Source organism: Arthrobacter sp. B055-34, from assembly GCF_059090425.1.
The window spans coordinates 222,769-277,881 of the sequence record NZ_JBNHFQ010000002.1; the positions used below are offsets into that span (position 1 = coordinate 222,769).

Annotated in this window: 57 protein-coding genes and 1 tRNA gene (2 of these 58 cut by a window edge); 28 read left to right on the top strand and 30 right to left on the bottom strand. The window is 66.2% G+C overall.

Annotation, left to right across the window (positions count from 1 at the left end; genetic code table 11):
- The 3 genes from AC5RWO_RS04200 to hisC form a co-directional block, all read right to left on the bottom strand.
- A protein-coding gene (locus tag AC5RWO_RS04200; RefSeq protein WP_101632544.1) for an alpha-ketoacid dehydrogenase subunit beta crosses the window boundary here: on the bottom strand, positions 1-177 show its 5' portion. Its footprint begins 798 nt before the window's first position; only the first 177 of its 975 coding nucleotides appear in the window; it begins with the start codon at positions 175-177; the stop codon falls past the left edge of the window.
- On the bottom strand, positions 177-1,349 hold the full coding sequence (gene pdhA, locus AC5RWO_RS04205) for a pyruvate dehydrogenase (acetyl-transferring) E1 component subunit alpha (RefSeq protein ID WP_498729628.1): 1,173 nt from the start codon (positions 1,347-1,349) through the stop codon (positions 177-179). Before pdhA ends, AC5RWO_RS04200 begins: the two co-directional genes overlap by 1 nt.
- Before the next feature lie 149 nt (positions 1,350-1,498).
- Entirely contained in the window at positions 1,499-2,650 is a 1,152-nt protein-coding gene (hisC, locus tag AC5RWO_RS04210) for a histidinol-phosphate transaminase (RefSeq protein ID WP_498729629.1), read from the bottom strand.
- A gap of 85 nt (positions 2,651-2,735) precedes the next feature.
- Between hisC and AC5RWO_RS04215 the strand changes: the two genes are divergently transcribed.
- The 4 genes from AC5RWO_RS04215 to AC5RWO_RS04230 all read left to right on the top strand — a co-directional run bounded on the left by AC5RWO_RS04215 (position 2,736) and on the right by AC5RWO_RS04230 (position 8,511).
- Positions 2,736-3,140: a phage holin family protein gene (locus AC5RWO_RS04215; RefSeq protein ID WP_498729630.1), complete on the top strand. Its 405-nt coding sequence runs from the start codon at positions 2,736-2,738 to the stop codon at positions 3,138-3,140.
- A gap of 135 nt (positions 3,141-3,275) precedes the next feature.
- On the top strand, positions 3,276-4,685 hold the full coding sequence (locus AC5RWO_RS04220; protein WP_498729632.1) for an MFS transporter: 1,410 nt from the start codon (positions 3,276-3,278) through the stop codon (positions 4,683-4,685).
- Complete coding sequence (locus AC5RWO_RS04225; RefSeq protein WP_498729634.1) at positions 4,685-6,871, top strand: molybdopterin oxidoreductase family protein; 2,187 nt, start codon at positions 4,685-4,687, stop codon at positions 6,869-6,871. The genes AC5RWO_RS04220 and AC5RWO_RS04225 overlap by 1 nt, the downstream gene beginning before the upstream one ends.
- A 20-nt stretch (positions 6,872-6,891) precedes the next feature.
- On the top strand, positions 6,892-8,511 hold the full coding sequence (locus AC5RWO_RS04230) for an FAD-dependent oxidoreductase (RefSeq protein ID WP_498730084.1): 1,620 nt from the start codon (positions 6,892-6,894) through the stop codon (positions 8,509-8,511).
- On the opposite strand, the gene AC5RWO_RS04235 is transcribed toward AC5RWO_RS04230, so the two are convergent.
- Complete coding sequence (locus AC5RWO_RS04235; protein ID WP_498729635.1) at positions 8,482-9,945, bottom strand: hypothetical protein; 1,464 nt, start codon at positions 9,943-9,945, stop codon at positions 8,482-8,484. The two genes, AC5RWO_RS04230 and AC5RWO_RS04235, sit on opposite strands and share 30 nt — an antisense overlap.
- On the bottom strand, positions 9,942-10,247 hold the full coding sequence (locus AC5RWO_RS04240) for a hypothetical protein (protein WP_498729637.1): 306 nt from the start codon (positions 10,245-10,247) through the stop codon (positions 9,942-9,944). Before AC5RWO_RS04240 ends, AC5RWO_RS04235 begins: the two co-directional genes overlap by 4 nt.
- A 205-nt stretch (positions 10,248-10,452) precedes the next feature.
- On the opposite strand from AC5RWO_RS04240, the gene purB reads away from it, so the two are divergent.
- The 4 genes from purB to AC5RWO_RS04260 all read left to right on the top strand — a co-directional run bounded on the left by purB (position 10,453) and on the right by AC5RWO_RS04260 (position 13,983).
- Positions 10,453-11,865, top strand: a complete 1,413-nt coding sequence (gene purB, locus AC5RWO_RS04245) for an adenylosuccinate lyase (RefSeq protein WP_498729638.1) — start codon at positions 10,453-10,455, stop codon at positions 11,863-11,865.
- 186 nt (positions 11,866-12,051) lie between these two features.
- A complete protein-coding gene (locus AC5RWO_RS04250) occupies positions 12,052-13,227 on the top strand; it encodes a metallophosphoesterase family protein (protein ID WP_498729640.1) in 1,176 nt (391 codons plus the stop codon).
- A gap of 127 nt (positions 13,228-13,354) precedes the next feature.
- Positions 13,355-13,428, top strand: a tRNA-Met gene (locus AC5RWO_RS04255).
- A gap of 117 nt (positions 13,429-13,545) precedes the next feature.
- The gene (locus AC5RWO_RS04260) at positions 13,546-13,983 is read left to right on the top strand and encodes an acyl-CoA thioesterase (RefSeq protein WP_498729642.1); all 438 of its coding nucleotides are present in this window, start codon (positions 13,546-13,548) and stop codon (positions 13,981-13,983) included.
- A 66-nt stretch (positions 13,984-14,049) separates the two neighbouring features.
- Here AC5RWO_RS04260 and AC5RWO_RS04265 read toward each other — a convergent pair whose 3' ends face one another.
- A complete protein-coding gene (locus AC5RWO_RS04265; RefSeq protein WP_498729643.1) occupies positions 14,050-14,439 on the bottom strand; it encodes a DUF2695 domain-containing protein in 390 nt (129 codons plus the stop codon).
- A gap of 258 nt (positions 14,440-14,697) precedes the next feature.
- Here AC5RWO_RS04265 and AC5RWO_RS04270 point away from each other — a divergent pair, with 258 nt between their 5' ends.
- Complete coding sequence (locus tag AC5RWO_RS04270) at positions 14,698-15,117, top strand: hypothetical protein (protein ID WP_498729644.1); 420 nt, start codon at positions 14,698-14,700, stop codon at positions 15,115-15,117.
- A gap of 15 nt (positions 15,118-15,132) precedes the next feature.
- Here the strand turns inward: AC5RWO_RS04270 and AC5RWO_RS04275 are convergent, their stop codons facing one another.
- Both AC5RWO_RS04275 and AC5RWO_RS04280 read right to left on the bottom strand, forming a co-directional pair.
- Positions 15,133-16,296 carry a pyridoxal phosphate-dependent aminotransferase gene (locus AC5RWO_RS04275; protein WP_498730086.1) on the bottom strand — a complete coding sequence of 388 codons (1,164 nt, stop codon included), beginning with the start codon at positions 16,294-16,296 and terminating at the stop codon, positions 15,133-15,135.
- Between the two features lie 65 nt (positions 16,297-16,361).
- Positions 16,362-16,787: a universal stress protein gene (locus AC5RWO_RS04280; RefSeq protein WP_498729648.1), complete on the bottom strand. Its 426-nt coding sequence runs from the start codon at positions 16,785-16,787 to the stop codon at positions 16,362-16,364.
- A 156-nt stretch (positions 16,788-16,943) separates the two neighbouring features.
- Between AC5RWO_RS04280 and AC5RWO_RS04285 the strand changes: the two genes are divergently transcribed.
- Positions 16,944-18,122, top strand: coding sequence for an L-talarate/galactarate dehydratase (locus tag AC5RWO_RS04285; protein WP_498729649.1), 1,179 nt, complete (start codon positions 16,944-16,946; stop codon positions 18,120-18,122).
- A 40-nt stretch (positions 18,123-18,162) separates the two neighbouring features.
- Positions 18,163-18,885 (top strand): FadR/GntR family transcriptional regulator, encoded by a 723-nt coding sequence (locus AC5RWO_RS04290; protein WP_498729650.1) that lies wholly within the window; start codon positions 18,163-18,165, stop codon positions 18,883-18,885.
- 132 nt (positions 18,886-19,017) lie between these two features.
- On the opposite strand, the gene AC5RWO_RS04295 is transcribed toward AC5RWO_RS04290, so the two are convergent.
- From AC5RWO_RS04295 to AC5RWO_RS04310, 4 genes are read right to left on the bottom strand one after another with little or no spacing between them, the layout of a single operon-like run.
- The gene (locus tag AC5RWO_RS04295) at positions 19,018-19,419 is read right to left on the bottom strand and encodes a universal stress protein (RefSeq protein ID WP_498729652.1); all 402 of its coding nucleotides are present in this window, start codon (positions 19,417-19,419) and stop codon (positions 19,018-19,020) included.
- Positions 19,416-20,957, bottom strand: coding sequence for a tripartite tricarboxylate transporter permease (locus AC5RWO_RS04300; RefSeq protein ID WP_498729653.1), 1,542 nt, complete (start codon positions 20,955-20,957; stop codon positions 19,416-19,418). Before AC5RWO_RS04300 ends, AC5RWO_RS04295 begins: the two co-directional genes overlap by 4 nt.
- 9 nt (positions 20,958-20,966) lie before the next feature.
- Positions 20,967-21,536 (bottom strand): tripartite tricarboxylate transporter TctB family protein, encoded by a 570-nt coding sequence (locus tag AC5RWO_RS04305; RefSeq protein WP_498729655.1) that lies wholly within the window; start codon positions 21,534-21,536, stop codon positions 20,967-20,969.
- Positions 21,533-22,549: a Bug family tripartite tricarboxylate transporter substrate binding protein gene (locus tag AC5RWO_RS04310; RefSeq protein WP_498729657.1), complete on the bottom strand. Its 1,017-nt coding sequence runs from the start codon at positions 22,547-22,549 to the stop codon at positions 21,533-21,535. The genes AC5RWO_RS04305 and AC5RWO_RS04310 overlap by 4 nt, the downstream gene beginning before the upstream one ends.
- A gap of 153 nt (positions 22,550-22,702) precedes the next feature.
- On the opposite strand from AC5RWO_RS04310, the gene AC5RWO_RS04315 reads away from it, so the two are divergent.
- From AC5RWO_RS04315 to AC5RWO_RS04335, 5 genes are all read left to right on the top strand, one after another.
- Positions 22,703-23,581, top strand: coding sequence for a LysR family transcriptional regulator (locus AC5RWO_RS04315; RefSeq protein ID WP_498729659.1), 879 nt, complete (start codon positions 22,703-22,705; stop codon positions 23,579-23,581).
- Between the two features lie 167 nt (positions 23,582-23,748).
- On the top strand, positions 23,749-24,663 hold the full coding sequence (kdgD, locus tag AC5RWO_RS04320; RefSeq protein ID WP_498729661.1) for a 5-dehydro-4-deoxyglucarate dehydratase: 915 nt from the start codon (positions 23,749-23,751) through the stop codon (positions 24,661-24,663).
- A gap of 10 nt (positions 24,664-24,673) precedes the next feature.
- Entirely contained in the window at positions 24,674-26,260 is a 1,587-nt protein-coding gene (locus tag AC5RWO_RS04325; protein WP_498729663.1) for an aldehyde dehydrogenase (NADP(+)), read from the top strand.
- Between the two features lie 3 nt (positions 26,261-26,263).
- Positions 26,264-27,595 carry an enolase C-terminal domain-like protein gene (locus AC5RWO_RS04330; protein ID WP_498729665.1) on the top strand — a complete coding sequence of 444 codons (1,332 nt, stop codon included), beginning with the start codon at positions 26,264-26,266 and terminating at the stop codon, positions 27,593-27,595.
- 93 nt (positions 27,596-27,688) lie between these two features.
- Positions 27,689-28,609, top strand: coding sequence for an AEC family transporter (locus tag AC5RWO_RS04335; protein ID WP_498730088.1), 921 nt, complete (start codon positions 27,689-27,691; stop codon positions 28,607-28,609).
- A gap of 13 nt (positions 28,610-28,622) precedes the next feature.
- Here AC5RWO_RS04335 and AC5RWO_RS04340 read toward each other — a convergent pair whose 3' ends face one another.
- The 3 genes from AC5RWO_RS04340 to AC5RWO_RS04350 all read right to left on the bottom strand — a co-directional run bounded on the left by AC5RWO_RS04340 (position 28,623) and on the right by AC5RWO_RS04350 (position 30,454).
- A complete protein-coding gene (locus AC5RWO_RS04340; RefSeq protein WP_498729667.1) occupies positions 28,623-29,459 on the bottom strand; it encodes a DNA/RNA non-specific endonuclease in 837 nt (278 codons plus the stop codon).
- A gap of 90 nt (positions 29,460-29,549) precedes the next feature.
- Positions 29,550-29,753, bottom strand: coding sequence for a hypothetical protein (locus AC5RWO_RS04345; RefSeq protein WP_498729668.1), 204 nt, complete (start codon positions 29,751-29,753; stop codon positions 29,550-29,552).
- A 137-nt stretch (positions 29,754-29,890) separates the two neighbouring features.
- Entirely contained in the window at positions 29,891-30,454 is a 564-nt protein-coding gene (locus AC5RWO_RS04350) for a hypothetical protein (RefSeq protein WP_498729670.1), read from the bottom strand.
- 606 nt (positions 30,455-31,060) lie between these two features.
- On the opposite strand from AC5RWO_RS04350, the gene AC5RWO_RS04355 reads away from it, so the two are divergent.
- The 4 genes from AC5RWO_RS04355 to AC5RWO_RS04370 all read left to right on the top strand — a co-directional run bounded on the left by AC5RWO_RS04355 (position 31,061) and on the right by AC5RWO_RS04370 (position 36,386).
- Complete coding sequence (locus tag AC5RWO_RS04355; protein ID WP_498729671.1) at positions 31,061-32,563, top strand: xanthine dehydrogenase small subunit; 1,503 nt, start codon at positions 31,061-31,063, stop codon at positions 32,561-32,563.
- Positions 32,560-34,965: a xanthine dehydrogenase molybdopterin binding subunit gene (xdhB, locus tag AC5RWO_RS04360; protein ID WP_498729672.1), complete on the top strand. Its 2,406-nt coding sequence runs from the start codon at positions 32,560-32,562 to the stop codon at positions 34,963-34,965. Before AC5RWO_RS04355 ends, xdhB begins: the two co-directional genes overlap by 4 nt.
- 1 nt (position 34,966) lies before the next feature.
- Complete coding sequence (xdhC, locus tag AC5RWO_RS04365; protein ID WP_498729673.1) at positions 34,967-35,773, top strand: xanthine dehydrogenase accessory protein XdhC; 807 nt, start codon at positions 34,967-34,969, stop codon at positions 35,771-35,773.
- Positions 35,774-35,939: 166 nt separating this feature from the next.
- Complete coding sequence (locus tag AC5RWO_RS04370) at positions 35,940-36,386, top strand: VOC family protein (protein ID WP_498729674.1); 447 nt, start codon at positions 35,940-35,942, stop codon at positions 36,384-36,386.
- Between the two features lie 175 nt (positions 36,387-36,561).
- Here AC5RWO_RS04370 and AC5RWO_RS04375 read toward each other — a convergent pair whose 3' ends face one another.
- Positions 36,562-36,984: an arsenate-mycothiol transferase ArsC gene (locus AC5RWO_RS04375; RefSeq protein WP_498729675.1), complete on the bottom strand. Its 423-nt coding sequence runs from the start codon at positions 36,982-36,984 to the stop codon at positions 36,562-36,564.
- Positions 36,985-37,185: 201 nt separating this feature from the next.
- On the opposite strand from AC5RWO_RS04375, the gene AC5RWO_RS04380 reads away from it, so the two are divergent.
- Together AC5RWO_RS04380 and trxB are read left to right on the top strand one after the other, a co-directional pair.
- On the top strand, positions 37,186-37,620 hold the full coding sequence (locus AC5RWO_RS04380) for an arsenate reductase ArsC (RefSeq protein ID WP_498729676.1): 435 nt from the start codon (positions 37,186-37,188) through the stop codon (positions 37,618-37,620).
- A 32-nt stretch (positions 37,621-37,652) separates the two neighbouring features.
- The gene (gene trxB / locus AC5RWO_RS04385) at positions 37,653-38,627 is read left to right on the top strand and encodes a thioredoxin-disulfide reductase (protein WP_498729678.1); all 975 of its coding nucleotides are present in this window, start codon (positions 37,653-37,655) and stop codon (positions 38,625-38,627) included.
- A 48-nt stretch (positions 38,628-38,675) separates the two neighbouring features.
- Here trxB and AC5RWO_RS04390 read toward each other — a convergent pair whose 3' ends face one another.
- On the bottom strand, positions 38,676-39,215 hold the full coding sequence (locus AC5RWO_RS04390; RefSeq protein WP_498729679.1) for a TetR/AcrR family transcriptional regulator: 540 nt from the start codon (positions 39,213-39,215) through the stop codon (positions 38,676-38,678).
- Between the two features lie 88 nt (positions 39,216-39,303).
- Between AC5RWO_RS04390 and AC5RWO_RS04395 the strand changes: the two genes are divergently transcribed.
- From AC5RWO_RS04395 to AC5RWO_RS04410, 4 genes are all read left to right on the top strand, one after another.
- Positions 39,304-40,806 carry an MFS transporter gene (locus AC5RWO_RS04395; RefSeq protein WP_498729680.1) on the top strand — a complete coding sequence of 501 codons (1,503 nt, stop codon included), beginning with the start codon at positions 39,304-39,306 and terminating at the stop codon, positions 40,804-40,806.
- A gap of 251 nt (positions 40,807-41,057) precedes the next feature.
- On the top strand, positions 41,058-41,423 hold the full coding sequence (locus tag AC5RWO_RS04400; RefSeq protein ID WP_498729681.1) for a metal-sensitive transcriptional regulator: 366 nt from the start codon (positions 41,058-41,060) through the stop codon (positions 41,421-41,423).
- Positions 41,424-41,454: 31 nt separating this feature from the next.
- Complete coding sequence (locus tag AC5RWO_RS04405) at positions 41,455-41,682, top strand: heavy-metal-associated domain-containing protein (protein ID WP_498729683.1); 228 nt, start codon at positions 41,455-41,457, stop codon at positions 41,680-41,682.
- A 134-nt stretch (positions 41,683-41,816) separates the two neighbouring features.
- Positions 41,817-44,237, top strand: coding sequence for a heavy metal translocating P-type ATPase (locus tag AC5RWO_RS04410; protein WP_498730090.1), 2,421 nt, complete (start codon positions 41,817-41,819; stop codon positions 44,235-44,237).
- A 35-nt stretch (positions 44,238-44,272) separates the two neighbouring features.
- Here AC5RWO_RS04410 and AC5RWO_RS04415 read toward each other — a convergent pair whose 3' ends face one another.
- The 3 genes from AC5RWO_RS04415 to AC5RWO_RS04425 all read right to left on the bottom strand — a co-directional run bounded on the left by AC5RWO_RS04415 (position 44,273) and on the right by AC5RWO_RS04425 (position 46,102).
- Positions 44,273-44,713, bottom strand: a complete 441-nt coding sequence (locus tag AC5RWO_RS04415; RefSeq protein ID WP_498729684.1) for a glutaredoxin domain-containing protein — start codon at positions 44,711-44,713, stop codon at positions 44,273-44,275.
- 3 nt (positions 44,714-44,716) lie between these two features.
- Positions 44,717-44,992 carry a DUF2277 domain-containing protein gene (locus tag AC5RWO_RS04420; RefSeq protein ID WP_498729686.1) on the bottom strand — a complete coding sequence of 92 codons (276 nt, stop codon included), beginning with the start codon at positions 44,990-44,992 and terminating at the stop codon, positions 44,717-44,719.
- Positions 44,993-45,130: 138 nt separating this feature from the next.
- Positions 45,131-46,102, bottom strand: coding sequence for an EamA family transporter (locus tag AC5RWO_RS04425; RefSeq protein ID WP_498729687.1), 972 nt, complete (start codon positions 46,100-46,102; stop codon positions 45,131-45,133).
- A 123-nt stretch (positions 46,103-46,225) separates the two neighbouring features.
- Between AC5RWO_RS04425 and AC5RWO_RS04430 the strand changes: the two genes are divergently transcribed.
- Both AC5RWO_RS04430 and AC5RWO_RS04435 read left to right on the top strand, forming a co-directional pair.
- A complete protein-coding gene (locus AC5RWO_RS04430) occupies positions 46,226-46,768 on the top strand; it encodes a CGNR zinc finger domain-containing protein (protein ID WP_498729689.1) in 543 nt (180 codons plus the stop codon).
- An 87-nt stretch (positions 46,769-46,855) separates the two neighbouring features.
- Positions 46,856-47,230, top strand: coding sequence for a YtxH domain-containing protein (locus AC5RWO_RS04435; protein WP_498729691.1), 375 nt, complete (start codon positions 46,856-46,858; stop codon positions 47,228-47,230).
- 70 nt (positions 47,231-47,300) lie between these two features.
- Here the strand turns inward: AC5RWO_RS04435 and AC5RWO_RS04440 are convergent, their stop codons facing one another.
- The 10 genes from AC5RWO_RS04440 to AC5RWO_RS04485 form a co-directional block, all read right to left on the bottom strand.
- Positions 47,301-48,137: a DUF1206 domain-containing protein gene (locus AC5RWO_RS04440; RefSeq protein ID WP_498729693.1), complete on the bottom strand. Its 837-nt coding sequence runs from the start codon at positions 48,135-48,137 to the stop codon at positions 47,301-47,303.
- Positions 48,138-48,168: 31 nt separating this feature from the next.
- Positions 48,169-49,077, bottom strand: a complete 909-nt coding sequence (locus tag AC5RWO_RS04445; RefSeq protein ID WP_498729695.1) for a DUF4261 domain-containing protein — start codon at positions 49,075-49,077, stop codon at positions 48,169-48,171.
- Positions 49,078-49,146: 69 nt separating this feature from the next.
- Positions 49,147-49,548, bottom strand: a complete 402-nt coding sequence (locus tag AC5RWO_RS04450; protein WP_498729696.1) for a hypothetical protein — start codon at positions 49,546-49,548, stop codon at positions 49,147-49,149.
- 103 nt (positions 49,549-49,651) lie between these two features.
- On the bottom strand, positions 49,652-50,212 hold the full coding sequence (locus tag AC5RWO_RS04455) for a hypothetical protein (RefSeq protein ID WP_498729698.1): 561 nt from the start codon (positions 50,210-50,212) through the stop codon (positions 49,652-49,654).
- 9 nt (positions 50,213-50,221) lie between these two features.
- The gene (locus AC5RWO_RS04460) at positions 50,222-51,571 is read right to left on the bottom strand and encodes an MATE family efflux transporter (RefSeq protein WP_498729699.1); all 1,350 of its coding nucleotides are present in this window, start codon (positions 51,569-51,571) and stop codon (positions 50,222-50,224) included.
- 91 nt (positions 51,572-51,662) lie between these two features.
- Complete coding sequence (locus tag AC5RWO_RS04465) at positions 51,663-52,469, bottom strand: ABC transporter permease (protein WP_498729701.1); 807 nt, start codon at positions 52,467-52,469, stop codon at positions 51,663-51,665.
- Positions 52,466-53,467: an ABC transporter ATP-binding protein gene (locus AC5RWO_RS04470; protein WP_498729702.1), complete on the bottom strand. Its 1,002-nt coding sequence runs from the start codon at positions 53,465-53,467 to the stop codon at positions 52,466-52,468. The genes AC5RWO_RS04465 and AC5RWO_RS04470 overlap by 4 nt, the downstream gene beginning before the upstream one ends.
- A 60-nt stretch (positions 53,468-53,527) precedes the next feature.
- Positions 53,528-53,824 carry a transcriptional regulator gene (locus AC5RWO_RS04475; RefSeq protein WP_074700571.1) on the bottom strand — a complete coding sequence of 99 codons (297 nt, stop codon included), beginning with the start codon at positions 53,822-53,824 and terminating at the stop codon, positions 53,528-53,530.
- 2 nt (positions 53,825-53,826) lie between these two features.
- Complete coding sequence (locus tag AC5RWO_RS04480) at positions 53,827-54,501, bottom strand: hypothetical protein (RefSeq protein WP_498729703.1); 675 nt, start codon at positions 54,499-54,501, stop codon at positions 53,827-53,829.
- Between the two features lie 99 nt (positions 54,502-54,600).
- Positions 54,601-55,113: the 3' portion of a putative protein N(5)-glutamine methyltransferase gene (locus AC5RWO_RS04485; RefSeq protein ID WP_498729705.1), read on the bottom strand. The gene runs 288 nt beyond the window's last position; only the last 513 of its 801 coding nucleotides appear in the window; its start codon lies beyond the right edge, outside the window; it ends in the stop codon at positions 54,601-54,603.

Genomic DNA, 55,113 nt, shown 5'->3' on the forward strand with positions numbered 1-55,113 from the left:
AGCCAGCGGGGTGTCGACCACGCGGGTCTTGCCGAACTCGGCCTGCAGGCCTTCGGTCACCCGGTAGACGCCGCCCAAAGCGCCGATATCCTCGCCCATGAGCATGGTCTTCGGGTTGTTCTTCATCGTTTCGCGAAGGCCGGCGGTAATGGCCTTGGCGATGGTCATGTTGGCCACTAGTTGCTCTCCCCTGCCTCGTCGGCGTCCGCGAAGCCCGCCTCGTACTCCCGGTGCCAGGCGAGTTCTTCGGCGACCAGCGGGTGCGGGTCGGCGTAGACGTTATTGAAGCTCTGCACCATTTCCGGACCGGTCATGGCCAGGACCTCGGCTCGGACCTTGGCAGCCAGCTCATCGCCCTGGACCGCGACCTCCTCGAAGTATGAGTCATCCGCGGTGTTGCTGGAGCGCAGATACCGTTCCAGGCGTTTAAGCGGATCCTTGTCCCTCCAGGCGTCCTCCTCGGCGGAGAGCCGGTACTTGGTGGGATCGTCCGCAGTGGTGTGCGCGCTCATTCGGTAGGTGAACGCCTCGATAAGCACCGGGCCACGGCCGGAACGCGCATGCTCCAACGCCCAGCGCATGACGGCGTGGACGGCAACCACGTCATTGCCGTCCACCCGGATTCCCGGGAAGCCGTAGCCGCTGGCACGGTTCGACAGCGGGATCCGCGACTGCACTTCGGTAGGCACAGAGATGGCCCAGTGATTGTTCTGGCAGAAGAAGACCACCGGAGACTGGTTCGAGGCCGCGAAGACCATCGACTCATGGACGTCGCCCTCGGAGCTGGCGCCGTCGCCGAAGTAGGCGACACTGACACCGTCCTCGCCGTCCCGCTGCAGGCCCATGGCGTAGCCGACGGCGTGCAGGGTCTGGGCGGCGAGGACCAGCGTGTAGAGGTGGAAGTTCTTTTCCCGGGGATCCCAGCCGCCGCTGGAAACACCGCGGAAGAGCTTCAGCAAGGCGGACAGTTCGAGCCCGCGGGTCAGCGCCACACCGTGCTCGCGGTACGTCGGGAAGACGTAATCGTTTGCCTGCAGTGCGGTGCCGGAACCGATCTGGGCGGCCTCCTGCCCCAGCAACGGCGGCCACATAACCAGTTGTCCCTGGCGCTGCAGCGCCACGGCTTCCTGGTCAAAGCGCCTGACCAGGAACATGTCCCGGTACAACCCGCGAAGGGCCTCGCCGTCCAGATGCGCGGCGTAGGGCCCGTACTGGACGTCCTCCCGCAGCGTTCCGTCCCAGGCAAGTAGCTGCACCATTTCCGGAGCGTCTGCGGGGTCGCTGGAGGTCATGGACTGCTCAAGTTCCTCAATGTCGAATTCAGAGGTGGGCAAGTGCTCAGCGCCCATACGAACTCCTCGCCGGCATGCCGCCCGTCGACGGTTACCTTAGCTGCTGATATATGCCTTGAACGGAATGCATTACCCGCGAGGCATATATTGGTCGGTTTTCTGTTCCAGCCTAACGATACCGGGCCTCAGCCCCGCTGTTGTTACGGTCAGGAAACGCCGGGGCCTTTTGTATAGTTCGCACACAGAGCGAGGAAACGGGTGTTGGCCTCCACCTCGCCGATGCTGACCCGGACCCCTTCGTTGGGGAAGGCCCGTACGGAGAGTGCCTGCTCACCCGCGTAGGCGGCAAAGTCCTGGGAGTTCTCACCCAGCGGGAGCCAGACAAAGTTGCCCTGGGACTCCGGGATCTTCCAGCCAAGCTCGCTCAGGCCGGCCACCACACGGTCACGTTCGTCCACGAGGCTTTGTACCCTTTCAACAACCTTGTCGTAGTGCTTCAGCGAGGCAATTGCCGCGTCCTCGGCCAGGCTGGACACGGCGAAGGGCGTCGCGGCGACCCGCAGGTGCTGGGTGAGTTCCGGATTCGAGACGGAGTATCCAACGCGAAGATTTGCCAGGCCATGGGCCTTGGAGAAGGTCCGCAGGACGATCACGTTCGGGTACTTCTTGTACACCTTGATACCGTCCACCACTTCCGGATCCCGGACAAACTCGGTGTAGGCCTCGTCGATGACCACCACCACGTCCTGCGGGACCTTGGCCAGGAAGTCCTCCACCTGGGCGGTGGTGAGGGCCGGACCGGTCGGATTATTCGGGGTGCACAGCAGGACGACTTTGGTCCGCTCGCTGATTGCGGCCACCATGGCCTCAAGGTCGTGCGAGCCGTCCGCCTGATTGGGAATCTGTACGCTGGCTGCGCCGGAGAGGCCAATCATGATCGGGTAGGCCTCGAAGGAGCGCCAGGCGTAGACGACCTCGTCCGCCGTGCCGTCCTCGCTCTGGCCGGAGAAGGTCTGCAGGATCTGGACCAGCGCGCCCAGGCTGCCGGCACCAGTGACGATGTCCTCAGCCGGCACATCCAGGAATCGGCTCAGTTCGGTGCGCAAGGCTGTCGACAGCGGATCCGGGTAGCGCTGGATGTTGTGCTGGGACTGGATAGCCTCCAGCACCTCCGGGATCGGCGGGAGCGGATTCTCGTTGGAGGAGAGCTTGTACGGCTGCAGCCCTTCAATAACGGCCGGCGGTTTGCCCGCTGCATACTTGGGCAACCGGTCCATGACCGGGCGGGGACGGATCTGACGGTCCTGGGCTGCCGTCTGAACCGCAGCTACGTTGGTGGGGTTCTGGGTAGAAGTCATGGGTTAAAGAATACGGTGATGCAACGAGGCGTTTGTCACGCCGGATCAGGTGCCCCCGGGATCAGCGGTATGACAGCATGAAGCCATGGGAAAGTTCATTGTGCGTGTTCTGATCAACGGCCTGGCGCTGTGGGTAGCAAGCTGGGTCCTGCCGGGCATTACCGTGGAAAGCACAGCGGCAGCGGAAGTTGCGCAGGGAAACTCAACGGCCGGCGTCGTACTTGCATTCCTCTTTATCGGGCTCATTTTCGGGCTGGTGAACGCCATTGTGCGGCCGATCGTCAGCTTCCTGTCGCTGCCGGTCACGATCCTGACGCTGGGCCTGTTCACCATCATCATCAACGCACTCATGCTGATGCTCACGGCCTGGCTCTCTTCCTACACACCGGTGAACTTTGTGGTGGACTCCTTTTTCTGGACCGCGGTGCTCGGCTCGCTGATTATCAGTCTCGTGTCCCTGATCGCCGGATCGATCACGCGGACCCGGTAGCGCGTTGCCTCACCGGCGGCCGGCAGCGCGGTGAGGCACTTTTGATCCGCCCGTAACCTCCGGCCACTGCTACCGAAACACGCCGTTCCTACAGTCTTACCAACAGGGTGAAACCGCTCCCTTTTGGAGGACTGAATGAGTGTTGACCAGATCAGGACCACCGGCGCCGCACGCGCCGGCGTCGGGGCAGATTCACGGCTGCGGATTCGTCCGGGCCGGTGGGTGGACGGCTGGAATCCGGAAGACAAGGACTTCTGGGAAACCGAAGGCCGGCCGATCGCGCGGACCAATCTGAACTGGTCCATCTTCTGCGAGTTTCTGGGCTTTGTCGTCTGGCAACTGTGGTCGATCATGGCCGTCCAACTCCCTGCGGCGGGGTTCGACTTCACTAACTCGCAGATCTTCTGGCTGATCTCGATTCCGAGCCTGGTCGGAGCTACCCTGCGGATCCCGTACACCTTCATGGTGCCGAAGTTCGGTGGCCGGAACTGGACCGTGATTTCCGCCCTGCTGCTCCTGGTCCCGTCCATCGGGCTGGCCGCGTGCGTGGCCAATCCCGGGACGCCCTTCGGCGTGATGCTGCTGATGGCGGGTCTGGCAGGCCTTGGCGGCGGCAACTTCGCCAGTTCGATGGCCAACATCACCTACTTCTACCCCGCGTCTGAAAAGGGCTACGCGCTGGGGCTGAACGCCGCCGGCGGAAACCTTGGCGCCGCCGTCGCGCAATTGGTGGTGCCCTTGGTGATCACGCTGGGCGCGGCCGCTTCGCTCAACCTCCCGCTGGGCGGACTGATCTGGGTGCCGCTGATTCTGCTGGCGGCCTGGGGTGCGCGGAAGTACATGCACAATCTCTCGCACGCGAAGGGCGATGCCGCCGGTTCCGTGGCAGCCTTGCGCGAGCCGCACCTGTGGATCATGGCGCTGCTCTACATCGGCACCTTCGGCTCCTTCATCGGTTTCTCCGGTGTCTTCCCGAAGCTCATCCACGACGTCTTCCCCGGGTTCTCTTCCTTTGCTGTGGGATCGGCGGCTCTCTCGCTGGCGTTCCTGGGTCCGCTGGTGGGATCGCTGGCCCGGCCGCTGGGAGGCAAGCTGGCGGACCGCTTCGGCGGAGCAAGGATGACGGTAGCTTCGTTCGCAGCCATGGCGTTGATTGCACTGGCGGTGGTGTGGACGCTGCCGCTGGCGAACTTCTGGCTCTTCCTGCTGCTGTTCCTGGCGCTGTTCACCGCGAGCGGCTTCGGCAACGGCGCCACCTACCGGATGATCCCGCGCATCTTCGCCATCCGCTGCCGGACCGGGACTACCCGCAGCAGCGTGGACGTTGGCAGCGAGCGCAAGGCGGCTGCGGCGCTCGGCCTGGTTTCCGCGATCGGCGCGTACGGGGGTTTCCTGATTCCGCAAGTCCTCAACGCCTCCAGTACGGCCACCGGCAGTTACACCGGCGCGTTCTACGGATTCGTGGCGGCCTATGCAGCGATGCTGGTGGTGGCCTGGTTCTGCTACCTGCGGCCCGGTTCCGAGATGGCCCGGGGCGGTGTCTGATGGCCGTGGATACTCACTGCCCCTACTGCGCGCTGCAGTGCGCAATGCGGTTGGCGCCCCATGAACCGGCGGCCGCATCCGTGGCTACCAAACCAACTTACGACGACGGCGGGAGGCCGGCTCTCCCCGCTGCCCGGACGCCGCTGGAAGCAGCCGGCCGGGACTTTCCCACGAACCGCGGAGGTTTGTGCCGGAAGGGCTGGACTTCGCCGGCGCTGCTGGATTCGCCGGAACGGCTGACCGAACCGCTGCTGCGCGGCGGCGACGGCAGCTTCCGCCCGATCGGCTGGGATGAAGCCCTCGACCTGGCGGCCGGGGCCATCCGCAGCTCCCGCTCGCTGCACGGGCCGGACTCGGTGGGGGTCTTCGGCAGCGGCGGCCTGACCAACGAAAAGGCGTACCAGCTCGGGAAGTTTGCACGGCTGGCCGTGGGCACCTCCCGAATCGACTACAACGGCCGGTTCTGCATGTCCTCCGCCGCAGCGGCGGGGAACCGGGCGTTCGGCATGGACCGGGGGCTGCCGTTTCCGCTGGCCGACCTGGATCAGGCCCACACCGTCCTGATCCTGGGCTCCAACGTCGCGGACACCATGCCGCCGTTTGTCCAGCACCTGCAGGGCGCCCGGGCTGCGGGCGGCATCATCGTGGTGGACCCACGGCGTACAGCCACCGCCGCGCTGACGGAGGCCGGCGCCGGGCTGCACCTCCAGCCGACACCGGGTACGGACCTGGCGCTCCTGCTGGGCATTGCCCACGTCGTCGTCCATGAGGGACTCGCTGACCAGTCCTTTATCCGAGACCGCACCACAGGCTTTGAGGAACTGCGTCGGAGCCTGAACCACTGGTGGCCTGCACGGGCCCAGACCGTGACCGGTGTTCCGGCGGAACTGATCCGCGAGACGGCGCACCGACTGGCATCCGGGGCACGGCTTGATGCGGCCGGACAGGCGACCGGCGGGACCTATATCCTCACGGGCCGCGGTGTTGAGCAGCATGTTGATGGCACGGACACCACCACCGCGGCCATTAACTTGAGCCTGTTGCTGGGGCTTCCGGGCAGCAGCCACAGCGGCTACGGCACGCTGACTGGGCAGGGCAACGGGCAAGGCGCCCGCGAGCACGGCCAGAAGGCCGACCAGCTGCCTGGCTACCGCAAGATCACAGATCCGGCCGCCCGGAAACATGTGGCCGGTGTCTGGGGTGTGCGGCCCGAGCAGATCCCCGGGCCCGGTGTTCCCGCCGTCGAAATGCTCCTGGGCCTTGGCCGGCCCGGCGGAGTGCGCTGCCTGCTGGTCCACGGGTCCAATGTGGCAGTTTCTGCCCCTGATACCGGTGCCGTCATCCGCGGGCTGCGCAATCTGGACTTCCTCATGGTTTCCGACTTCTTCCTGTCCGAGACCGCCGCCGAGGCGGACCTCGTGCTGCCCGTCCTGCAATGGGCGGAGGAAGAAGGGACGATGACCAACCTTGAGGGGCGTGTGCTGCGGCGCCGCCGGTCCATCGATCCGCCGGCCGGGGCACGCTCCGAGCTGTGGATCATGGCCGAACTGGCCCGGCGGCTGAACGCACCGTCGAGCTTCAGCGCTGAAGCCGCAACCGTCTTCGAGGAACTCCGGCGTGCTTCTGCCGGCGGTCCGGCCGACTATTCGGGCATCAGCTACGAGAAGCTCGACGCCGGCGCGGAGGCCTACTGGCCGTTCCCGACCGGGTCCGCGGGTACGCCGCGGCTGTTCCTGGACCGCTTTGCGCACGACGACGGCCGGGCCAAGCTGGTGCCTGTCTCGCCCACGGCACCGGCCGAAGCCCTGAACGAGCCCGGCAGCCTCATGCTGGTGACCGGCAGGCTGCTGGAGCACTACCAATCCGGCGCCCAGACGCGTCGGGTTGCCGAGCTCGCGGCTGCACAGCCCGAAGCACGCCTGCAGCTGCATCCCGTAACGGCGCAGGGCCTGGGTGTCGCCGATGGAGACCTGCTGGAAGTCATTGGCGACCGCGGCCCGGTCCGGGTCAGGGCCGATGTGACAATCGCGATCAGGCCGGATTCGGTCTTCCTGCCCTTCCATTTCCCCAAGGAGCAGTCGGCCAACATCCTCACGTCCGCGGCCACCGATCCCATTTCCGGCATGCCCGAATTCAAATCCACCCCCGTACGGGTCCGCGTGCTGGCGAAAGCAGGGGCCCTGTGAGCGGGCAGAACGTCGAGGGGATCGTCGAACGCGTTGTCATTGTCGGCTTCGGTCCGGTGGCAGTCCGCCTTGTTGACGAGATCCTCCCCGCGGTTCGCGAGGGCCGGCTGGACCTGACGGTCATCGGTGCCGAAGGTGTGGCGGCCTACAACCGTGTCCTGGTTGCCGACGTCGGTACGGGGCGAACTACCGGCGAAGCCATCGGGCTGGCCGATGCCGCCCAGCTCCGCGGCGACGGTGCCACGGTGCTGCTGGGCCGCACCGTCCGGCGGATCGACCGGGCGCGCAGGACCGTGCTGCTGGACGACGGAACACAGGAGCCCTTCGACCGGTTGGTGCTCGCCACGGGGGCGCAGGCCGTGGTCCCTACGCTGGCCGGCCTGAATCCGGACCCGGCCGCCGTTCATTTGCTGCCGCCCGGCGTGACGGCCCTGCGGGATCTGGAGGATGCGGCAAAGCTGCGTGCTGTTGTCGGTTCCTGCGGCCGGATCGTCATTCTTGGCGGCGGGATTCTCGGCATCGAAGCGGCGCTGGCCGCGGCCGAGGAAGGATCCGATGTCACCGTGGTCCATCATGGACCGCACCCGCTGGGACGCAATCTTGATCCCGGCGGCGGACGGATGCTGGCCGCCGCGCTGCACGCCAGCGGAATCCGGCTGGCATCCGATGTCCGTTCCACCGCAGTTGCTTTCCGTCCGTCCGCGGGAGGCCGCCACCAATTCCGCGCGCTGGTGCTCGAGGACGGCACCGAGATTCCCGGCGATCTTCTGCTCCTCTCCTGCGGGGTGCGGGCGAGGACCGAGCTGGCTGTCGGCTGCGGACTGGGTGTGGACAAGGGCATACTGGTGAACCACAGGCTTGAAGCCGATGTGGAAGGGCGGATATTCGCCGTCGGCGACTGCGCCCAGGTGGCGTGCGGCGATGGCGGCTGCGCAGGCTGTTCAGGCAGTAGTGCGGGACCTGCCGGTCTGATCGGCCCCGGCTGGCGCCAGGCGGAATACGTTGCCCGGCGTTTGCTGGAGCTCGTGCCACGGCGGCAGGTGGCCGTGGCAGGCGGGACAGCGGCGCAGACCCAGGCGGCGCCGCTGGCACCGGAACGGCCCGGCGTCCTGCTGCTCAAGGCGCGCGGACTAGACCTGGCCTCGGCGGGGAACATCTCCCCCGAGCTCTGGGACGCTTGGCGGCCGGAACGGGATAGTGGCGGGGATCCGCCAGGTCGCCCTCCCGTTCAGGTAGCCCAGTGGGCCGACCCGGAACATGGGCGGTACGCCAAGATGGTGACCCGGGGCGGAGTGCTCGAAGGACTCGTCTGTGTCGGCATGCCCCGGACGGCGGCCGAACTGGTGCTGTTGTATGAGCGCGGCGCCGAACTGCCGGCGGACCGTACCGCCCTGTTCCGGTTGGACGCGGTCGACCAGCAGGATGACGCGCCGGCACCAGCCGATCCGGACTCCACTTTGTGCCGCTGCAGCGGGGCAACGCTCGGCGGGGTGGAGAACGCGATAGCCGGCGGCTGCAGCAGTGTTGACGAGGTTTCCGCCTGCACCCGGGCCGGCACCGGCTGCGGCGGCTGCAAATCGCGCATTGGGGATTTGATCGAGGCGTATGCGTCAGTAGCCGTGCGGGCGGTTCCGCAATGAGTACGATGCCCGCTTATGCGGCGGCAAGGGTTCGCGGATGGGCACCTGCCGGATGAGCATGAACAGATGCCGGCTTGCCAGGCCTCCGCCTACAGCGGCGCCGAGCGCCAGTCCGGCATCTGTCACCGAGACATCCGTGCTGTCCTGCAGCAGCTGGGCTTCGGCCACGTAGTTCCCGAAGTCGTGTCCGGGGCCAAGGCCGCCGTCTTCGCCGTCGGGCGTCGCTACTTCGTTGCTCAGGGTCACGGTTACCCGGTCCCTGGTATCCGGGCTGGCACGTCCGTCCGCGCCGGGCACCCAATCCTGGACATGTTCCAGGTGCAGGCTTCTGAGTCCTTCCGGCAGATCCACGTCACCGACCGGGGAGCCGGCCGTGAGCACGTAGGAAACGTTGTGCTCGGCCAGGAATGCCTTGTCTGCGGCCATGTTCATGGCGTGGATGCCGCCTTGGCTGTAGCCGACCAGGACCACCTGGTCCGCGGCCTCCGCGCCGGCTTCCTCCAGCGCCGCCGAAACCGCTGCGGAGACATGGCGGCTGTCATAGGCGAGTGCTTCGGCTACCCCTGTCTCATCGAATGGATTGGCCGTTGCCTCCGGCCCCTGGGATTGGGTTCCCGGCAGTGAAACAACCCAGCTCTTGCCGGTGGCGGCTTCCGTTTCCAAAATCTCAATAGTTCCCGGCCCGGCAGCTGCCGCAGCCCCGGCACGCGCGAGCAGTCCTGCCGGCGTGGCGTCCAGCGGCACCGCTCCGGCCGCAGGTTCTCCTCCGGGTCCGTTTCCGGCATCGGCGCGGCGGGTTACCGAAATGGGAGCCGGCTGCAGCAGGCCCAACCCATTTGCGGTCTCGACGAGGTTTGGGACAAGACGCTCAGTAGTCGATGCCGGTCCTGAGCCAGGGTAGCGGGGATCATCCGGTGGTCCGGGTATCGGCGGCAGCGCCAGCAGGCCGCGGGTTCCGTGGTTGATCAGCCGCTCCGTGCCTCTCAGCGTAGGCCGCAGCTCGTTTCCCATCGCGCCCAGGGGCGTACTTAGCCACCAGGTTCCTTGCGCCAGGCCGTTCAGGGCACCGTTGGCGGCAGCCTCGGCCCGACCGTAGGCTTCGTTCGCCCTGGTTACCTGGTCCGCTATTTGGCGGACGTCGTCGGCCGACGCTTGAATAGCCTCCAACGCCCGCCGCACGGCCTCCTGCGCAAACACCCGCCCGGGCACCATGAAGAGGCCGCTGTCCAGGATGGTCAGCTGCAGTGCATAGATGTCGAAATAGATTCGATCCGCATCCGCGGCCACGGACCTCAGCCGGACCGCGGCGTCCTCAAGTTCTTCCCATTGGAAGGCCGCGCCGCCGATTCCGCCCGTCACACGAAAGCCGCCAAGGTCCCCGGAGCTCCCGTCCAGCCGGGCCGGGGCAGGCAACCACTCGGGATCGCCGATCATGGGCCCGGCTGGATGAGGGCGGCCGCTTCAACCGCTACGCCAAAGGCATTGACGGCCATGGCCGCCTCCCTGACTTCTGCTGCCGCGTTGTCCATCCGCAGCTGCCGTTCCACCAGGCTGCGGCGGAAGGCCTGCCCGGCCGGCGACACCCAGGCCGCCAGCTCCAGTCCCGCCAGCCGGCCGTTGAGCTCCAGCAATGCGGTCTCGCAGGCGTACAGCCGCTGCGCAGCCAGCCGCAGATCGTCGGCTCCCGTCGCGCCGGCCGCAAGCCCCGACGTCGTACTCTGCAACGAACTGGCCATCACTCTTCCTTCCCTTGCATCGACGCTAAGTCCGCGGCACAAGATGGCAGGCAGGCCAGTTCAGGTATGTGCGCAAAGGCAGCCGCGGCTGTGCTGTGGAGATCGTGTCCTCCGGCACCCAGCGGCCGCCAGCCAAGAAACCGGTGCGGTGAAAGATAGCGGACAGGTTAGGGAATCGTGCCCGACTCTTGAAAGAATGGGGCCCATGGCTGAAACTCCCCGCGTCTCCCTGGCAGACGTCACTCCTGCAATCGCCCTTGGCCCCCTTGACGGCCGTTACCGCTCCGCCGTCGCGCCGTTGGTCGACTATCTCTCCGAGGCAGCGCTGAACCGCGACCGCGTCCACGTGGAAGTCGAGTGGCTGATCCATCTCACCAGCCAGTCCGTCCTGCCGGGGGCCGGACCGCTCAGCGCGGAGCAGCAGGCCGCGCTGCGCAAGATCGTCACCGACTTCGACGGCAACTCCGTCCGCGAACTGGCCGAAATCGAGGCCGTCACGGTCCACGACGTGAAGGCCGTGGAGTACTACATCGGCCGCCGGCTGGAAGACATCGGCATCGATCACCTCAAGGCCATGGTGCATTTCGGCTGCACCTCGGAGGACATCAACAATCTCTCCTACGCCGTCGGCATCAAGGGTGCCGTGGAGCAGGCCTGGCTGCCAGCCGCCCGATCGCTCGTAGCGCAGATCAGCGACATGGCGGAGGCCAACCGGGATGTCCCAATGCTCTCGCGCACCCACGGCCAGCCGGCGACGCCCACCACGCTGGGCAAGGAACTGGCGGTCACCGCGCACCGGCTGACCCGCCAGCTCGAGCGGATCGCCCGGACCGAGTACCTGGGCAAGATCAACGGCGCCACCGGCACCTACGCCGCCCACTACGCTTCGGTGCCCGGCGCCGACTGGCAGGCCGTTTCCAAGAGTTTCGTCGAGGGTCTGGGCCTGACGTGGAACCCGCTGACCACACAGATCGAGTCGCATGACTGGCAGGCCGAGCTGTACGCGGACATTGCCCGGTTCAACCGGATTCTGCACAACGTGTGCACGGATATCTGGAGCTACATCTCGATCGGCTACTTCGCCCAGATTCCGGTGGAAGGCGCCACCGGTTCCTCCACCATGCCGCACAAGGTCAATCCCATCCGGTTCGAGAACGCCGAGGCCAACCTGGAGATCTCCAACGGCCTGCTGGACACCCTGGCCGCCACCTTGGTTACCTCCCGCTGGCAGCGCGACCTTACCGATTCCTCCTCGCAGCGCAACATCGGCGTGGCCTTCGGGCACTCGATGCTGGCCATCTCGAACGTTGCCAAGGGCCTGGAGCGGCTCGATGTGCCGGCCGATGTGCTGGCCGCGGACCTGGACCAGAACTGGGAGGTGCTCGGCGAAGCGATCCAGATGGTTATGCGCGCCGAAGCCATCGCCGGGGTCGAGGGTATGGACAACCCCTACGAACGGCTGAAGGACCTCACCCGCGGACACCGCGTGGATGCCGAACGCATGAAGGAATTCGTCTCCGGTCTGGGACTGTCCGCCGAGGCTGAAGCCCGTCTGCTGGCGCTGACCCCGGGCAGCTACACCGGGATTGCCAACCAGCTGGTGGACCATCTCAAGTAGCCCGAACCAAGCGTAAGTACGACGCCGGAGCTTAATTCCGGCGTCGTACTTCGTTGGGAAGCGCTCCACCCGCCGGCAACCTGCCGGTCATTTCCGCTGCCTAAAGTCGCAATCCCGACTTGCCCGTCCTCCTCCGGGCCGGCCACCGAGCTGCCTCTGCAGTCGGGATGCATGAAAGGCACGAAAATGAGCACCAACTCCCCCAATCTCGGACGCCGCGGACTGATCGCTGGCGGGACCGGCGCCATCCTGGCCGGCATGCTGGCCGCGGCCCCGGGCGCCAACGCCGCAGTCCCCGCCCAGCGACAAGGCAACGCGAAGATGCCGCTGGCGTTCGGTCCCGACGGCAAGTTCCGCGTGGTCCAGTTCAACGACACCCAGGATGGGCCGCGCACCGACCGGCGCACCGTCGAGTTCATGGGCAAGGTCCTCGACGCCGAGAAGCCCGGCTTCGCCTTGATCAACGGCGACGTGATCAACGGATCGCCCAAGACGGCCGAGGAAGTGCGCCAGTCCATCAACAACGTGGTGCAGCCGATGGAATCGCGCGGCATCCACTGGGCCGTCACTTTCGGCAACCACGACGAGGACTCGATGGCGAACGGCACCGGCATGACCGAGGCCAAGATGCTGGAGTTCGTCCGCGGCTACCAGCACAACGTCAACGTCCGGCCGGAGAAGGGCGTCGACGGCTCGTCCAATGCGCAGCTGCTCATCCGCTCCGCCAGCGGCAACAAGCCGGCCTTCGGCATCTGGCTGCTCGACTCCGGCCGGTATGCACCGGAGAACCTCGGCGGCCAGGACTTCGAAGGCCTGATGGGCTACGACTGGATCCGCCCCAGCCAGATCCAGTGGTACCGGGAAGCGTCCGAGGCCGCCGAAAGGCAGCACGGCAAGATCCCTTCGCTGATGTTCTTCCATATCCCGCTCTTCGAGCACCACCACATGTGGTTCGGTTCCCAGTTCAGCTCCGACGACGCCGACCACGCGGCTGCAGTGACCAAGCACAGCATCGTCGGCGTCAAGAACGAAAGCGTTTACACCGGCGCCTTCAACTCCGGTCTTTTCAGCGCCCTGCAGGAGCGCGGCGACGTCCGCGGTGTCTATGTGGGCCATGACCACATCAACACCTACTCGGGTAACTACTTTGGAATCGAACTGGGCTACGGACCCGGCACCGGCTTCGGCACTTACGGCCTTGGCGGCGCCAAGGAACACCATCTGCGCGGTGCCCGCGTGTTCGAACTCGACGAGCGCAAAGAGCAGGTCTACAGCGCGACCAGGACTGTGTTCGCGAAGGACCTCGGCATCGATATGGACCCGAAGAGCCAGCCGCTGGACGAACCGCTCCCGCTGCCGTAGACCGTTCCGGAATCAGCTTTGCGTGGCGACATGCTGCCTCACGAATCTGGCCGGCGGGCGCGGATTCGTGAGGCAGCTCACCAAATTCGTCGTTTGGGCGCTGAGGGGTCTAGAGTCATAACTACGCCGCGGGGTGGAGCAGTTCGGTAGCTCGCCGGGCTCATAACCCGGAGGTCACAGGTTCAAATCCTGTCCCCGCAACGAAAAGGAAAGGCCGTCAGTCCGCATTGCGGGTTGGCGGCCTTTCCGCTTCCACCGGTCGAAAACAACAGCGGGTTGCAGAAGTTATCCACAGCCTGCATCGGTTAGGGTCAAGTCATGAATAATGGCGACATCACCTTCCATACCCGCAAGTGGGTGCGGCCCGAAGACCTCAATGCCAACGGCACGCTCTTCGGCGGCAGCCTGCTGCGCTGGATCGACGAGGAAGCCGCCATCTACGCCATCGTCCAGCTCGGCAACGGGATGGCGGTGACCAAGTACATGTCCGAGATCAACTTTGTCAGTTCCGCCCAGCAGGGAGACCTGATCGAGATGGGGCTGACAGCCACGCATTTCGGCCGGACCTCGCTGACCATGCGGGCCGAAGTACGCAACATGTTCACCCGCCAGTCCATCCTGACCATCGAGAAAATCGTCTTCGTCAATCTCGGTGCGGACGGCTTGCCCGCGCCGCATGGCTACACCGAGATTACGTATGACCGCGACCGGGTGCCGTCCCAGCACCTGGACCGCATGCCGCCGCCTCCGCACTGACCCAGGCCCGGTTCCGGCATCAACCAACTGACGATGGCGGCACCCAGGCCATGTCCCCGGAGGCACTCACCAGCGGGGAACCGGCCGCCAGAGCGGGCACGGCTTCGTTGACCCCCAGCGCACGCTCATGCACACCGGTATGGCCTGTTCGGCCACGTCGACCAACTCGTCGATATGGAAATACAACGGGTCCACCTCGTATGCGAAGCAGAAAATCTCGCAATCGCAGTAGGCGCCCATCCGTCCCAGCCGCCCTTCCAAGACGGTGGCGCGCGGAGCTGTAATCTCACGGAACCTAGCAGTCCAGCGCAGTCCCCGGCACCCGTTTTCAAGCATGCGCCAGACGTAGCAGGCCAGGCATTCTCCAGTACTTGGCTCAGTCATCCACCGACCGACGGCGGGCCCTTCCGGCTCGATACGCCCACCACCCGCCATCGCATACCGGGCATCATCCATGGCGCTTCTGCCTTTTCATATTCCCAATGCTTCGTTGAGCGGCCGGGGACGAGACAGGGGCGCTTGCCCGAATGTGCGTCAAGAGCCGGCATCTATGGGCTGTGGAGGGAGTGTATGCGATCCGCCGCACTGGCAACAGTTCGGTGCCCAAACCGCTTCCCCGCCAACAACGTCACCAAAACGAAACCTGGCAGCACATCAAAGCTGCACCGGTTCGGGCTAGATTCAGGTGAAACGTCACAGGGAAAGGCAGGTCCGATGCGAAAGCTCATCCTGTCCGTCAGCGGAGTCCTCACGGTACTGGCATTGGCGGGGTGCAGCGGCGACCCGGAGGGCGTTGCCGCACTCGAGCAGGACGCCACGGCAGGAGATGCCCTTCCGGCCTACGTGCAGGACGCGCGGATCAACACCGCTTCCTCACGATTGTTAGGGGAAGCAGACGAAGTCTCGTTCTATGTGGCAAAGCCAGCGGTTGCGTCCGCTGCATCAGCCGTCTGCGTCATCGTGGACCGCGGTCAGGAACGGGACTGGGGATCGGGATGCTCACAAAGCGCTCCAGTCTCCCTGATGACCGGCGGCGTCGAAGCCATACTGGTGCCCGATGGTTTCAATGCCGAGAAGCTCGTGGACGAAGGCTGGGCCCAGCTGCACGCCAACCTCCTCGTGGCCGGCTTATAACTGACCCGGCGCCCTTCAGGCTTGGCTGCGGCTCTCCTGGAAGCGGATGATCCGCTCCACGGCTTCGGCCACGGCCTCCCGACCCGCAGCAAAAGAGAGCCTGACGGACCGGCGGCCGCGAACGGCGTCGAAATCGGAGCCCGGCACCAGCGCGACACCTTCCTGCTCCAGCAGCGCCCGACAATACTCGCCCGAGTCCGCGAAACCGGCCAACTGGTCCCCCAGCTCGGCGTAGAGATAGAACGCCCCGTCTGCCGGCGCGGCCGTTCCCCACTGCAGCCTGCCGAGGTTGTCCAGCAGGATCCGCCGGATCGCGGCGAACTCGGCCACGGCAGCCTTCGCCTGGCTGTAGGAATCCTCGCTGAAGGCTTCGACGGCCGCCAGTTGAGCCGGCGCAGGAGGGCACAGCGCCACATTGCCGGCGAGCGCTTCCATCGCCGGAGCCAGGTCCCGCGGCATCAGTGCCCAGCCCAGCCGCCAGCCGGTCATCCCCCAGTACTTCGAAAACGAGGAAATGACGACGCCGGTCCGGTCCAGTTCCCAGGCACACACACCTCGGGCGTCGGGAGCCTGGGGGTCGGCGGGGTAAGTGATGCCGTGGTAGATTTCGTCGCTGACCAGCCGCACCCCGCTGGCCGCACACCACTGCGTCAGCGCTGCAAGCTCCGCACGGGAGACCATCGTCCCCGTGGGGTTAGCAGGCGAGGCGAGGATCAGTCCGGCGAGCGGACCGTGGGCGGCGGCTGCGGCGTCCAGCAGAGCCGGCGTCGGCTGGTAGCGCTCGGCCGGACCGCAGTCGATCTCCACCACTTCGCAGCCCAGCGAGCTGAGGATGTTCCGGTAGGCGGGGTACCCGGGCCGGGCCAGCGCCACGCGGTCGCCCGGGTTGAAGGCGGCTAGGAACGTGAGCATGAACGCCCCCGAGGAGCCGGTGGTGATGGCCACCTCGTCGGCTTCGACTTCCAACCGGTACCAGCGGCGGTAGTGCCCCGCCACGGCTTCGCGCAGTTCGCTGATCCCCAACGCGCTGGTGTACGTCAGGGGTATGCCGGACGCGTGAACCTCCGCAGCCTTCGCGGACACTCCCCGCGGCGCCCCGCCGGAGGGTTCGCCGGCGCAAAGCGAAATCACGTCCCGTCCCGCCGCCCGCATCTGGGCGACCCGGTGCAGGATCTTCATGACTTCGAAGTGCGGAACGAGGGCGCGGTCAGCCACCTTCAGCGGGTTCAATCAGGTGCCCGCTCTCAGGAGTCGGTCTTGGCGATGTACACGTCGCAGGACGCGCGCTGCGCCACGGACGTTGCCACGCTGCCGAGCACACGTCCCAGTCCCTTCATCCCCACGTTGCCCACCACGATAAGCTGCGCGTTCACCCGCTCGGCCTCCTCGATCAGGACGTCCTGCGGCTTGCCATGCAGCGCGGCATAGCTGGCATGAAGCCCCTCCGTGGCGAGATCCTCGGCAGCCTTCTTGGCCACTTTTTCGGCCGTTGCCGAATCCGACAGGTACCACTTGTCGTTCCCGATGCGCACCACCTCGGCGTTGTCGGTCGCATGGGCGGTGACCACCCTCAGCTCCGCCGAGAGTCCGGCGGCAAGCTGCGCGGCAGTTCGGGCGGCCTTCATCGAAGTTTCGCTGCCATCCACGCCAACAATGATGATTCCTGCCATCGGGGTCTCCTCTTCGAGAATGTCATCGGGACCGCTCAGGGGCGGCTTGAAACCAACATACATGCGTTCCCGCAGTGCCTGCCGCAGAAAGCACTTGTAGTACAAGTCTGGCACTTGTACTATTTCAAGCATCGCCCACCCGATTAAAGGACCCCGATGACTGCCACCACCTTCTCCAATCCACTCGCCGCCATCTCGGGCGGTGAAGCCACCACTGACCGCATCCGGCATGTGAAGCTCTCGACGCTGACACTCCCGCTGCAGACGCCAATCAGCGATGCCAAAGTCCTGACCGGGCGACAGAAGCCGATGACCGAGATCGTGTTCCTCTTCGCCGAGATCACCACGCAGGACGGCCACCACGGCATTGGCTTCAGCTACTCCAAGCGCGCCGGCGGCCCCGCCCAGTACGCTCACGCCAAGGAGGTCGCGGACAACCTGATCGGCGAGGACCCCAATGACATCGGCCGGGTCTACCAGAAGCTGCTCTGGGCCGGCGCCTCGGTGGGCCGCAGCGGCGTCGCCACCCAGGCCATCGCCGCACTGGACATCGCGCTCTACGACCTCAAGGCCAAGCGGGCGAACCTCCCGCTGGCCAAACTGCTCGGCGCCTACCGCGATTCCGTGCAGACCTACAACACCTCCGGCGGCTTCCTGCAAGCCCCCATCGAGGAGGTCAAGGAGCGCGCCAGCGCCTCGCTGGCCGCGGGCATCGGAGGCATCAAGATCAAGGTGGGCCAGCCGGATACCAAGCTTGACCTGGCCCGCGTCACCGCCGTGCGCGAGCACCTCGGCGACGACGTGCCGCTGATGGTCGATGCCAACCAGCAGTGGGACCGGCCCACGGCCATGCGCTTCGGCCGGGTGCTGGAGCAGTTCAACCTGGTCTGGATCGAGGAACCCCTGGATGCTTACGACGCCGAAGGCCACGCCCAGCTGGCCAACGCCCTGGACACCTCGATCGCCACCGGCGAGATGCTCTCCAGCGTCACCGAGCACATCAGCTTGATCAACAACCGCAGCGTGGACATCATCCAGCCGGACGCCCCGCGGATCGGCGGGATCACGCCCTTCCTCCGCCTGGCAACCCTGGCGGACCAGGCCGGGCTCCAGCTGGCACCGCATTTCGCCATGGAGATCCACCTGCACCTGGCCGCGGCCTACCCACGCGAGCCTTGGGTGGAGCACTTCGAGTGGCTCAACCCGCTGTTCAACGAGCGGCTGGAAACCCGCGACGGCCGCATGATCGTCCCCAACCGGCCGGGCCTGGGCTTCACGCTCAGCGAGCAGGCCCATGCCTGGACCACGGACACGGTAGAGTTCGGCACGAACTAGCCCGCCCAGAACCACCCCGCCGAGAACCACAAGGACCAACATGGCCGAGCCCGCCGCCGTCGACCGCGGTTACTCCCGCAGCCTCACCCACTCCGTGGTGGAGCAGATCAGGAGCAGCATTGTCGACGGCGGCATCGGCCCGGGCGACAAGCTGCCGGCCGAAAGCGCGCTCATGGAGCAGTTCGCCGTCAGCCGCACCGTCATCCGCGAGGCGATCTCGCGGCTGCAGGCGGCCGGGCTTGTGGAAACCTACCGCGGCAAGGGCACCTATGTGCTGACCCGGCCCAGCGAGGAGTCCTTCACCGCCGGGCCGGAGCAGATCCGCACCCCCGAGGACCGGCTGCAGCTGCTCGACTTCCGGCTCGGCCTGGAGGTGGAGGCCGCGGCCCTGGCCGCGCTGCGCCGTACCCCCACCCAGCTGGCCAAGATCGGCGGCGCGCTGGCGGACTTCCGCTCCGTCCGGAACATGCCCAGCGAGGCGGTGGAGGCAGACTTCCGGTTCCACCGGGCCATTGCCGTGGCCACCAACAACCGGTTCTACGTGGATCTGCTCGCCTCGCTTGGCCCCGCAATGATCGCGATGCCCCAGACCCGACTGCTGGCGAACAACGACGACGGCGAGGAGACGCACTTCTCCCGTGTGGCCTTCGAACACGAGACGGTCTTCGACGCCATCGGCCGGCAGGACGCACAATCCGCCGCCGCCGCCATGCGCACCCATCTGGCCAACTCCCGGGCACGGTTGGCCCGCCGCCCCGACTAGCCCACTCGGCCTGGCCGCACAAGACTCGCACAAACCGGGCCGTTCCACGCTGGCCCGCAATTCTCCCAAAGCACAACGGCGGCTGCCCGCCTTTCGAATGAAAAGGCCGGCAGCCGCCGTCGTACGTGGTATTTAGAGGCCGTCCGGCGCCTTGACCGCGAGTACCGGGCGGTCCGCCTGGAGCAGGATCCGCTGGGCCTGGCTGCCCATGATGAACTTGCCCACCTGCGAGCGTCGGCGGAGGCCGATGACGATCAGGGACGCGTTGACAGCCTCTGCCACGTCCATGAACTCGTCCGTCAGGTCATCGGTGTGGCCGGGCTGGCGGACGGTGGCGGTAATGCCCGCGTCCGCGGCCCGCTGCACCAGCTCGGCAACCTGTTCGGGCGAGGCCAGTGCGGCATCCACCGGGGCTCCCTTGCGCGGAGAATTGAGGATTACCATGTCCAGCCCGCGCAGCTTGGCTTCTTCAATGCCAGCCGTCAGCGCGGCTTCGCCTTCGGGTGTGGGCAGGTAGCCGACCAGAATACTCATACTGATTCCTTTTCATTCTTCCGCGACGGATCGTCGGTGTTGGTGGCCTTTTTGGCGCGGGCTTTCTTGAACAGAGTCTGGATTAGCGGCAGGAAAATCACCATCAGGAAGACCAGCAGCAGCACGCCGGAAATAGGACGGCTGACAAAGCCAGCCGCGTCGCCGCCGAAGACCAGCAGCGAACGGCGCAGGTTCTCTTCCAGCAGGGCGCCGAGCACAAAGGCCAGCACCAGCGGCCCGGGTTCGAAGCCGAACTTCTTCATCAGGTAGCCGATTACGCCGAAGAAGATGACCAGCCAGATGTCGAAGACGCTGTTGCGGATGGTGTAGACGCCGATCAGCGTGATTAGCACTGTGATTGGGGCCAGGATGGCGGCCCGCACGCGCAAGATCTTGACGAAGACGCCCACCAGCGGGATGGACATGATCAGCAGCAGGATGTTCCCGATGTACATCGAGTTCACCACGCCCCAGAAGAGTTCCGGGTCGTTTTCCACCAGCTGCGGACCGGGCGTGACACCTTGGATCAGCAGCGCGCCAAAGATGATCGCCATGGTGGCGTTGGCGGGTATGCCCAGGGTCAGCAACGGGATGAACGACGACGTTGCCGCCGCGTTGTTGGCCGATTCCGGTGCGGCCACACCTTCAACCGCGCCGCGGCCGAAGCGCTCGGGGTTCTTGGCGCGCTTCTTCTCCATGGCGTAGGCGGCCAGCGAGGAGAGCGTGGCGCCGCCGCCGGGCAGGATGCCCAGGAAGAAGCCCAGGACGGAGCCGCGGCCGATGGCGCCGGAGGACTGCTTGAGATCCTGCCGCGAGGGCCAGACGTTGGCCACCTTCGCGGGAGCCTGCACCTTGTTGTGGCGCTGCTCCAGGTTGTAGAGGATTTCGCCGAGCCCGAAGATGCCCATGGCGATCGGTACGAAGTCTAGGCCGTCGGCCAGCGAGAGGCTGCCGAAGGTGAAGCGGGATTCGCCGGTGAAGCCGTCGCGGCCCACCGTGGCCAGCAGCAGGCCGAGGCCCGCGGCGATGACGGATTTGAGTTTGCCGCCGTTGCTGACCGTGGCCACCAGGAGGATTCCCAGCAACGCCAGGGCGGTGTATTCCGGCGGGCCGAAGTCCAGTGCGAAGCCGGCGACGATGGGGGCCAGCAGGGTCAGGCCGATGATGGAGACGGTGCCGCCGATGAAGGATCCAATGGCCGCGATGCCCAGCGCCGTTCCGGCCTTGCCCTGTCTAGCCAGCGCGTAACCGTCGAACACCGTGACAACGGCGGAGGCCTCGCCCGGCAGCCGCAGCAGCACGGAGGTGATGGTGCCGCCGTACTGCGCACCGTAGAAGATGCCGGCCAGCATGATGATCGCGGTGACCGGCTCCACGCCGTAGGTCAGGGGCAGCAGGATCGCGATGGTGGCGGCGGGGCCGAGGCCAGGCAGCACACCGATCAGCATGCCGATCATGACGCCGAGCAGGCAGTACAACAGGTTCATCGGTTCCAGCACGACGCCGAAACCGTTGATCACCGGTTCAAAAAATTCCATGAGTCTTCCCTAGAACAAATGCGGGACGGGCACGCTGAGGGCCACGACGAAGATCAGGTAGAAGGCGGCGACAACGGCGAAGCTGAGCACCGTGGACATCCGCCAGGTTTCCTTGCCCAGGAACCTCAGCCAGACGAAGGTCAGCAGCAGCGACGGGATCTCAAAACCGATGGTTCCCACAAGAAGCACGAATCCGATCAGCGTGCCGACACCGGCGAGCACGGCCCAACTGGACGAGGAGAATTTCTCCGCATCCAGCGTCTTCCGGCCAAAGACTGCGAGCGCAACGGCCAGGACAACCAGCACTACGCTGATGATGAACGGCCACATACCCGGTTCGGGCGCCTCTGGCGTCCCCAGCCCCATGGCCAGGGACAGGACAATGCCGGCCACTCCAATAACGACGACGACGGCTGCTGCCGCAATGTTCGCCAGCGGGCCTGCCGCAGGGGGCTTGTCCTCGTCCCATTCGGCCGCGATCTGCTCCGGCGTCAGGTCGTCAAGCACGGAGCCCGCCTCGGCGGCAGCACGCACGTCGCTGCCGCCGAGGTTGGAACCATCACCGGTTGGTGATGTCACTTCGTGCCTCCGAGATCAACGCCGTATTCCTCGGTGAGGGCCTTGTACTTCTCGGCGTAACCCTTCCAGTCTTCGGCCAGCTGCTCGCCATCGATCTGGGTCGGAGTGAACAGGTTCTGCTCGTTGAATTCCTTGTAGGCCTCGGATTCGAATGCCGCCGTGAAGGCTTCCTTCAGCTCGGCCAGGACCGGCTCCGGGGTGCCCTTAGGTGCGGCCACGGCGCGGTACTGGGACACCGGAACGTCGTAACCGGCCTCGATGGCGGTGGGTGTGTCCGGCAGGTACTGGTTGCGCTCTTCGGAGAACGTCACGATCGGGGTCAGTTTGCCCGCCTCGATCTGCGGCATGGCCTCGCCCAGCTGGATGGTCGCTAGGTCCACCTGGTTGCCCAGCAGTGCGGTCATGGCCGGGGAGCCGCCGTCGAACGGAACATCGGTTCCCTCGACCGCGGCCTGCTTGAACAGCAATGCTTGGGCCAGTTGGCTGCCGGTGCCGACGCCGGTGGTGGCGAAGTTGAACTTCTTGTCGGCGCTGGTGATATCTTCCATGGTCGTCAGGCCGGACTCGGCGTTGGCCACCAGAACGTAGTCGTCCTGGGAGATGCCGGTGATGACCTCGACGTCATCCAGCGAGACCGCTTCCTCTTCGCTGACGGCCAGCGGGGTGATGGTGATCAGGGAGGCGTTGAGCAGAATCAGGTTCTGGCCGTCCGGCTCCATACCCGCAACTTCCTTAGTGGCCAGGGCGCCGTTGGCACCCGGCTTGTTGACCACGGGAATGGCCACGCCCAGCGGGTCTGCGGCGTTCTCGGCCAGTGCGCGGCCGATGAGGTCGGTGCTGCCGCCCGGATCCTGGCCGATGGTCAACGTCACGGGGCCGGATGGGAACTCGCTGCCGTCTGCGGCTGCCCCCGAGTCGGCAACGTTGCCGCCGCAGGCGGTCAGACCCAAGGCAAGCGCCAGGCCCGCACTCGCGGACACGGCCGCGCGGCGGGTGAGCTTGGATGCGAACATTTAAGTCTCCTCTTAGATGGTGCAGGGTGTCGCTGCAGGCCCGTGAACGGTTGTGAGGCCCATCACCACTGCAAAGTGCTTCTGGAAGCCTAGGGACAGTTCATGATACTTGTCCAAGCCCAATAAGGCATGAAGTGATACCCTCTGTGCATCATGTACTCACTCGACCAGCTTCGCGGCTTTGTGGCCGTTGCCGAAGAACTCCACTTCGGCCGCGCCGCAGAACGCCTCAATATGACCCAGCCTCCCCTGAGCAGGCAGATCCAAAAGCTTGAGCGGGCCATCCAGGTACAGCTCTTCGAGCGGGACAACCGCCGGGTGACGCTCACGTCGGCCGGCGAGGCCTTCCTCGTCGAGGCACACAAACTGCTCGCCTTGGCGGACAGTGCCCCGGATCTTGCCCGCCGGATCTCTGCCGGCGCGGCAGGCACCATCCGCATCGGCTTCACTGCGGCCTCCACCTACGGGCTGCTGGGCGCCCTGCTGAACGAGATCGGGACGCACCTGCCGGAGATCGACGTCGAGCTTACGGAGATGGTGACGCGCGAACAGATTCCGGCCCTGGTGAAGGGTGAGATCGACATCGGCCTGGCCCGGCCGCCCTTTGATGAGGAGCTGTTCGATTCGCGGCTGCTGTACCGGGAGCCGATGGTGGCCGCCCTGCCGGCGGGACACCCGCTGGGGCGGCTCGGGCGCGCTATCACCGGGGAGGACCTGCGCAATGAAGACCTGATCATGCACTCCCCCACCCAGGCGCGCTACTTCTACGACCTGGTGGTCAGGACCCTGCCGGTGACCAACACGAACTTTGTCCATACCGTGAGCCAGATCCTGACCATGGTGCTGCTGGTGGCGGCCGGCCGCGGGATCGCGCTGGTCCCGCAGTCGGCCAGTGTGCTGGGCATCGACGGCGTGGAGTACGCACGTGTCGAGGGCTTCGGCGAAGACCCCGTGGAGCTATATGCCATTTGGCAGCGCGATGCCCGGAATCCGGCGCTGCACCGGGTGATGGACCTGATCGAGCAGGCCTGATTCATCCTCTGCGCCGCGGGCTCCGCCGTCGTAATGCAGGGAAGGTATCAAACCATACAAAAACACTCTTGGACATGCATCGAAAGTGTTTCTAGGCTGGCAGCAATGCAACCCCCCTTTCGGCGCTAAGGCAAGGACCTGGCGCCGCCGACCTAAGGACACAACACGTGGCACAGCTGAACCCGGCCGAATTGGCAACCCAGATCAAATCCGGTCTGCTCTCTTTTCCGGTAACGCACTTCGATGCGGACTTGCAGTTTGACGAGGCCCGGTACCGCGAGCACCTCGCCTGGCAGGCCGGCTACGACGTGGCGGGTCTCTTCGCCGGCGGCGGCACGGGTGAAGGCTTCTCCCTCACCATGGCGGAAATGGACCGCGTGGTCCGGGTTGCGGTGGATGAAATCGGCGGCAAGGTCCCCGTCCTGGCCTCCGCCACCGGACCGACCTTCCAGGCCATCGAGCAGGCGAAGTCTGCCGAGGCCGCCGGTGCGGACGGGCTGCTGCTGCTGCCGCCGTACCTGACCGAGGCGGACCAGGAAGGCCTGATCGAGCACGTCAGCGCCGTCTGCCGCGCCACCAACCTGGGCGTCATCGTCTACAGCCGGGCGAACGCCGTCCTGACGGACACCTCGGTGGCCATCCTGGCCGAACGCAACCCGAACCTGATCGGTTTCAAGGACGGCATCGGCAACATCGAGCAGATGACCCGGATCTACGCCAAGGTGGGCGAGCGCCTCGCCTACATCGGCGGACTGCCGACGGCGGAGACCTTCGCGCTGCCGCTGCTGCAGCTCGGCGTGAGCACGTACTCCTCGGCGATGTTCAACTTCGTGCCCGAATTCGCGCTCGGTTTCTACCAGGACGTCCGCGCCGAAAACCGCACGGCCGTCTACCAGAAGCTCAACGACTTCGTCATTCCGTACCTCGACATCCGCGACCGGGTGAAGGGCTACGGCGTGTCCATCGTCAAGGCCGGCCTGACCGCCGTGGGCCGCGACGGCGGCAAGGTCCGCCCGCCGCTGCAGGACCTCACCGAGTCCGACCTGCACGAACTGACCACCCTGATCAACAAAATCAGCTAGGAGATTGCCCGTGCCCATTACAGGAAATTCCATCATCGCCGGCACCCCGGTCAACGGGACCGACGGCGAGGTCAATGCCATCAATCCGGCCACCGGCGAAAAGCTTGAGCCTGCCTTCGGCATGGTCAGCGTGGCGCAGCTCGAAGACGCCACCAAAGCAGCCGAAGCAGCCTTCGACACCTACCGCGCCACCTCCCCCGAGGTGCGCGCAGCGTTCCTTGAGCGCATCGCCGACAACATCGAAGCCATCGGCGCCGAGCTGACCGAACGCGGCACGGCCGAAACCGGCCTGCCCGCCGGCCGGCTGGAAGGCGAACGCGGCCGTACCATCGGCCAACTGCGGATGTTCGCCGCCGTCGTCCGTCAGGGCGACCACCTGCAGGTCCGCATCGATCCGGCGCAGCCGGACCGCAAACCGGCGGCCCGCCTGGACATCCGCCAGCGCCACATTCCGCTGGGCCCGGTGGCCGTGTTCGGCGCCAGCAACTTCCCGCTGGCGTTCTCCACCGCCGGCGGGGACACCGCCTCCGCCCTGGCCGCCGGCTGCCCGGTGATCGTCAAGGCGCACAACGCCCACCCGGGCACCGCCGAGCTGGTGGGCCAGGCCGTGGCGAAGGCTGTCAAGGACAGCGACCTGCCCGACGGCGTCTTCTCGCTGCTCTTCGGTGCCGGCCGCTCGGTCGGCCAGGCGCTCGTGGCGGATCCGCGCATCAAGGCCGTGGGCTTCACCGGCTCGCAGGCCGGCGGCATCGCCTTGATGAAGACCGCAGCGGCGCGGCCGGAGCCGATCCCGGTGTACGCCGAGATGTCCTCCATCAACCCCGTGTTTGTCCTGCCCGGCGCCATCGCCGACGATGCGGCCGCGCTGGCCGGCGACTTCGTCGGATCACTGACCATGGGGGCAGGCCAGTTCTGCACCAACCCCGGGCTGGTCTTTGTCCCCGAAGGCAAAACCGGCGACGCCTTCATCAACGCCGCAGCCGGCTCGCTGCGTTCCTGCGCGGGCCAGACCATGCTCACGCCGGGCATCGCCGGCGCCTGGGAAGAAGGCGTGAAGGAACTGGCAGCGGCCGACGGCGTGGAGCAGGTCGCCGAGGGCACTCCGGGCGCCACCGAGAACGCCCCGGCACCGCGGCTGTTCAGCACCACTGCGGAGAACTTCGCGGCCTCCCCGCGGCTGCAGGAGGAAGTCTTCGGCGCAGCCGGGCTCTTCGTGCGCTACTCGGACGCGGCCGAACTCGCCACCGCCACCGAGAACCTCCAGGGGCAGCTCACCGCGACCGTCCATTACGCACCGGGCGACGAGGCAGCGGCCCGCGAGCTGCTCCCCGTACTGGAGCGCAGGGTCGGCCGCATCCTCTTCAACGGCTGGCCCACCGGCGTCGAAGTTGGACATGCCATGGTCCACGGCGGGCCGTTCCCGGCAACGTCCGACTCACGGTCCACCTCCGTAGGCAGCCTGGCCATCCACCGCTTCCAGCGCCCGGTCAGCTACCAGAACGTTCCGGCCGAACTCCTGCCGGAACCGCTGCAGGTCAACAACCCGTGGAAACTGAACCGCCGCCTCGACGGCAGCGTAGAAACCCCGAAGGACTAGCGCATGGCAAGCAACACCCCCACGATCGTCTCGGTCGAAGCCGTCCCGGTTGCCGGCCACGACAGCATGCTGCTGAACCTCAGCGGTGCCCACGGCCCGTTCTTCACGCGGAACATCGCCATCATCACCGACAGCAACGGCAATACCGGCTTAGGTGAAGTGCCCGGCGGCGAAGCCATCCGCAGCACGATCGAGGAAGCCGGCAGCATCCTCGTCGGCCAGCCAGTCTCCCTGTACCGGCAGCTCCTGCGCAAGGTCTCCGTCACTTTCGCCGACCGGGATGCGGGTGGACGCGGCGCCCAGACCTTCGATCTGAGGACCACCATCCACGCCGTCACCGCATTGGAATCCGGGCTGCTGGACCTGATGGGTCAGCACCTGGGCGTGCCGGTGGCCGAGCTCCTCGGCGAAGGCCAGCAGCGGGACAAGGTCCAGATGCTTGGCTACCTGTTCTACGTTGCGGACCGCAAGAAGACCGACCTGCCGTATCTGGCCGAGGACAACCCTGCCGACGATTGGGAACGGCTGCGCCGCGAGGAGGCCATGACGCCGGAGGCGATTGTTGCCCTGGCCGAAGCCGCCCAGCAGCGCTACGGGTTCCAGGACTTCAAGCTCAAGGGCGGCGTACTCTCGGGCAAGGAAGAGGTCGCCGCGGTGACCGCGCTGGCCAAGCGTTTCCCGGAAGCCCGGATCACGCTTGATCCCAACGGCGGCTGGCTGATGCAGGAAGCCATCGAGCTCTGCAGCGGGCTGGGCAACGTCCTGGCTTACGCCGAGGATCCGTGTGGCCCGGAGGGCACGTACTCCGGCCGCGAGACCATGGCGGAGTTCCGGCGAGCCACCGGCCTGCCGACGGCCACCAACATGATTGCCACGGACTGGCGGCAGATGGCCCACGCCATCCGGACCAACGCCGTCGATATTCCGCTGGCGGACCCGCATTTCTGGACCATGCAGGGCTCGGTCCGGGTGGCGCAGCTGTGCAACGACTTCGGCCTCACTTGGGGTTCGCACTCGAACAACCACTTCGACATCTCGCTGGCCATGTTTACCCAGGTCGGCGCTGCGGCACCGGGCAAGATCACTGCGTTGGACACGCACTGGATCTGGCAGGACGGCCAGGGGTTGACCACGGACCCGCTGCAGATCAAGGGCGGCTACATCGAGGTTCCGGCGCGTCCGGGCCTCGGCGTCGAGCTGGACCGGCAGGCGCTCGAGGCCGCGCACCAGCTCTACCTCGAACACGGGCTCGGCGCACGCGACGACGCCGCCGCCATGCAGTATCTGGTGCCTGGCTGGGAGTTCAATCCGAAGCGGCCGGCGCTGGTGCGCTAGGCAACCTGGTCCACTAGTAAAGTCGAAGGGTCCGGCCCCGCTGTCCCAGGCGGCGGGGCCGGACCCTTTTTGCCTGAAATACGGAGGTATGTGTTGGTCGGCGTCCTGATTGGTTTCGCCATAGTCGGCGCCGTCATTGTGGTTGGCTACATTGCCGCCCGCTTCCAGATCGGCGGCCCGCACGCCGGACAGGCGCTGACCCAGACCGCCTTCTTCATTACCAACCCGGCGCTGCTGTTTACCGTGCTCGCCCAGGCGGATCTGGAGGCGGTCTTCTCCGCCTACGTGCCGATTGCCCTGATCACCGCGCTGGCGACGGCGGGGCTTTATGTGCTGCTGAGCCGGATCTGGTTCCGCCGTCCTGCCGCCGAAACCGCGGTGGGAGCCATGGCCAGCTCGTACGTCAACGCGAACAACATCGGCATTCCGATCGCCCTCTATGCCCTGGGGAACGCGACGCCGGTGGCGCCGGTGCTGCTGATCCAGCTGCTGTTGCTGGCGCCGGCGTACCTGACCATTCTGGATCTCTCCTCCGGACGCAAACCGTCGCTGAAAAACATCCTGACGCAGCCGTTCCGCAATCCGATGATCATCGCGTCGTTTCTGGGCGTGGCCGTGGCTTGGACCGGCGTCGAACTTCCCGAGGTGATCTGGGAGCCGCTGATGCTGCTGGGCGGTGCGGCCGTTCCGCTGGTCCTGATGGCTTTCGGCATGTCATTGCGCGGCAGCCGTCCGCTGAAGGTGAGCGAGGGCCGCACCGAGGTCATCGTCGCCACGGCCCTCAAATCAGCCGTGATGCCGCTGCTCACGTACCTGGTGGCCACGTTCCTGTTCCGACTGGATGCAGAACTGGTCTTCGGGGCGGTCATCATGGCGGCCCTGCCTTCGGCGCAGAACGTCTTCCTCTTCGCCAGCCGCTACGGCCGCGGCATCACCGTGGCACGCGACGTGGTGCTGCTGTCCTCGGCGCTGGCGGTGCCGGCCCTCATCATCGCGGCCTGGCTGCTGGCCTAGCCTGGACCGTCCGCTATTCGGCCCCTGGCTTCAACCGCATCTGCTCCGGCTTTTCCAACAGGAGCCACCGAGGGCGTCCATCACGCTCATGGCCACGCGGGGTGAACCGGTCGGCTGCAACAAGCTGCTCCAGCCCGAGTCCGGTAAGGGACTGGACGTCCTGCACGGGAACCTGGAAGGTCCGGTACGGCCCGAGCGGCGGAATCTCGCCCGCTGCCGTGGCCGCCGCGGTCTGCCGTTCCAGTTCGAGCTCGTCCAGCAAGGGAGACTGGTCCAGGATGTAGGCCGTGCTCGCAATTCCTTCGGCTGCACGCCAGGCTGCTACTTTCCAGAACAGTAGTGGGATCGAAAAACCCCGGTACTGCGGATCAGCACTGTCGAAGACCGGACCGGTGAAGACACTTAGCCGGGTGTCGTAATTGTCCGCGTGGTCCAAGAGATAGTCCTCCAGCCCCAGCCACAGCTCCTTGGACTGGTTGAAGGTATTCACCTGCGGCGCCGCATTCGTATAGAAAAACGTCTCGGTATTGGCCTTGGCGGCGTCGGCGCGGCTGCCCCACACCGGGTCCAGCCGCCGCACCAGGTGCCCGCGGTCCAGGTCGTTTCCGCGGTACAGCTCTTCACCGGCCTGCAGCTCCGCGGCCAGCCTGGGATCCAGCCGCCAGCTGTTTTCCCGTGGCAAGTCCTGGAGCTGGTCGCCGTCGATGTTCACGGCGGCCAGCTCCGCGAGCCGTTGCTGGGTGTTGAGGCAGATCGTGAAATGCGTGTAGTCCAGCACCTTCACTGCGGTTGCGGGACGGGGAAGTTCAACGGTGGTCAGCAGGAAGTCCGCGCTGTAGCCCTGGGTCATAGTTCCATCCTGCGGCACCCGCATGAACGGCAGGAAGCGCCAACCGGAAATCCGGTTGACGCTTCCGCGACCGTCAGTTTTTTCGCGGTCCTAGTCGACGAATTCGGACTGCGTCTCAATAAAGTCCCAGTCCTTCGGCGCGAGCGTTGTGTCTTTCAGATCAGGGCCGCCCGCGTCATAAACCTCGAGGGCGACATCCGACTCGATGCTCTCGGCCCGCAGGTTCTGCCGGAACCACTGTTTGGTTGCCGTGTGCAGTTCCGGCCACCACTGTTCAATGCTCTTCTCAGTCATCTCAGGCCCTCCGTTGTCGTCTGGTTCCACCGTAAGTGCGGACAGCGGCGGGTACAAGGTCATCCCGGGAACGAGCTACTGAAGGATGTAGCTGGGTCGACGGACCCAGCTACATCCTTCTAGATATGCGTCAGGGCTTAGCGCAACCAGCGCAGGGTCGGGGATGACGTCAGTGCTGACCACTGGCGGCCCAGGCCAAAGGTGTTGCCGGCGTGTGCCGAGGCCAGGACGACCATTGCCGCCGCGTAGACGATGTGCTCGTCGATGACCGGATTGGACTTGAGCGGCAGCGAAGACAGCCACATCAGGATCATGAGGGCGGTGCCGCCGATAGCGGCTGCGCGGAGCGCGATGCCAAGAACCAGCGCCGTACCAACGGCCAGCAGCCCAAGCATGAAGGCCCAGTCCACGACCTGCGCGCCAGCCAGCGACTGGAACAGTCCGGCGAACGAACCTTCCACGCTGCCTAAGTAGCCGGCGGTGGGCGAGCCGCCCGCGATCCAGGCCTTCTCGGGTGCTGTGGCGAAACCGAGGCCGAAGGTCTTGTCGAAGAAGGCCCAAAGAAAGACCGACCCCAGCAGGATCCTCAGTATCGCCAGCGGGCGGGCACGCCGTGGGAGTGCCGCCTGACGCATCTCTATGGAGTCCGCAGCGGGAGCCGACGCTGTCATCGTGGGAGGTGTTTCCTGCATGGTTGACATGGGTGTTTTCTCCTGGGGAGTGGGGAAAAGTGGTCTGTGGGGCGGGGTTTGTTATATCTGACCGGCGCGCACTGTCCTGCGCATTGCCGGGAGCCCCCTACCAGCCGCAGATCCCGGCTCAGTGCCGGTCGATCCTTCCAGGAGAAGTCAGTGCGACTCCCTCTCGGGCTGGCTAGTTTGGTACCGTACCGTCAGGAATTTCCATTAGGCAAATCTTCTGTGACGTATTTTTGCGCCAGTCCTGCGCAATTGAGTGATGCGCGCCACCTTGATGTGCGGCCGGCAACATTCCTGCTTAAACGAAATACTCCGCGCTATTGAACGGCCGCCCGGGTTGCGGTCCTGGACTACGGACACGGCTCACTCCCTAGTGACCAACATCACATAATGAATGAGCCTCCTCTATCGGCTTTTTTGTAGATGCACGACGGCGGAAGGGTCGCTCGGCGGCCCCCTGGGTGCAACCCAACGAGTCGGCGAGGATAACAACGGAACAGCAGGTCCCGCCGTCGTTCTTGGGTTTACACCTACGCGTGGCGCAGTATGGTGTGAGTCACAGGATGATTCTCAAGGCACGTCTCACGAGGGCGCTGAGGAGATTGAGGCATGGGCGATAGCCAGATAACGGTCAACGGTCAACTGCACGATTGCGACGGAGCCGGTCCGCATACCCGGTTGCTCGACTGGTTAAGAACAGAGGGCTTGACCGGGGCGAAGGAAGGCTGCGCAGAGGGTGAGTGCGGTGCGTGCGCCGTCCTCGTGGCCCGCCCGGACGGTGCCGACCGAAGCCGCTGGACCTCAATCAACGCGTGCCTGCCTCCTGCATTGGCGTTCGACGGACAGGAAATCGTGACCGCAGAGGGCCTCGGTACCGCACCGGGGCCCTGCGCCGAGGAGTCACTGCACCCCGTTCAGCGCGAGATGGCGGACCGCGGCGGAGCGCAGTGCGGCTACTGCACGCCAGGATTCATCTGCTCCATGGCTGCCGAGTACTACCGCCCGGAGCGGGATGCTGCCCGCTCCAGTGCGGCGCAGACCGGGACTGCGGTAGCCGGCGAGGAACATGCGACCGACCATGAAAGCGGGCCCAACGGCTTTGACCTGCACGCCCTGAGCGGCAATTTGTGCCGCTGCACCGGCTACCGGCCCATCCGGGACGCGGCGTACGCGCTCGGCTCCCCCGATGGATCCGACCCGCTGCTTGTCCGGCAGGGTGGACCCGCACCTGCCGTCCGACGTACCGAGAAAATTGTCGACGGCGCCCGTTTTGTCCGCCCTGCGGGCATGGAGGAGCTGTTCGATCTGCTCGAACAGAACCCGGAGGCCAAGCTGGTCGCCGGCGCCAGCGATCTCGGGGTGGAGGTGAACCTGCGGCACACGCGGCCGCCGCTGACCATCTCCGTCGACCGGCTGGAGCCGCTGCGGACGCTGGATGCCGGCAGCGACCGGATCAGCATCGGGGCGGCCCTGAGCCTCACCGAGATCGAACGCGGGCTGGCCGGGCGCGTCCCGTTGTTGAGCCAACTCTTCCCGCAGTTCGCCTCCCCGTTGATCCGCAATACGGCAAGCCTGGGCGGCAACCTCGCGACGGGATCGCCGATCGGTGATTCAGCGCCGGCGCTGCTGGCCCTGAACGCGTCGGTCGTGCTGGCCTCCACAGGCGGTGAGCGGGAAGTCGCGCTGGCTGACTACTTCACCGGGTACCGCCAGAGCGTTAGGAAACCCGGCGAGCTCCTGCGCGAGGTGCGGATCCCGCTGCCGCTGGCGGAAAGCACCGCCTTTTACAAGATCGCCAAGCGCCGTTTTGACGACATTTCGAGTGTCGCCGTCGCTTTCGCCATGCAGCTCGACGGCGGCACCGTATCCTCCATCCGGATAGGCGTCGGCGGCGTTGCGGCCACGCCGATCCGTGCAACCAGAACCGAGCAGTCGCTGGTCGGTCAGCCGTGGACAGCTGAAACGGCCGAGACTGCCGCCGCCGTCATGTCCGCCGAAGGCACGCCGATCGACGATTTGAGGGCGAGCGCCCGCTATCGCTCGGCGATGCTCGGCCAGGCGATGCTCAAGTTTTATGCGGAAACAGCATCCGCTGTGGAGGTAGCCCGATGAAATCCCTTGCTGACCGCCCGGTCAACCCCATCGTCGGCGTGACGGTGCCGCACGAATCCGCCGCACTGCACGTCACGGGAACCGCGCTGTACACCGACGACCTCATCGTTGGCCGCCAGAATGTGCTGCATGCCTGGCCAGTCCAAGCGCCGCATGCCCACGCCGTCGTGACCTCCTTGCGGACCGAACCCGCGCTGCAGGTCCCGGGAGTAGTCCGGGTGCTGACCGGCGCGGACGTGCCCGGCGTCAACGACGCCGGCACCAAGCATGACGAGCCGCTGTTCCCCACCGAGGTCATGTACTACGGCCATGCCGTCTGCTGGGTGCTGGGCGAAACGCTCGAGGCCGCGCGGCTGGGCGCCGAGGCAGTTGATGTCAGCTACGACCCGCTCCCCGCGCTGTTGACGCTCACGGAAGCCATCGAGGCGGAGAGCTTCCAGGGCCTCCAGCCGACCCTCAGCAGGGGCGACGCCGATGCCGCCCTGGAGGGAGCAGCCCACCGGTTTTCCGGCGAGATCGAGTACGGCGGCCAGGAGCACTTTTACCTGGAGACCCACGCATCGTTCGCGTACGTCGATGAGGGCGGACAGATCTTCGTCCACAGCAGCACGCAGCATCCCTCGGAGACGCAGGAAGTCGTGGCGCACGTGCTGGGCCGGCACAACCACGATGTCACCGTCCAGTGCCTGCGCATGGGCGGCGGTTTCGGCGGCAAGGAAATGCAGCCCCACGGCTTCGGCGCGATCGCCGCACTGGGCGCGGTTCTCACCGGCCGGCCCGTGCGGCTGCGCCTTAACCGCACCCAGGACATCACGATGACGGGCAAGCGCCATCCGTTCCATGCCAGGTGGGAGGCCGGCTTCGACCAGGATGGCCGAATCCAGGCGCTGAAGGCCACGCTGACGAGCGACGGCGGGTGGAGTCTTGATCTCTCGGAGCCGGTCCTGACCCGCGCGCTGTGCCACGTGGACAATTCCTACTGGATCCCCAACGTGCACGTCGCAGGCCGGATCGCGAAGACCAACAAGACTTCCCAGACTGCGTTCCGCGGATTCGGCGGCCCCCAGGGCATGTTCCTCATCGAGGAGGTCCTGGGCAGAGCCGCCCCGGTGCTGGGGCTCGACCCGGGCGAGCTGCGGCAGCGCAACCTTTACGTTCCAGGGCAGACCACGCCGTACGGCCAGCCGGTGCGCCACGCCGAGCGGCTGCATGCCATCTGGCAGACCCTGCTGGAACGTGCCGACGTCGCGCGCCGGCGGGAACAGATCGACGCATTCAACGCCGACCAGCCGCACAACCGGCGCGCCCTCGCCATCACTCCGGTGAAGTTCGGCATCTCGTTCAACCTCACGGCCTTCAACCAGGCCGGCGCGTTGGTGCACGTATATAAGGACGGCTCGGTCCTGATCAACCACGGTGGCACCGAAATGGGCCAGGGCCTGCACACCAAGATGCGCCAGGTCGCGGCCACCGCCTTGGGAGTTCCGCTGGATTTCATCCGCCTGGCTCCCACCCGCACAGACAAGGTGCCGAATACGTCGGCCACGGCGGCCAGCTCGGGAGCGGACCTGAACGGCGGGGCCATCAAGGACGCCTGCGAGCAAATCAGCGCGCGGCTGGCCGAGGTGGCGGCCCGCAAGATGAATATCCACCCCGACGATGTCCGTTTCGCCAACGGCAAGGTGACCGGGATCGGCTTCCATGACCGGGATATCGCCTTCGCCGACCTGGCGCACGACGCCTACTTCCAGCGGATCCCGCTCTGGGCTGCCGGCTACTACCGCACCTCGGGACTGCACTGGGACAGCGCCCGCATGCAAGGCGAGCCGTTCAAGTACTTCGCCTACGGCGCGGCCGTTTCCGAGGTGGAGGTGGACGGGTTCACCGGCGCGTACCGCCAGCTGCGGACGGACATTGTCCACGACGTCGGCGACAGCCTCTCGCCGCTCATCGACCTCGGACAGATCGAGGGCGGCTTCGTCCAGGGTGCCGGGTGGCTGACGCTCGAGGAACTGCGCTGGGACGAGTCCGACGGCGAGCACCGGGGCCGCCTGGCGACGCAGTCGGCCAGCACCTACAAGCTGCCCAGCTTCTCGGAGATGCCCGAGGAGTTCAACGTCCATCTCTTCGAGCAGGCCACCGAAACCGGCGTCGTCTATGGTTCCAAGGCGGTGGGTGAACCGCCGCTCATGCTCGCCTTCAGCGTCAGGGAGTCCCTGCGCCAGGCGGTCGCTGCGTTCGGAGCCGGGGACCGGCCGGTCGAATTGGCCAGCCCGGCCACCCCCGAGGCGGTCTTCTGGGCGATCCAGGCAGCGCGGGAGACAACCTCAAAGGCTTACGACGGCGGGGCCCGGGCCGGGGACGAATCCTCGCCTTCCTCTGTTAGTACCGCAGCAGGCTGAGATGGACTGGCTGCACGCGATGCAGGATCTGCGCTCGGCTGGCCTGCCCAGCGTCCTGGCTACGGTCACCGAGGCGCGGGGCCATGCCCCGCGGGAGGCGGGAGCAAAGATGGTGGTCGGCGCCGAGTCCACCTGGGGCAGCATCGGCGGCGGCAATCTCGAGGCCACGGTCATCGACCGGGCGCGCGCGCTGCTCCGGTCAGGAAGTACGGTACCGGAGAGCCTGCCGTTCCCGCTCAATGAGCATGCCGCCACCGAGCACGGGCAGCAGTGCTGTGGAGGAGTAGTCACGGTTCTCCTCGAGCCGTTCCCTGCCCGTGCCACCGTTGCCATCTTCGGCATGGGGCACGTCGGCCACGAACTGGCCCGGATCCTTTCCCGGCTGCCGATCCAACTGCACCTTGTGGACAGCAGGGCCGACCAGCTTGATCCCGCGCGCCTCGCCGAGATTCTGGCGGGGCAGGCCGAAGTCCACCTCCAGCGCAGCCCCGTTCCGGATTCCATCTTGGGCACACTGCCGCCGGGCTCGCATGTGTTCATCATGACCCACGACCATGCCGAAGACTTCCTGTTGTGCGACGCTGCGCTGCGCCGCGCCGACCTCGGTTCGGTGGGCCTCATCGGCTCCTCGGCCAAATGGTCCAGGTTCCGCCAGAAGCTGCAGGCCGAGGGGCATGACGCCGCCGCCATCGACACCATCAGTTGTCCGATCGGGCTTCCCGGCCTCCCCGGCAAAGAACCGACCGCCATCGCCATCAGCGCAGCGGCCAGCCTGCTTCCGGCCCTGTCGGAGCACATGGCTATCTGACAGCTCGCGGTTCTGTCCGTGTCCCCGTTACGCCGGTGAACATGTCCGAGGCGGGGAACTATGGACCAAGGTATACGGCTCATTTAGGGTGAACACTGTGCGCTTTGCGACGCAATCAGCTCCACAAGTTCCTCAACTTATTCAATCCACTTGATAAGGATCTGCCATGGACCGCATGATTTTCGCCAACCTCCCCGTCTCCGACCTGCAGAAGGCCACGGACTTCTACCTCGGCCTGGGCTTCACCCTGAACCCGGACTTCAGTTCGGACGAGGGTTCCTGCATCGTCATCTCCGACACCATCTTTGTCATGCTCCTGAAGCAGGACTTCTTCGCAGGCTTCCTGGCCGAGGGCAGCACCCCGCATCTGGGCTCCAACGCGAAGGAAGTCCTGAACTGCCTCACCGCCTCCTCCACTGAAGAGGTCGACGACCTGGTGGCCAAGGCACAGGCCAGCGGCGGCAGCGTCTACCTGCCGGCCAAGGAAAGCATGCCCGGCATGTACGGCGCCTCCATCGCCGACCCCGACGGCCACGTTTGGGAACTGCTCTGGATGTCCCAGGACGCCGTGGTCGAACACGAGCATCAAGACTCCGGGGCCGTGCAGGCCTGACCCGGAACAGCGTCAAGCACAGGCGGGCGGCCCTGATTATCCTGGCGCCGAGATCGTGCCTTAGCCGCGAGATCGTTCCTTGTAAGAGACCGGCTTAAGTGTAAGGAACGCTCTCGCGAATCAACGCCCCACATTTGGCGCCGACGCCGCGTGGACCGGATTAATTGGTTCTTCGCTACTCGCCCACGAGCTCTTCGTAGAGCCGGTGCACGCGGGCGTCGATCTCGTCGCGGACCAGTCGCATCCGTTCCATGCCGTGGATGTCGCGCAGACTCGGTTCGCCGATCTCCCAGCGCTCGTAGCGCGTGCCCGGCACCTCCTCCAGCTGCGCGTTGGTGCCCAGAATAACGACGACGTCGGCCGCTCGCTGCGCTTCTTCGGTCACCGCCGTGGGCGTGCCGCCGCTGATGTCGATGCCCTTTTCGAGCAGCGCCTCGGCCGATTCGTGGTTGACCGCAGTCCCGGGCTTGGTGCCGCACGAGTGCACGTCCACCGTGCCGTTAGCGAGTTTTTCCATCAGGCCGGCGGCCATCGGGGACTTGCCGCTATTCGATGAGCAGACGAAGAGGACGCTGGGCTTACCTGGCTGAGGGTTCATGGGGTCGCTTTCTGCTGGCGGATTCCGAAGAGGGCGTGAAGTCCATTATGCGCAGATCGGTTGCCGGGAGGGTCTTCGCACCGGCCGGGAAGGCGAAGGCTCTTGATAGTAGCCGCGGTTCTTGTTGCACTGGTCTATACAGCCCGCGCCGGAACGTTTCTTCACCCCAGAGGCACCGCCGGCAGAAGCAAAGGACCCGACATGACCGAGACCAACAGCCACAAGCCCACCGTCCTCTTCGTCTGCGTCCACAACGCGGGCCGCTCGCAAATGGCCGCCGCCTACCTGGAGCACCTGTCCAGGGGCGCGATCGATGTCCGGTCCGCCGGTTCCCGGCCGGCAAAAGAGGTCAATCCGGCCGTGGTGGAAGCCATGGCCGAGGACGGAATCGACATTTCCGGCCGCACCACGAAGCAGCTCACCACTGAGCAACTCCACGACGCCAACATGGTCATCACCTTGGGTGGCGGCGTCGATGTCCCGGTCATCCCCGGCCGGAAGTACGAGGACTGGGAGCTGACGGACCCCGCCGGCAAAGACGTTGGCGCCGCCCGCGTTCTGCGCGACGATATCAAGGCACGCGTCCAGAGCTTGGTCTCCGGCCTGCTCCCCGCGCTGCACCCGGACGCCAGCTAGCCCGCGGCGACGGCACCACAAGGAGAAACATCATGAGCGAGAAGATCATCATTATCGGCTCCGGCCCCGCGGGCTATACCGCGGCGATCTACGCCGCGCGGGCCGGGCTGGAACCGCGTGTGATCGCTGGCGCCGTCACCGCGGGCGGCGCCCTGATGAACACCACCGATGTGGAGAACTTCCCGGGCTTTCCCGAGGGCATCCAGGGCCCGGAGCTAATGGAGAACCTGCAGCAGCAGGCCGCTAGATTCGGCGCCACCATTGAGTACGACGACGTCTCTTCCGTCTCGCTCGAGGGCCACCTTAAAGAAGTGGTCACCACCAGTGAGAACGTCTACCAGGCACCTGCGGTCATCCTGGCCACCGGCTCCGCCTACAAGGAACTCGGTCTGCCGGAGGAAAAGAAGTTCTCCGGCCACGGGGTGTCCTGGTGCGCCACCTGCGACGGGTTCTTCTTCCGAAACCAGGACATCGTCGTTGTCGGCGGCGGGGATTCGGCGATGGAGGAAGCGCTTTTCCTGACGCGGTTCGGGAAGTCCGTCACCGTCGTCGTACGTAGGGACGCGCTGCGGGCGTCGAAGATCATGGCGCAGCGGGCGCGGGACAACGAGAAGATCCGCTTCGTATGGAACAACACCGTTTCCGCCATCCACGGCGACGGCAAGGTCTCCGGCGTGACGCTGACGGATAGGGTTACCGGGGCCACGCGCGAGCTGGCCGCCACGGGAATCTTCGTGGCGATCGGGCATCTGCCGCGGACCGAACTGGTCAAGGGCCAGATCGACCTGGATGCGGAGGGCTATATCAAGGTGGACTCCCCCACCACCGTGACCAGTCAACGGGGCGTCTTCGCGTGCGGAGACGCCGTGGACCACCGCTACAGGCAGGCCATCACCGCTGCGGGCACCGGCTGCGCAGCCGCGCTCGACGCCGAACGCTACCTCGCCGCGCTGGAAGATTCGGACAGCATTGCCACCGCGCTGGTGGAAGAGGAAACCCATGCCTGACGCTCACGCGCCGAGCTGACCCCGGGCCAGCAGGTAGGTCGCGCAGCCTCAGATGCGTTCCACGAGGGCGTCCACCTGCTCCAGCAGCGCTTCCAGCTCTGCTTCGCTAACTTTGGCGGGCTCGCCGGCCGCCGCGAAAAAGGTAGCGCTGTAATAGAGCCCGTCCCCCATCAGCTTGATTGCCTGTGCGACAGGCCTGCTGCCGAGGGCCTCTTCCAGCGCATCCAGCCAAAGCCTCTCGATTTGCGCAAAGGTCTGGGCGGCCGCGGGATGCCCCTGCTGCACCAGGCGGGCCACAGCGACGATGGCCCGGTCCAGCGGCGAGTCCACGTATAAAGAGGTGCGGACGTAGTAGCGGGCCGCTCCTTCGGGCGCCTTGCCGATCTTCTCCGCATCTTCCGCCGTCAGCGCCTCTAGCCGTTCGCAGAGCCCTTCCACCATGGCCTCCTTGGAGGGGAAGTGGTAGAGCAGCCCACCCTTGGACACCCCTGCCGCCGCCGCAACGGCATCCATGGTCGCCGCCCGTTCGCCCTCCTTGATGAGGATGTCTTCAAAGCTGTCGAGGATCCGGTCTTTTGCGCTGGCCATCCATCCATCCTAGCTTTCGATCGACTTGCTGCTAAACCGTCCAGCCGGTACAGTAAATGCATCCCCGCAATTTTCCAGGAGGTGCACTATGCTCACCATCACCCAACGTGCCGGCCGCAAAGAATGGACCGCCCTGGCAGCGCTCATGCTGCCGGTGCTGTTGGTCGCCGTCGACAATACGGTGCTGAGCTTTGCCCTGCCTGCCATCTCGCTGGAGTTCAACACCAGCGGGACCACCCTGCTTTGGATCATCGACATCTATCCATTGGTGCTCGCCGGCCTGCTGGTCGCCATGGGGAGCCTGGGCGACCGGTTCGGCCGCAGGCGAATGCTCATCACGGGCGCCGTGGGCTTTGCCGTCTTCTCGGCGCTGGCAGCCTTCGCGCCAAGTGCCGAGGTGCTGGTGGCCGCGCGTGCCGGCTTGGGCGTCTTCGGTGCCATGCTGATGCCGGCCACGCTTTCCCTGATCCGCAACATCTTCACCGACCGCGGGCAGCGCCGTCTGGCCATCGCGGTCTGGGCCGCCGGCTTCTCCGCCGGTGCCGCGCTGGGCCCAATCCTGGGCGGACTGCTGCTCGAGCACTTCTGGTGGGGCTCCGTGTTCCTGCTGGCCGTGCCGGTACTGGTGCTGATGCTCGTCCTGACCCCTCTCTTCGTGCCGGAGTCCAAGGATCCGGCACCGGGCGCCGTCGATATTTGGAGCATTTTCCTCTCCATCGCAACGATGCTGCCGGTGGTCTACGCCATTAAGAACCTCGCCAACGGCGGCAACCTCATGGCCACCCTGGGCATTGCCGCACTCGGACTGACTGCCGGCTGGCTGTTCACCCGACGTCAGCTTCGCCGCGACCAGCCGATGCTGGACGTACGGCTTTTCACGGTCCGGCCCTTCACCGGTGCGGTGCTGGTCAACCTGCTGGCGGTGTTCTCGCTGGTCGGCTTCCTGTACTTCGTGTCGCAGCACCTGCAGCTGGTCCTCGGGCTGAGCCCGCTGGATGCCGGGTTGGTGCTGCTGCCCGGCCTGGCGATCACCATCACTGCCGGCCTGCTGGTGGTGCCGCTGGTGCGCCGGATCCGACCGCACCTGGTGGTGTCCGTCGCGCTGCTGCTCTCCGCCACGGCCTACTGGATGGTGGCCGCAACGCCCGAGGCCTCGGCCGGAAACCTCATGCTGGCCTTCGCCGTACTCGGCGCGGGCGTGGGCGCTTCGGAGACGCTCTCCAATGACTTGATCCTTTCCAGCGTCCCGGCGGCCAAGGCCGGTGCGGCGTCTGCGGTTTCCGAAACGGCCTACGAGGTGGGCTCGGTCTTCGGCACCGCGGTGCTCGGCAGCATCCTGGTGGCGGCCTACCGGCAGAACATCGACCTGCCCGCGAACCTCACGGCGTCGCAACAGGCAATCGCGAGCGAGACATTGGGCGGCGCCATCAACACTGCCGCCGAACTTCCAGGCGGAACGGCGGACTCACTCCTGGAGTCGGCATTCCACGCCTTCGACAGCGGTGTCACGGTCACGGCCGGAATCGCCTCCGTGCTGATGGTTGCCGCGGCCTGGCTGGCCTTCCGCACCTTGCGTGACGCCCAGTCCTGAGGCCCGGGCCGTCCAGCCCTGAATTCCGGACCAAGCAAACCCAGGGCTGCATTCCGCCCACGAGATCGTCCCTTACCTGCCCGGCACCCGGGGGTAAGGGACGATCTCGCACTTAAGGGACGATCTCGCCGCGAACAGGCCCGGCGCGAGGCATCGGGATGAACCCCAAGCAACTGAGGCGTCGGCCACACGCCCTTGATTGATACCCCCAAGGGGTATAGATTGGACGTAGTAACCACGGAAGGAACGCCATGAGCCACACAGAACTTCCCGCGGCCGAGCCGTCGGTCCTTGAGGGTGCCCTCGCAGCCGACGAGCACATCGGACACGCCTACACCACTGACAAGGCGGCGTACTTGCGACGGCTCAAGCGGATCGAGGGCCAGGTCCGGGGTATCGCCCGCATGGTGGACGAGGACAAGTACTGCATCGACATCCTCACGCAGGTGTCCGCGGTCAATAAGGCGCTGCACGCCGTCAGTATCGGCCTGCTCGAGGACCACATCGCGCACTGCGTCGTCGGTGCCGCGAAGGATTCCGAAGCCGCCGGGGACCCGACGATCGTGCAGGACAAGGTCAAGGAAGCCTCGGACGCCATCGGCCGGCTGTTGCGCTAGCCCATCAGAATCAATTCCAACAGGAGGAACCATGAGCACCATCACCAAAGTCAGCATTGACGGCATGACCTGCGGCCACTGCATCGACGCAGTCACCGAAGAACTCAAGGCCATCAACGGCGTGCAGGACGTGGCCATCGAGCTGAACAAGGGCGGCATTTCCACCGCCACCGTCAACTCCACCGGCACCCTGGATCCGGAACAGATCGGCGAAGCCGTAGCCGAAGCGGGTTACCTGGTCGTCGCAGCAGACGCGTAAGAGTACGACGGCGGCCCGGCGTCATGCGAACGTCCCGCCTTTGAGAATCGAAGGGGAAGAAGGCAATCATGGCCCAGAACACGGGTGCCCGGATTAATAGCAGCAACCAGGCCGGCCCTGCCGGAATCACCGGTATGGAGGTGACTCCGACCCGACTGGTCGAGCTGGAGATCGAAGGCATGACGTGCGCGTCCTGCGTCAACCGCGTGGAGCGCAAACTGGGCAAGCTCGAAGGTGTCCAAGCCAGCGTCAACCTCCCCCTCGAATCGGCGCAGGTCACCGTGCCCGAAAACGTGTCGGACCAGCAGTTGCTCGACACAGTCAAGGCCACCGGCTACCGCGCCCGCATCAAGGCGTCGCCGCACCACGCCTCCCATCGCGAGGCGCCGGAGGCGGGCGATCCCGGTCAGCGCGAGTTATGGCGCAGCGAGGAACCAGGTGAGCCTGCGAACAGTGCACTGTCTGAGCGCAGGGACGCCCGCGAAGGCGCCCCCCATGACGAGCACGCCGAGCACGAGGACCACATGGCCCACGGCGGCATGGCGTCGCAGCTGCGGCCCCGGCTGTGGGCCGCCACCATCCTGACCCTCCCGATCTTCGCCATCTCGATGATCCCGGGCGCGCAGTTCCCGCACTGGGGGTGGGTTGTCTTCGCGCTGTCCATCCCCGTGGTCTTCTGGTCCGCCTGGCCCTTCCACCGCGCCGCGGCGATCAACGCTCGGCATCTTGCCTCGACCATGGACACGCTGGTGTCGATCGGCGTCCTCGCAGCATTCTTCTTCTCCGCGTGGCAGCTGCTGATGAACCCGATGATGACGGAGCACGTCCACGGCAGCATGGCCGACCACGCGCTCTACTTCGAGACCGCCGCCGTCGTCACGACCTTCCTGCTGCTGGGACGTTATCTCGAAGCCAATGCCAAGCAGAAGGCAGGCAACGCGCTCAAGTCCCTGCTGGATCTCGGGGCCAAGGAAGCCACCGTGCTGCGTGACGGCGCCGAGGTGAAGGTATCCGCGGACCAGCTGGTTCCCGGCGACCTCATCGTGGTCCGCCCCGGCGAAAAGATCGCCACCGACGGCTACGTGGTCGAGGGGCATTCCGCCGTCGATACGTCGCTGATCACCGGCGAATCCGTCCCGGTGGAAGTGGACGTGGACGACACTGTCACCGGCGCCACCATCAACACTTCCGGCCGCCTGCTGGTCCGGGCGACCCGCGTCGGCTCGGACACAACCTTGGCGCAGATGGGCCGGCTGGTCAGCCAGGCCCAGGCAGGCAAGGCGCCCATCGCCCGGCTGGCGGACCGCATCAGCTCGGTCTTCGTCCCCATCGTGATCGCCATCGCCGTCGTTACTTTTGTTCTATGGCTGGTCCTCACCGGCGATCTGGAGTCCGCCTTCACCGCCGCCGTGACGGTCCTCGTCATCGCCTGCCCCTGCGCACTGGGCCTGGCCACGCCGACCGCGCTGCTCACCGGCACCGGCAGGGGCGCGCAGCTGGGCATCCTGATCAAGGGCCCGCAGATCCTTGAGGACACCCGCCACGTGGACACCATTCTGCTGGACAAGACGGGCACGGTGACCACCGGCAAGCAGGCTGTTTCCGGCGTCGTCGCCCTTGGCTCACACACCGAAGACGAGGTGCTGGCGCTGGCCGGCGCGGTCGAATCCGGCTCCGAGCACCCGATCGCCCACGCGATCGTCGACGCCGCCAAGGAGCGCCTCGCCTCGGCCGCTACCCGCACCGGCGGGACAGCCGCGGGCGCGTCGGTGCAGCCTGGCTTGCCGACGCTGGCGGATTTCCACAGTGCTGCCGGCGGCGGTGTGCACGGCATAGTGACAAACAACGACGGCGGACGACGCACCGTGGTCGCGGGCCGCACCGGCTGGCTGGAAGAGAACGGCATCAACCTCACGCCGCAGGACCGCGGCATGCTGCTGGAACAGCAGGAGTCCGGCGCGACCGCCATCTGGGTGGCCGTGGACGGCGAACTTGCCGGCATCGTCAGCCTCAAGGACACCATCAAGGACAGCTCGACCGCGGCGATTGCCCGCCTCAAGGAACTGGGCCTCCGCCGGATCCTGCTGACCGGAGACAACGGCGCGGTCGCCGCCCAGGTTGCCGCCGCCGTCGGAATTGCCGCCGAAGACGTCTTCGCCGATGTCCTCCCCGAGGGCAAGGTCGAGGCCGTGCAGAAGCTGCAGGACGCCGGCAAGACCGTGGCGATGGTCGGCGACGGCGTGAATGATGCTGCCGCATTGGCCCAGGCCGACCTCGGGATCGCCATGGGCGCCGGGACGGATGTCGCCATCGAGGCCGCCGACATCACGGTGATGGGCAGCGATCTGGGCCAGGTGGTGCAGTCCATCGAGCTGAGCCGCAAGACGCTGAGCACCATCAAGAGCAACCTGTTCTGGGCTTTCGCGTACAACACCCTCGGCATCCCGGTGGCGGCGTTCGGGCTGCTGAACCCGATGATCGCCGGCGCTGCCATGGCTGCTAGCTCGGTCCTCGTGGTGGCGAACTCCCTACGGCTGCGGGCCTTCGCCCGGTAGACCACCGCCATGCCGCTCCGAAATTCGGAGCGGCACTACCCTCGGGCCAGTTCCCGACGCACAATTTCTGGCTCGGGGTTGGTGAAAACCTCGTCGCGCAGGATGACCGTGGGTACCGTTTCATTGCCGTTGTTGTGGTCGCGTACGAAAGCCGCCGCCTCGGCATCGCGCCAGATATTGACCCACTGCGCTTTGCGCCGGGCGCGGCCCAGCGAGGCCATCATCCGCATACAGTAGACGCAGCCCGGACGCCAGAAGATCACCACCCCGGGCTCGTCCTTCCAGCGCTGCCGAAGCGTTGACCACGGTTGTTGCCGGCCGCCGAAAACGGGACTGACGAACCATCCGGCGGCCAGCAGGATGACGGCGGCGACGACCGCCTGCACCCATTGGCCCCGGTTGCTGTAAACGACAAGCATCATGCCGGCGACAAGGACCAGGACGACCGCATTGGACCAGTGCAGGAGCGACTTCACCGGTTACCCGGCGGCGCCATAGCGGACGGCCGCACGGGCCTTCGCCTTGGCTGCTTCTTCATCACGGTTCTTCGGCGGTGCGGTGGTCACGAGCGAATCGAGCAGGTGCGCCGTGATGTGCGCGATTTCGTGCACCGCCTCGTTGAAGGCCTCTTCATTGGCCTGGGAGGGTTTGGTGGTGCCGCTGACTTTGCGGACGTACTGCAATGCGGCGGCCTCGACCTCGGCGCTCGTGGCGGACGGCTCGAAATTGTAGAGCCTGCGGATGTTGCGGCACATGGAAAGCTCCTCGGGTTTCTTGGTTGCCTCTTTCCAGTGTGCGCCAGAGGTCCGGTGGGATGTAAGAGGAAAGGCCCCCGCCGCCGTCGTAATCAGCAGCAGGAGCCCATCCTGCATCAAACTCCCCAGGAAAAGCAGTTACGCGTGCACCCTCAGCCGCGGTCCCCGCAGTTCATCGAGCCGGACCAGCACCACACCCAGCACGATCAGCGCACCGCCCAGCAACTGGATGGCCGCCGGCAGTTCGCCCAGCAGCAGCCACGCCCACAGCACCGCAAAGAGTACCTCGGTCAGGGAGACGAAAGACGCCACCTTGGTGCCGAGCGCCCGGGCGGCCATGATCCCCGTGATGTAGGAGATCACGGTGGACAGCAGCACCAGCGCCGCCAGCGGCACCCACCAGCTCGTCCGCCAGCCGGCAAGGCTGACATCTGCGGTGCTGACCGCCATGGGCAGAATCCGGGCCGCACCCAGCACTACCATCGACACACCGCCCACCAGCAGTCCGCCCGCCGCCAGAACCAGCGGCGGCAAGGAATCATTGTGCCGGGCGGTGATGAAGAAGTAGATGACCAGGCACACTGCAGCCGCGAGGCCCCAGAGGACACCGCCGAGGTCCAGGCGCACGTCGCCGAACACATCCAGCACCAAAACCAGTCCGGCCACGGCCAGGACGGTGCCGGCCATCGTGGCGGAGCCGGGCCTCCGGCGGCTGGTCAGCCACAGCCAGAGCACGATCAGCACGGGCGCGAGGAACTCGAGCAGCAGCGCTACCCCAACGGAGAGGGTCGATACGGCGTTGAAATAGGCGAGCTGGCAGCCGGCCACGCCGATCAGCCCGAACAGCACGATGGTCTTCCAGTTCTGGCGGACCTGGCCCCAGCGGCCGTGCAGCACAATCAGCGCCGGAACCGTGAGCACCAGTGCGGCCCCGAGCATCCGGACGGCAACGGCGGCGCCGGGTGTCCAGCCTGCCTCCAGCAGGGACTTGGCAAACGAGCCCGACAACCCGAACACCGCCGAGGAGAACAACGCTATGCCCACCCCGGAAACGGCGGAGGATTTGATGACGCCGCTTGCAGGCTTGACTGACACGGTACCGCCGCCCATGGTTACCTCGAATGCGCTAATTGACAGTCCGCCACCCCGGCTGAATGCGCGATATCAGGGTATGTCAGGACCTAAAGATGGATATAGTAGTGACAGTAATGCCGAGCATATTCAGGAGTCAAGATGGTGTTTGCCCATGACGCGGAAAGATCGCTGATCGACGCGGCCAAGTTGATCAACACCGCCGAGTCCGAGGTGGACCAGCTGAACACCTTGGCAGACCTGGATGAGTTCGTAAAGGCGAACGAGTACTCGGGTTCGCGCAGCCACACCATGGGGGAACTGCGCGCGGTGCGCCACCTGCGGCCCCGGCTGCGCGCGGTCTGGACCGCCGAGGAAGATGAAGCCGTGCGCCTGGTCAACAACATCCTGCGCAACGGCCGCGCCCTGCCCCAGCTGGTCAAGCACGACGGCTGGGACTACCACCTGCACGCCACCACGCCGGATGCGCCGCTGGACATCCGGATGGCGGTCGATGCGGCCATGGCCCTGGTGGACGTCATACGCGAGAAGGAACTGGACCGGCTGCGGGTCTGCGCCGCCGAAGACTGCAACGCCGTCCTGGTGGACCTCTCGCGCAACCGCTCCAAGCGCTTCTGCGATACCGGCAATTGTGCCAACCGCACCCATGTGGCCGCCTACCGCGCCCGCAAAGCAACCGGGTAAGTGCCCTCCGGATATTGCGCATTACCGAATCATCAGTAGGCTGAGGAATAGTCCGGCAACAGTGTCAGATGAACTGGAGGAGCCCTCATGTTGAAGAAGATTGTGTTTGTAGCGGGCGTCGGCGCGGGCTTTGTGCTCGGCTCCCGAGCGGGCCGCGAAAGCTACGAGAAGATCAAGGTCCAGGCCCAGAAGCTGTGGAATGATCCGAAGGTCCAGCACAAGGTGTCCGAAGGAACCGAGTGGGCCAAGGAAAAGGCGCCGCAGCTGCAGGAAAAGGTAAGCGAAAAGGCGAAGGGGGTTCTGCATAAGAACGACGCCGGATCCTCCTCCACCTCGTCCGGCACCTCCGGTTCGGGCAGCTATAGCGGCACTCCCAGTACTGGCGTCCCCGGCTCCACCGGAACGACCGGGACAACGGGCTCCCCCGAAACCACGGGCACCACCACCGGCATGATCCCGTAGCCTCTGCGCTACCAGAATCCAGGGCCGGTCCGCTCCCGATTCCGGGGACGACCGGCCCTTGGTCTCTGCGCTACATGCGCCCGTAGCGGGCACGAATGACCGCGAAAACCCCGTAGCACATCAGTCCGACCGCGATGGCGACCAAGGCGACGATCCCGAAGGGCTGCTCCGGGAGCGCCTTCAGGCTGCCGTCCAGACCGGTGGATTGGCTCGGGCGGTGCGTCACTGCGGCGATGATGATCAGCAGCCCGACGAGGAACAAGGCACCGCCCTTCGCGATATGTCCCGCTACGCCGAGGACGCGCAGCAGCCTGCCGCGCTTCGAATCGCCGAAGTCCAGTTCATCTGTGAACTGCCTGCGCAGCGCCTTGACCACAAAGTAGATCCCGATGCCGATGACCGTGCCGCCCACCGCTACGAGGAACGGCACGCCCAGCGGATGCTGGAGCATCGCAATGGTGAAGTCTTTGGTGGATTCGCCTGAGTCGGATTCGTCGCCGAGGGCGAACCGCGCGAACATGAACGCGAACAGGGCATACGTCACGCTCAAGGAACCGGACGAGATACCCTTGGAGATCCGTTCTTTGCGCGGCAGGTGCCTGGCACGCAGGGATGCCTCGCTGAGTTGCCACAGTGCGAGGCCCAGGCAGCTGGCAAAGCAGGTCCACATGAGCAGCGGGCCCAGCACCGGCCGTGACGCCAGGATCTCCACGGCGCCGGCAGGATCCGCCTCGCCGTAACCGCCCAGGGCGATCCGCAGGGCAATGGCCCCGATGAGAATGTGGACCAGGCCGAGTACGGCGAAGCCGACGCGTGCAAAGACGTCCAGCGTCGTCGTGTTGGAGAGCTCTTCGGCGGCGTCCGCTGCATGTGCTGCCGAAGAGCCAGGTTCATTCCCGGCACCCATACCAGAGTCTTACCAGCAGCCGGCCCGCACCTCAACCACGGTGCCCGGCGGCGAACGGCTCCCCGGGATCCAGATCGATGACGGTGCGCAGCGGCCCGATCAGCGAATCCTCCCAGGAACAGGTCAACACGAGGCCGTCCGGACCGTTCAAGGTTGTGCCGCCGGCGATCACGGGCCCGTTCTCGTAGAGGTAGGCGGCCACGTTGAAGGCCAGCTCCACCAGCATGTTGGGGTCCTTGTCCCGGAAGTGGATCTGCACATCGGGCAGGCCCAGTTGGTACATGCCCAAGCTGTCCACCACCATGGCGCCCTCGTCATCGGCCACCAGGAAGAACCGCATGTTCACCGGTCCGGCCAGCGGATGTGCCGCCTCAAGTTCGCCCGGTTCCCGCCAATGGGAGTTATGCAGCCACCGGATGGCAGCCGGGCGGGTCTCCCCCACCAGGAACTGGAGGACGCTGCGGAATGATTCCACCCGCGGCTTCGGCTCAAAGGTACTGGACAGGACTTCCGTGACCAGGATCCGGTGCGTGCAACTCGGTACCACTTGGTCGGCATCGGGCCAGGTCCAGCTTTGGTCGATGGGCGTGGCTTCGAGCGCGTCCGCCGCGGGCAGCGGCTCGGACGGTTCCGCCAGCCCGGTGCTGAGGCTGACGGTCTTGCCTCGGAGTTCAAACGAATGCTCGCGGTGCGGGAGCAGGATGACGCCTTCGGAAAAGGCCGCGCCGGGGAACCGGGCCTCCAGCTTTTCGCGCAACGCGGTCGAGGAGAGGCCGGGATCGCCCTGGTACCAGAGCTCCGCTACCAGCAGGGTCTTGCCCTCGGCGGTCTCACCGGTCTGCGCGGGACGGGCCTGCGCCTGCTCGGCCTGCTGCGGTTCTGCCTGTTCCCGAGCCGCTGGTTCCGCTCCGGCCTGCGGTTCGTCCTGCCCAAAAGTCATGGCCCCAGCTTGTCAGCTTGGGGCCATGGAAAGCCAGCGGGTGGATCCGCCGGCCGAAGCGTCAGGCGGTCACACCTGCGGACGGTGGCTGCCGCCGTCGTCGTTCTGGTCTTCATCGCCAATGGTGTCCGGATCCGCCTGGGGCTCGCGGGGAGCACGCTTCGGCCCGCCCACGGTGCCGGCGCCGCCCGGGATCTTGGCAGAGCTGCGGTTGACGCCCGACCCCTGGCTGAGGTGGTCCGGATTGTCCTTGCCGGCCATGGTCAGCACGGCCACCACCAGCAGCGTGGCGATGAAGGCGATGCCGGCCGCGGTGACGCCGAGGTCCCAGCGCAGCTGGTTTTCGGCGCCGCCGGTGGAGAAGATCATCGTGCAGAAACCGGCGATCACGCCGAGCACGGCGGAGAAAATCAGCGGCCCCTTGACCGACATCCGCGGTCCGTTCGGCTCGCCCGAAGCGTTGTTGCCCACGATGAATTCCTCCTGGTTACTGCGAAAAGTCTCACTCCAGTCTACCGGCTGTAGAAGACGTCGGGATTTGTGTGTGGGCGCAGTCACGGCTGCGGGGCCGGGGTCAGCTGGCGGCGGCCTTGCGGGAATCGAAGCGGTAGGTCAGGGCGGCGATCCCCAGCACGACGGCGGTGATGATCGCCGCGCCGCCGAGGACACCCAGCAGCGCGTGCGCGCCGAGGTAGGTGAAGAACGGCAGGGCCGCGCCGAAGCCTACCGAGACGGCGCCGACGATCAGCCAGTCCTTGGACAGGACCGACCCCTGCGGGCCGCGGTTCTGCCACCACAGCACTAGTTCCGCGCCGCCGCCGATGAGCAGCGCCGCAGTGGCGAGGATGGTGAAGGTGGACGGGGTCTGCAGGGCGAACGCGAGCGCACCGGCGACGGCGAACGCGCCGGCTTCGAGCTGCAGCAGCGTCCGGTACTCGCTGGCCTCGGGCTTCCGCGCGAGCAGCCACACCGCCGCGCCGCTGAGCAGCAGGAACGCGCCGCCGGCCAGGGCCATGACCGTGTCCCCCGGCTCGGGCCAGAAGATGGTGATGATGCCGAACGCGGCCGCGACAAGCGCCCGCATCAAAACGGGCTGCCAGTACGCGGCGGCATGGACAGTGCTGTTAGTGCTCACCCCTCGAGTTTAGTGCGCTCCAGTGACCATCCATGCATCCGTGCGGACCCGCCAGCCGAGCGTCAGGCCCCGCGCGGCCATGTAGGCCAGCCCGAATGCCGCCCAGAGCCAGGCCAGCCCGGTGACGCCGCTGAGCCCCGACAACTGCACCCAGGCCAGCAGAGGCAGATAAACCAAGAGATTTACGACGCCGGCAACCGCCAGATACTTTGCGTCACCGGCGCCGATCAGCACCCCGTCGAGCACGAAGACGAAACCGCAGACCGGCTGGCTGAGCGCCAGCAGCAGCACCCCGATGGCGAACGCATCCTGCACTGCGGCGTCGGACGAGAAGATCCAGCCCAGGTGCGGCCCGGCGAGCGCCAGCAACACCCCGGTGACGACCCCGAAACCCAGGCCCCAGACGATCATCCGGCGGGTCAGCGAATGCGCCAGCGCCTTGTTGCCCGCCCCGAGTTCCTTGCCGATCAGCGCCTGCGCCGCGATCGCGATGGCGTCCAGCGCGAAGGCGAGGAAGGTGAAGACCGTCATGACCAGCTGGTGCGCGGCCAGGCTCACCGGCCCCTGCGCCGTGGCCACGAAGACTGTGGCCAGAATCGCGATGCGCAGGCTCAAGGTACGCAGCATCAGCCACGAGCCCACGTGCGTGGTGGCCTTGACCCCGGTCCAGGTGGGTGCCAGCGGCACACCGTATTTCACGCTGCCGCGGTAGACGATGACCAGATAGACGGCGGCCATCCCCCACTGCACCAGGCTGGTGCCCATTGCCGATCCAGCCACGGACAGATCCAGCCCGTAGACCAGCACGAAATTCAGCCCGATGTTGACCAGGAAACCGATGCCTGCCACCAGCAGCGGGGTCCTGGTGTCCTGCAGCCCGCGCAAAACGCCGGTGGCCGCCAGCACGATCAACATCGCGGTCAGCCCCGGCATGGACCAGCGCAGGTAGTCCACCGCGTAGCCGTGCACCTCGCCCGCCGCGCCCATCGCGGAGGCGAGCGCGGGAGCCGACACCCAGCCGGCCACGGAGAGCACCAGGCCCAGGAAAAACGCGAGCCAGATGCCGTCCCGGCCCACGGCGAGCGCATCCGCGTGCCGCCCTGCGCCGAGCAGCCGGGCCACCGCTGGCGTGGTCGAGTAGGCCAGGAACACCATCAGGCCCACCACGGTCTGCACCACGGTGGCCGCCAGTCCCACGCCGGCCAGCTGGGCTACGCCGAGGTGGCCGACAATCGCTGAATCGGCCAGCAGGAACAGCGGCTCGGCGATCAGCGCGCCGAAGGCCGGCAGCGCGAGGGCGAGGATAGTACGGTTCAGGCCCTGCCCAGTGACGGGCGCGACGGGTTGTTTAGGACTCACGCCTCCCAGCTTAGGACTCCGCCCCGACTATCCAGGCGTGCGGAAGCGGCAGGCCGGCCCGTTCGCCGTCGTTATTGGCTGTTGCCGCCGCCTACCGGAACCGGCGGCCCTGGTCCCGCCGGTTCGCCCAGAGCGCCAGCGCGCCCAGCACCACGGTCCAGGCCACCAGGCAGAGGACCGAGCTGGCGTGCATGCCCTGGCCGGAGAGCACCTGGACCGCGATGTCGCGCGCCGCCCGGGAGGGCAGGAACAGCGAGAACGTGTCCAGCCAGTCCGGGAACATGATCGGCGGCAGCATCATCCCGCCGGCGAACGCCATCGGGAAGAACACCACCTGGGTCACGGCGATCGCCACCTTGGACGTGCAGAGGTAGCCAATGAACAGCCCCAGCGCCAGGAACGGCAGCCCGCAGAACAGCCAGACCACCACGGACAGCGGAATCCTGCCCCAGGACAGCTCACCGCTGGTGAAGGCCTCCGGCGCCGAGGTCATCAGTCCGCCCAGGATCAGCACCGGAATCAGCGCGAAGAACGCGAACATCATTGCCGTCAGCGCCCGCGCGATGGTCGGCGGCACCGGCCCCGCGGGCAGGGTGCGCAGGTAGCTGTTCCACGGATTGGCCCGCTCCTCGGCAATACCGATGCCGTAATTGAACAGGAACGAGCTCATCACGCCGAACAGGGCCAGCTGCGCGATCGCGGTCAGCGCGGTGATCGGGTTCGAGGTGACCATCTCCTGCGGAATCACGAAGAACAGCAGGGCCAGGGTCGGGAAGACTGTGGAGGAGATGACGGCCACCGGAATGCGCAGCTGCTCCAGCACCTGCGCCTTGGTATGCGCCTTGAACAGGGCCGCCTGCGTCGGCGGCACGGGAGTGGGGTGGGCCAGGGTGGTCATGCCGGATCCTTTCCGGTCTCGGTTGCTGCTTCGGAGGAATGGCGGGTCAGCGCCAGGAACGCTTCTTCAAGGCTGGCGGCGTGGACTTCCAGTCCGCTGAATTCGATGCCCTCGCGCACCAGTTGCCGGACGGTGGCATCCGCGTCCTGCGTCACGACGCTGGTGACGCCCTTGGCGCTGGTGGCGGCACTGACCGCCTGCGGGAAGGATTCAAAGAACGACGCCGGCAGCTGGCTTTTGAACGAGACCTTGCTGATTGCCACATGGCCGCGGATCTCGTCCACGCTGCCGTCCGCGGTCACGGTCCCGCGGTCGATCACCACCACGCGGCTGGCCAACGCCTGGATCTCTTCGAGATAGTGGCTGGTGATCAGCAGCGTTCCGCCGCCGCGGCGGTAGTCTTCCAGCCGCTGCCACAGGGTTTCGCGGGCGTCCACGTCCAGGCCGGTGGTCGGTTCGTCCAGCACCACCAGGCGCGGCCGGCCCACCAGTGCCAGCGCCACCAGCAGCCGGCGCTGCTGGCCGCCGGAGAGCGCGCCGCACTGCTTCTCGGCCATGTCGGTCAGCCCGAAATCGGCCAGCAGCTCCGCGGTGGGGACGGGGTCCGGGTAGTGCGCCGCCACAAAGTCCACGGTTTCGCGGAGCTTCAGGGTCTGTGGGACGGAGGTGGCCTGGGGTGTGGTTCCCAGTTGCAGCCGCGCCTTCGGGTCCAGCGGACTGTGGCCGAACAGTTCCACCGTGCCGGAGTCGGCCCGGCGGAGGCCGGTGAGCAGGCTGATCAGCGTGGACTTGCCTGCGCCGTTGGGTCCGAGCAGGCCGAGCGCTTCGCCGGCGTGGATGTCCAGATTGATACCGCTCAGCGCGGCGGTGTTGCCGAAGCTCTTGGTGGCATTCACGACGGAGGCGAGCACCGCCGTCGTACGCTGTTCGGTGGGGTTGGAATATGGGTTGGAAGCGGATTCAGCAGGGGGTATAGCAACTGGTGCAGGGACTTTCATCGGTGCTCCTGGATGAGTGCGGATACTTGCCGTTCTTGCAGTGTTGCGGTGTTGCGGTGACTAGGGCAGGCCGGTGAGCAGTTCGCGCAGCGCCACCCGGTACTGCGCGTAGGCGGCCTTGCCCTTCGCGGTGATGCCCACGTACGTGGCGGGTGTCCGGCCCTCGATAGTCTTGGTGACCTCCACGTAGCCGGCGTCCTCAAGCTTGCGCAGGTGAGTGGAGAGGTTGCCGGCGGTCATGTCCAGCATCTTGCGCAGTTTGGTGAAGGCGATCTTGTCCCGCTCCCCCACCTCGTTCAGGATGGTGATGGCACGCAGGCGGGATTCGGCATGGATCACAGGGTCCAGTTCGGCCACGGCTACACCCGCCCGCGGTCGCGCAGCTGCCGGCGCCGGCGGAATTCCGCCAAGGCTCCGGCGAAGAAGCCGAGCGGACCGAGGATGAAGCAGACGGTCACGAAGTTTGCCGGGCCGGCCAGAATCGCGATGATGTTGGCCACGAGGAACCAGATGCCCAGCCGGGCCTGGCTCTTATCGTTGAACATCGCGCCGCCGACCATATACATCAGCCCGACAATCAGCAGCGCGATCCCGTTGATGATCATGCCGGTGAGCCAGAAATCGTCGACCGCGGCGCCGATCACTCCGGACAGCGTGCCCATCACCATGAAGCCCAGCGCCCACGCGCCGCCGTACATGGCGCCGACGAAGGACGAGTGGCCGCGGATGCCGCGCCGCTGCCGCGTCACGATGAAGACGGTGCTGGCGAGCGCGGCCAGGATGGTGATGCTGAAGACCGTCAGTGACGCCCCGGCGCTGAGCGGGAGCCAGCCGAACCGCGCCGCGTGCATCGCCCCGTAGCCGAGCAGCCAAGCGAAGGCCCAGATCAGGTAGACGCCTGCCTCGTTGCCCTGGAGTTCCTCCCGGGCTTTGGTTTCGGCGTCGTTGACCAGGCGCAGCGCGGCGTGCAGGTCCAGCGGCGCTTCCTCTGGCTCCCCGGGCTGGGCGTCAGTGCTGTTGGACTGCGGTGCCATGCTCGCTTGCCTTTCCTCGTTGTGGATCACACAAACTAGTTTGCGCTACAAACTGGTTTGCGTCAAGGGTGGAACGAGATGCCAGAGGACGGCGTGGTCCTACTTCCCGGGGATGGTTCCAATAACGACGGCGGCGTCCAACTCCGCGGAAAAGGCGGCTTGGGCGGCAAAACCGTGGCGCTCAAAAATCCGCGCGGTCTCATTCAGTTGGCGAGGACCGGTTTCCACCAGCAGGTGGCCCCCAGGCGCCAGCCACTCATGCGCGGACGCGACGACGCGCCGCTGGATATCCAGTCCATCCCTCCCGCCGTCGAGCGCAATCTGCGGTTCATGTAGACGGGCTTCCGGCGGCATCATTCCGATCGCTCCGGTGGGAACGTAGGGTGCGTTGGCAACCAGGACGTCCACCCTGCCGCGCAGGACAATGGGCAGCGCAGCGTAGAGATCTCCTTCGAAGACCTGGCCTGCCGCACCGATATTGCGTCGCGCGCAGCGCACCGCCGCAGGGTCGATATCCGCCGCGTACAGTTCCAACCCGCTCACGGTGCCGGCGAGTGCTGCGGCCACAGCACCCGAGCCGCAGCAAAGGTCGACCGCTACCGGTGAGCCGTC

Excerpts from the sequence above, each read along its gene's own strand:
- AC5RWO_RS04430 (WP_498729689.1), top strand. The coding sequence starts at position 46,226 with ATGGTGTTTGCCCATGACGCGGAAAGATCGCTGATCGACGCGGCCAAG.
- AC5RWO_RS04260 (WP_498729642.1), top strand. The coding sequence starts at position 13,546 with ATGAATAATGGCGACATCACCTTCCATACCCGCAAGTGGGTGCGGCCC.
- AC5RWO_RS04275 (WP_498730086.1), bottom strand. The coding sequence starts at position 16,296 with ATGAAGATCCTGCACCGGGTCGCCCAGATGCGGGCGGCGGGACGGGAC.
- AC5RWO_RS04310 (WP_498729657.1), bottom strand. The coding sequence starts at position 22,549 with ATGTTCGCATCCAAGCTCACCCGCCGCGCGGCCGTGTCCGCGAGTGCG.
- AC5RWO_RS04355 (WP_498729671.1), top strand. The coding sequence starts at position 31,061 with ATGGGCGATAGCCAGATAACGGTCAACGGTCAACTGCACGATTGCGAC.
- AC5RWO_RS04270 (WP_498729644.1), top strand. The coding sequence starts at position 14,698 with ATGCGAAAGCTCATCCTGTCCGTCAGCGGAGTCCTCACGGTACTGGCA.
- trxB (WP_498729678.1), top strand. The coding sequence starts at position 37,653 with ATGAGCGAGAAGATCATCATTATCGGCTCCGGCCCCGCGGGCTATACC.
- AC5RWO_RS04350 (WP_498729670.1), bottom strand. The coding sequence starts at position 30,454 with ATGTCAACCATGCAGGAAACACCTCCCACGATGACAGCGTCGGCTCCC.
- AC5RWO_RS04250 (WP_498729640.1), top strand. The coding sequence starts at position 12,052 with ATGAGCACCAACTCCCCCAATCTCGGACGCCGCGGACTGATCGCTGGC.
- AC5RWO_RS04405 (WP_498729683.1), top strand. The coding sequence starts at position 41,455 with ATGAGCACCATCACCAAAGTCAGCATTGACGGCATGACCTGCGGCCAC.
- AC5RWO_RS04425 (WP_498729687.1), bottom strand. The coding sequence starts at position 46,102 with ATGGGCGGCGGTACCGTGTCAGTCAAGCCTGCAAGCGGCGTCATCAAA.
- AC5RWO_RS04445 (WP_498729695.1), bottom strand. The coding sequence starts at position 49,077 with ATGACTTTTGGGCAGGACGAACCGCAGGCCGGAGCGGAACCAGCGGCT.
- AC5RWO_RS04395 (WP_498729680.1), top strand. The coding sequence starts at position 39,304 with ATGCTCACCATCACCCAACGTGCCGGCCGCAAAGAATGGACCGCCCTG.
- AC5RWO_RS04370 (WP_498729674.1), top strand. The coding sequence starts at position 35,940 with ATGGACCGCATGATTTTCGCCAACCTCCCCGTCTCCGACCTGCAGAAG.
- AC5RWO_RS04480 (WP_498729703.1), bottom strand. The coding sequence starts at position 54,501 with ATGGCACCGCAGTCCAACAGCACTGACGCCCAGCCCGGGGAGCCAGAG.
- AC5RWO_RS04315 (WP_498729659.1), top strand. The coding sequence starts at position 22,703 with ATGTACTCACTCGACCAGCTTCGCGGCTTTGTGGCCGTTGCCGAAGAA.
- AC5RWO_RS04410 (WP_498730090.1), top strand. The coding sequence starts at position 41,817 with ATGGAGGTGACTCCGACCCGACTGGTCGAGCTGGAGATCGAAGGCATG.
- xdhC (WP_498729673.1), top strand. The coding sequence starts at position 34,967 with ATGGACTGGCTGCACGCGATGCAGGATCTGCGCTCGGCTGGCCTGCCC.
- AC5RWO_RS04290 (WP_498729650.1), top strand. The coding sequence starts at position 18,163 with ATGGCCGAGCCCGCCGCCGTCGACCGCGGTTACTCCCGCAGCCTCACC.
- AC5RWO_RS04440 (WP_498729693.1), bottom strand. The coding sequence starts at position 48,137 with ATGGGTGCCGGGAATGAACCTGGCTCTTCGGCAGCACATGCAGCGGAC.
- AC5RWO_RS04470 (WP_498729702.1), bottom strand. The coding sequence starts at position 53,467 with ATGAAAGTCCCTGCACCAGTTGCTATACCCCCTGCTGAATCCGCTTCC.
- AC5RWO_RS04235 (WP_498729635.1), bottom strand. The coding sequence starts at position 9,945 with ATGATCGGCGATCCCGAGTGGTTGCCTGCCCCGGCCCGGCTGGACGGG.
- AC5RWO_RS04375 (WP_498729675.1), bottom strand. The coding sequence starts at position 36,984 with ATGAACCCTCAGCCAGGTAAGCCCAGCGTCCTCTTCGTCTGCTCATCG.
- hisC (WP_498729629.1), bottom strand. The coding sequence starts at position 2,650 with ATGACTTCTACCCAGAACCCCACCAACGTAGCTGCGGTTCAGACGGCA.
- purB (WP_498729638.1), top strand. The coding sequence starts at position 10,453 with ATGGCTGAAACTCCCCGCGTCTCCCTGGCAGACGTCACTCCTGCAATC.
- AC5RWO_RS04285 (WP_498729649.1), top strand. The coding sequence starts at position 16,944 with ATGACTGCCACCACCTTCTCCAATCCACTCGCCGCCATCTCGGGCGGT.
- AC5RWO_RS04345 (WP_498729668.1), bottom strand. The coding sequence starts at position 29,753 with ATGACTGAGAAGAGCATTGAACAGTGGTGGCCGGAACTGCACACGGCA.
- AC5RWO_RS04300 (WP_498729653.1), bottom strand. The coding sequence starts at position 20,957 with ATGGAATTTTTTGAACCGGTGATCAACGGTTTCGGCGTCGTGCTGGAA.
- AC5RWO_RS04265 (WP_498729643.1), bottom strand. The coding sequence starts at position 14,439 with ATGGATGATGCCCGGTATGCGATGGCGGGTGGTGGGCGTATCGAGCCG.
- AC5RWO_RS04435 (WP_498729691.1), top strand. The coding sequence starts at position 46,856 with ATGTTGAAGAAGATTGTGTTTGTAGCGGGCGTCGGCGCGGGCTTTGTG.
- AC5RWO_RS04380 (WP_498729676.1), top strand. The coding sequence starts at position 37,186 with ATGACCGAGACCAACAGCCACAAGCCCACCGTCCTCTTCGTCTGCGTC.
- AC5RWO_RS04215 (WP_498729630.1), top strand. The coding sequence starts at position 2,736 with ATGGGAAAGTTCATTGTGCGTGTTCTGATCAACGGCCTGGCGCTGTGG.
- xdhB (WP_498729672.1), top strand. The coding sequence starts at position 32,560 with ATGAAATCCCTTGCTGACCGCCCGGTCAACCCCATCGTCGGCGTGACG.
- AC5RWO_RS04400 (WP_498729681.1), top strand. The coding sequence starts at position 41,058 with ATGAGCCACACAGAACTTCCCGCGGCCGAGCCGTCGGTCCTTGAGGGT.
- AC5RWO_RS04330 (WP_498729665.1), top strand. The coding sequence starts at position 26,264 with ATGGCAAGCAACACCCCCACGATCGTCTCGGTCGAAGCCGTCCCGGTT.
- AC5RWO_RS04220 (WP_498729632.1), top strand. The coding sequence starts at position 3,276 with ATGAGTGTTGACCAGATCAGGACCACCGGCGCCGCACGCGCCGGCGTC.
- AC5RWO_RS04465 (WP_498729701.1), bottom strand. The coding sequence starts at position 52,469 with ATGACCACCCTGGCCCACCCCACTCCCGTGCCGCCGACGCAGGCGGCC.
- AC5RWO_RS04295 (WP_498729652.1), bottom strand. The coding sequence starts at position 19,419 with ATGAGTATTCTGGTCGGCTACCTGCCCACACCCGAAGGCGAAGCCGCG.
- AC5RWO_RS04420 (WP_498729686.1), bottom strand. The coding sequence starts at position 44,992 with ATGTGCCGCAACATCCGCAGGCTCTACAATTTCGAGCCGTCCGCCACG.
- pdhA (WP_498729628.1), bottom strand. The coding sequence starts at position 1,349 with ATGGGCGCTGAGCACTTGCCCACCTCTGAATTCGACATTGAGGAACTT.
- AC5RWO_RS04225 (WP_498729634.1), top strand. The coding sequence starts at position 4,685 with ATGGCCGTGGATACTCACTGCCCCTACTGCGCGCTGCAGTGCGCAATG.
- AC5RWO_RS04390 (WP_498729679.1), bottom strand. The coding sequence starts at position 39,215 with ATGGCCAGCGCAAAAGACCGGATCCTCGACAGCTTTGAAGACATCCTC.
- AC5RWO_RS04240 (WP_498729637.1), bottom strand. The coding sequence starts at position 10,247 with ATGGCCAGTTCGTTGCAGAGTACGACGTCGGGGCTTGCGGCCGGCGCG.
- AC5RWO_RS04280 (WP_498729648.1), bottom strand. The coding sequence starts at position 16,787 with ATGGCAGGAATCATCATTGTTGGCGTGGATGGCAGCGAAACTTCGATG.
- AC5RWO_RS04340 (WP_498729667.1), bottom strand. The coding sequence starts at position 29,459 with ATGACCCAGGGCTACAGCGCGGACTTCCTGCTGACCACCGTTGAACTT.